Source organism: Aeromonas sp. CD (assembly GCF_033349375.1).
Classification (GTDB): domain Bacteria; phylum Pseudomonadota; class Gammaproteobacteria; order Enterobacterales; family Aeromonadaceae; genus Aeromonas; species Aeromonas hydrophila.
In genome coordinates, this window is sequence record NZ_CP137631.1 from 4,700,001 (window position 1) to 4,747,500 (window position 47,500).

Genomic DNA, 47,500 nt, shown 5'->3' on the forward strand with positions numbered 1-47,500 from the left:
TGCTCAAGGACGAGTATCTGCAAGAAGCCTGATACCCCGCCACCACAAACAGGAAGCCCGGCATCATGCCGGGCTTCTCTTCTTATATAGCTATATGAGCGTCAGACGGGGTCAGTGGGCCTGATCCCAGTTGTCACCGGTACCCGCTTCCACCACCAGCGACACATGCAGCTCGGCTGCGGCTGACATCTTCTCCTTGATGATGGCGATGTACTCCTCCAGCTTCTCTTCGCGGATCTCGAACACCAGTTCATCGTGTACCTGCATCAGCATGCGGATCGACTGGTCTTCAATTCCGCGGATCCAGCCATCCACGTTGATCATGGCGCGCTTGATGATGTCGGCGGCCGTACCCTGCATGGGTGCGTTGATGGCGGCCCGTTCGGCTGCTTTGCGCAGACCGGCGTTGCGCGACTTGATATCCGGCAGATAGAGGCGACGGCCAAACAAAGTCTCGACATAGCCCTGGGCATCCGCCTGCTGGCGGGTGCGCTCCATGTACTCCAGCACACCCGGGTAGCGCTCGAAGTAGAGATCCATGTACTTCTGCGCTTCGGCGCGGCCGATCCCCAGCTGCTTGGCCAGACCGAAGGCGCTCATGCCATAGATGAGGCCAAAGTTGATCGCCTTGGCACTGCGGCGCATGTCGCTGGTCACCGCCTCGAGCGCCACCCCGAACACCTCGGCAGCGGTCGCCTTGTGGATGTCCTTGCCCTCGGCGAAGGCGGTCAGCAGACCCTTGTCGCCGGAGAGGTGCGCCATGATGCGCAGCTCGATCTGGGAGTAGTCCGCCGCCACCAGCTTGTAACCGGCGCACGGGATGAAGGCCTGCCGGATGCGGCGCCCCTGTTCGTTGCGTACCGGGATGTTCTGCAGGTTGGGATCGGTGGACGAGAGCCGACCGGTCGCCGCCACCGCCTGATGATAGGAGGTGTGCACCCGCCCGGTCTGCGGCTTGATCATCAACGGCAGCTTGTCGGTGTAGGTGGACTTGAGCTTGGCCAGCCCACGGTGCTCCATCAGCAGTTGCGGCAGCTCATAGGTCTCCGCCAGCTCGGCCAGCACCTCTTCCGCAGTGGATGGGGCGCCCTTGGGGGTCTTTTTGATGATCGGCAGCCCCAGCTTGGTGAAGAGGATCTCCCCCAGCTGCTTGGGCGAGGAGAGGTTGAACTCCTGCCCGGCCAGCTCGTGAGCCTGTTTCTCCAGCTCTGCCAGACGCACTTCGATCTCCTGGCTCTGCTGGTGCAGCAGTTTGGGCTCGATGGTGGTACCGAGTCGCTCCATTCGCGCCAGCACCGGCAGCAGTGGCAGTTCGATCTCGCTGAACACCTTGGCGAGACCCGGCTCGGCAGAGAGCTTGCCCCACAGCGCCTGATGCAGACGCAGGGTGATGTCGGCATCTTCCGCCGCATAAGGAGCCGCCTGCTCCAGTTCGATCTGGTTGAAGGTAAGCTGCTTGACCCCCTTGCCGGCGATATCCTCGAACGAGATGGTCTCGGCGTTCAGATACCTGCGGGCCAGGGAATCCATGTCGTGGCGGCTGGCGGTAGAGTTGAGCACATAGGACTCGAGCATGGTGTCGTAGGCGATGCCCTGCAGCTCGATACCGTGATTGAGCAGCACGTTGCGATCGTACTTGAGGTTCTGCCCCACCTTGAGACGGGCCGGATCTTCCAGCAGCGGCTTGAGCTTGCCGAGCACCACGGCCTCGGTCAGCTGCACCGGCGCCCCCAGATAATCGTGGCCGAAGGGGACGTAGGCCGCCTTGCCCGGCTCGATGGCAAAGGAGACGCCCACGACGCGCGCTTCCATATAGTCGAGACTGGTGGTCTCGGTGTCGAAGGCAAACAACGGCGCCGCCTGCAGACAGGCCAGCCACTCATCGAATTCGGCCTCGTCCAGGATGCAGCGATAGTCGGTCTCGATGGCGGCTACCGGGGCGGCACCTTCATCATCACTTTCGGCTTCGCTCTCCTCAGCGCCGCCGGACTCCAACTCTTTGATCAGGTTGCGCAGCTCGTACTCACGATAGACCGCCAGCAGAGCCTCTTTGTCGATGGGGCCGAGCTGCAGTTCTTCCAGACTCTGTTCCAGCGCCACGTCGGTCTTGATGGTGGCCAGCACGTAGGAGAGGCGCACCTGCTCTTCCTGCTCGCGGAACTTGTCGGCGAACGCCTTGGAGCCACGGAAACCGAGCGCAGCCACCTTGTCGAGGTTGGCGGCAATCTCGTCGATGCTGCCGATCCCTTGCAGCAGGGCCAGTGCGGTCTTCTCGCCGACACCGGTCATGCCGGGGATGTTGTCCACCTTGTCCCCCATCAGAGCCAGGTAGTCGATGATGAGCTCGGGCGGTACGCCGAACTTCTCGATCACCCCTTCCCGATCGGTCTTCACATCTTTCATGGTGTCGATCAGAGTGACATGGTCGGAGACCAGCTGCGCCATGTCCTTGTCGCCCGTGCTGATCAGCACCGGCAGCTGCTTCTCGGTCGCCTGGCGGGCCAGGGTGCCGATCACATCGTCAGCCTCCACCCCTTCCACCATCAGGAAGGGGAAACCCATCGCCTTGATCATCTGGTGGATGGGGGCAACCTGGCTGCGCAGATCGTCCGGCATGCTGGCCCGGTTGGCCTTGTATTCGGGATAGATGTCGTCGCGGAAAGTCTTGCCCTTGGCATCGAACACCACGGCCACGTGGCAGTCGGGGTACTGCTTGCGCAGGCTGCGCATCATGTTGGCCATGACACGGACGGCGCCGCTCGGCAAACCGGTCGAGGTGCGCAGATCGGCCTGCTGGGAGGCAAAGAAGGCGCGGTAAAGATATGAAGAGCCGTCGACCAGAATAAGGGGATTGCTAGGGGCCATGAAATCGTCCTGCCAGAGATAAACAGCCGCTAGGATGCCACAGGGCCCCCCTCACACCAAGAGGGGCAAAGACCCTGCCGGCGGATCCTCACAGGCCATCAATCTGTGGATAACTCTGTGCTCAAAAATGGGGGGCAGTATGAACCACAGTGATAAAACTGTGCACAAAAATATAAAAACCAATAAATAACAATTGGTTGCGCATGTAAAAACCGATCGCGAGACGACTTGAATGATCTCGATCAATGTGGAAAAAAATTCAAGGGAGTAAGTACGGCAGGATCCAAAACGAAACAATCCTAGCACAGCAAGATGACTTGACCAGCTGAGGACGAACGATAACCATACAAAAGTACAACAATCCATTCTGGCTCACATTTTCAACAACGAGGAGTCTGTCATGAAAAAAGTGGCCGTGATCTTGAGTGGCTGTGGCGTCTTTGACGGGGCCGAAATCCACGAGGCCGTCATCAGTCTGCTGGCGCTGGCCAGGCAGGGCGCAGCAGTCCAGTGCTTCGCTCCCAATGTTCCACAGCTCCATGTGATCAACCACCTGACCGGGGAAGTGAGTGAAGGCGAGCGCCGCAACGTGCTGGTTGAAGCGGCCCGCCTCTGCCGCGGCCAGATAAGGGACGTGGCCGAGCTGGATGCGGCCGACTACGATGCCCTGCTGGTGCCGGGTGGCTTTGGCGCCGCCAAGAACCTGTGCGACTTCGCCATCAAGGGGGCCGAGTGCCAAATCCAGCCGGATGTATTGAAGGCGTGCCAGAGCTTCGCCAGGGCCGGCAAGCCGGCCGCCTACATCTGCATCGCACCAGCCATGATCCCGCTCATCTATGGCGCCGGCACCCTGGCCACCATAGGCCACGACGAGGGTACCGCCAACGCCATCGAGGCGATGGGAGGCAGCCACCTCAACTGCCCGGTCAACGAGTTCGTGGTGGATCAGGAGCGCAAGGTAATCTCCACCCCCGCCTACATGCTGGCCAACAACATAGTGGAAGCGGCAGACGGCATCGAGAAAACCGTCAAACAGCTGCTGGCACTCTGATTGCAGACTGACCCAAACAAACGGGCCGCTCATGGAGCGGCCCGTTTTCAATTCTCGCGGATGGCGACGACTCAGATGCTTTCGCCCATCTGGTCCATCTTGCCCAGCAGGGCACGCAGACGCTCTTGCCAGGCGACGTGCTCGTTGCGCAGCTGATGGTTCTCGTCTTGCAGCTTGTTGTTCTGCTCTTTCAGCTCGTCCAGCTCCATCTTCAGCAGGGAGATGTTGTCGACGGCGGATTGTACTTTGGATTCGAGTTGCTCAAGGACTTCTAGTGACATATGCATACCTGTATGTTCAATTGCGATGCCCCACAGAGGGCGATTCAAGCGCGTGAAGCCAGCATACCCCGAGCCTATCGGCACAAACAAGCCGGTGCGCTGTAAAATGCGCCTTCCATGGATGTATTGCCTAAATATGCGTCTATTTTTCTCGCATCCTGCGCCCGGGCCACGGCCGGCCCCGCACAAGTCGCCACCCCGCCCCTGCGCAACCGCCCTGCACGCCCTTGCCGCAAGCCCGCATCATCAGGCGTGCAGGGCGATATAGGCCCCCAGCAGCAGACAGGCGACCCCGTACATCAGCAGGCCGTAGAGCAGGTTGCCGCGTAGAATTGCCCCGGCACTCAGGTTGTAGCGGGAGGCCAGCGCCAGGTTGGAGCCGGAGAGCGGACTGGTACCGGTGGCCAGCCCCCACCCCAGCAAAAAGGTCATGCCAAGCAGGCTGGGGTCCGGCGAGAGCGGCCACAACAGCGGCGCCAATCCTGAGATGCTGATGAGCGGGTGCACCCCGACGATGGCCACCAGCAGGATCAGCAACAGGGTGAGCGAAGACTCCAGCCAACCGAAGTGGTGGAAGAAGGGCAAGCCGTGGCCGCCACCCAGCTCGAACACCGACAGCGCACTGTTGATGCCGGCGGCCAGCAGGCCAGCCCCCAGAAACAGCACCAGTTGGCCGCCGATGGCGGGGAAGCGTTCCACCACCTGCCGCTTGAGAGCCGGGCCGCGCCCCGCGCTCGGCATGAAGGCAAAGGCCAGCAGCGGCGCCACCAGGGCGATCACCGCCAGGATGCCGAGATCCGGCCAGATCTGCTTGATCAGCAGCACCAGCAGGGCCAGTGCCACCGGCAATCCCAGAGTCTGCAGCCGCAGCGGATAGCCGGCAAAGTCCGCCACCCCCAGCCGCTCCACCTGCCAGGCGGTCAGCCCCATCGCCAGCAGGGTCGCCACCACCCCGAACGGCAGGATGCGCGACAGCTGCAAGCCGGGCGCATAGGTGAGCGCCACTGCCATGGCGACGAAGAAGGGGGACCAGAAGGCCGCCGCGCAGAAGACCCGGCTCAGCACCAGCACCTGACGCCGCTCAAGGGTGCCGCCCCGTTCCAGCCGATCGCCGATGATGAACAGCACCGAGAGGTTGATGACGGCCCCCAGCAGGTTGAGGCTGGCCATGGTGCTCCACAGCCCCTTGCGCCCTTGCCATGAGGTGGTGCCGGTCAAGAGGCCCGAGGTGGCGAGATTGAGGGTGCTCACCGCCGCAAACATGGTGAGCATGTTGATGTTGGGCAGCAGCCAGTCACCGGCGGTGAGGCTCGCTCCCCGCCAGCAGGAGAAGATCAACAGTGCCAGCGCCGCCCCGTACAGGGCCAGCGCCTGGCGCCGCGCCGCGCCCACCAGCCAGGGCCAGGTGAGCAGCGAGGCCCCCCAGGCCGCGATGGCTGCCGGCCAGGGGGAGAATCCCAGATAGAGGTGCAGCAGATTGAGCAGCCACATCCCCAGGATCAGATAACCCGACCAGCGCTTGGCCATCGATGCACCTCTGTCAGGGGATCAGAGACACTGATCCATGTCCAGCGAAGGCTTGTCGCACTCCGGACGACCCACGATCTTGGCGGGTACGCCCGCCACCGTGGTGTGCGGCGGCACCGGGTTGATCACCACGCTGCCGGCGCCGATCTTGGCTCCCATGCCCACCTCGATGTTGCCGAGCACCTTGGCGCCCGCCCCTATCATCACCCCTTCCCGGATCTTGGGATGGCGATCGCCGCTCTCCTTGCCGGTACCGCCCAGGGTGACGCTCTGCAGGATGGAGACATCGTCCTCGATCACCGCCGTCTCGCCCACCACTATGCCGGTGGCATGGTCAAACATGATGCCCTTGCCGATACGGGCGGCCGGGTGCACGTCCACCCCGAATACCACCGAAATCTGGTTCTGCAGGTAGAGCGCCAGCGAGCGACGCCCCTGGCGCCACAGCCAGTTGGCGACCCGGTAGCCCTGCAGGGCATGGAATCCCTTGAGGTAGAGCAGCGGGGTGGAGAAGAGATCGACCGCCGGGTCACGCTCCTGCACCGCACAGATGTCGGCCGCCACGACCGCCAGCAGCTCGGGCTCGCTGCGCAGGGCCAGCTCGATCACCTCGCGCAGGGCGATGGCGGGCATGGTGGCGCTGTCGAGCTTGTTGGCCAGCTGGAAGCTGAGGGCCGAACGCAGGTTCTTGTGATTGAGAATGGTGGAGTGGAAGAAGCTGGCCAGCATGGGCTCTTCGGTCGCCATGCTCGCCGCTTCTTGCTGAATTTTTTGCCAGGTTCTGGCAACCAGATCATCCATGTTGCAGCCTACTGTTGTTCTGAGGGAGTGCCTTGCTGTTCCTTGTGCACCACGGAGATGGGGTCCATATGAATGATGACATCCATGCGCTCGAACGCCTGACGAACCGCCAGTTCGGCTTCATCGGCAATCTGATGGGCCTTGACCAGAGGGAGCTGATCGTCCAGTTCCAGATGCAACTGCACGAAACGGGTCGGACCGGATTGGCGGGTGCGCAGATCATGCACCCCGTGTACACCTTCGACGTCACAGCAGAGGGCCATTATTCTCGCTTGTTCCTCGGCTGGCAACTGACGATCGAGCAGCGCCTGCACCGATTCATAGCCGATGTGCAGCGCTCCCCACAGCAGGAACAGCCCGATCAGGATGGCAAACAGGCCGTCGGCCCAGTACCAGCCCTGTCCCGCCAGCACCAGTGCCAGCAGCACGCCGCCGTTGAGCAGCAGGTCGGAGCGGTAGTGCAGCATGTCGGCCTTGATGGCCACGCTGTTGGTCTTGCGGATCACCAGGCTCTGGAAGCTGACCAGCAGCAGGGTCAGCACGATGGAGCCACCGCTGACCCACAGACCCGCCTCGAGCCGCTCCAGCGGCGCCTGCTTGAGCAGGGAGGAGATGCCGTGCATCACCAGCAGCAGCGCAGAACCGGAGATAAAGGCCGCCTGGATCAGCCCGGCCAGCGACTCCGCCTTGCCGTGGCCGAAGCGGTGTTCGTCGTCGGCCGGTGACAGGGCGTAGCGGATCGCCAGCAGGTTGATGATGGAGGCGCTCACGTCCATGAAGGAGTCGGTGAGGGAGGCCAGCAGGCTCGAGGAGTCGGTCATCAGCCAGGCGATCAGCTTGCCGGTGATCAGCAGGGTGGCGGTCGTGACGGCGGCCATGCTGGCTAGCGTCACCCAGCGGGAATATTGTTGATGGCTCAAAACCGGCTTTCCTCTTGCGGTTAAAAATCTATTATACCCTGACCCCGACGCCGGATTGGCGCGAAAAATCAGCGGAATGACTTCAGATGCACAAAATACTCCTGGTCGACGACGATCTCGAGCTGACCCAGTTGCTCACCGAAATTCTGACCCTGGAAGGCTTCCAGGTGACCGTCGCCGAGGATGGCGAAGAGGGCTTGCAACGGCTGGCCGAACAGCACTTCAACCTGGTGCTGCTGGACGTGATGATGCCCAAGCTCAACGGCTTCGCCATGCTGGCTCGACTGCGCAAGACCCACGACACCCCGGTGCTGATGCTGACCGCCCGTGGCGACAGCCAGGATCGGGTCAACGGGCTGGAGGCCGGGGCTGACGACTATCTCGCCAAGCCGTTCGACGATCGGGAGCTGCTGGCCCGGGTGCGCGCCATCCTGCGCCGAACCCAGGGCAGCCAGCCCCAGCGCGGCGGCAGCTCGGAAGAGGTGCGCTTCATGGATCTGGTGCTGCAACCCGGCCTGCAGCAGGCCAGCTGCCACGGCGAACTGCTGGAGCTGACCGCCACCGAATTCGGCCTGCTGGAGTGCCTGCTGCGCAACCCGGGCCAGATCGTCAGCAAGAGCCAGCTCTCCGAGCTGGTGCTCGGCAAGAAACTCGAGCCCTTCGATCGCGCCATCGACATGCACCTGAGCAACCTGCGCAAGAAGCTGCCGGAGCGCACCGATGGCCAGCCCCGCTTCAAGACGGTGCGCGGCAGAGGCTATCTGTGGCTGGAACAGGCATGAGAACCGCCCGCACCTTCAACGGTCTCTCCACCCAGATCTTCCTCTGGTTCTGGTTCATGCTGTTGCTGGTGGTGGCCGCCGTGGTGATCCTGCCAACCCTGGATCCCCGCAACATCATTCCGCTGCCGGCCCACGAGATCACCCGCCTCAACAACAACCTGAAGGCGCTGCAGAAGGGGGCCGACCCCAATCAGGATTTCGATCTGGCCCAGGCCATCGATGCCGCCGGCCTGCTGCCGGTCGACAACATCTATTTGCGCGATGCCAAGGGACAGATGCAGTCCAGCACCCGCCTGAGCAAGTTCGTGATCCGTTTCATGCTCGACTCGGACAACCCGGCCAAGCCCATGCTGGGCAGCGAGCACAAGCGGGCTATCGCCGGCCCCTTCCAGATGACGCATCACGGCCAGATCTATCACATCTACTTCGGCCTCAACGTCGAGAACTCCTATCTGTTCCTGTTCATCCAGATCCTGGATCACCCGATCCAGATCCTCGGCATCGCCATGCTGGTCAGCACCCCGCTCTGTCTGCTGCTGGCCTGGCGGCTGACCCGTCCCATCCTGCAGCTGCAGCAGTCGGTCTCCCAGCTGGCGGAGGGCAATCTGGAGGCGCAGATCCCCAACCTGGGGCGGCGGGACGAGATCGGCCAGCTGGCGGATCACGTCAGCCACATGGTCGATACCCTCAAGAACATGATCCAGAAGCAGAAGCAGCTGCTCTCCGACATCTCCCACGAACTGCGCAGCCCGCTCACCCGCATCCAGCTGGCGCAGGCGCTGATCCGCCGCAAACAGGGTGACAGCAACGAGCTGGCACGGATCGAATCGGAGATCGGCCGGCTCGACAAGCTGATCGGTGACCTGCTCGACCTGTCGCGGGTACAGCAGCATGTGGAAGCACCGGTGGTGATGCCGCTGTCCGAGCTGCTGGAGCCCATTCTGGACGATGCCATGTTCGAGGCGAACCAGAGCGGCAAGCAGCTCCGGCTGCCGCCGCTGCCGGCTGAATCGCTGCGAATGTGGCCCGATCTGCTGGCCCGGGCGCTGGAGAATCCACTGCGCAACGCGCTCAAATATGCCCGCGAGTTCATCAAGGTGGACTGGTATCGGGAGGGATTGGAGTGGGTGATGACCATCCGCGACGACGGTCCCGGTGTGCCGGTGGAGCAGCAGGCCCAGCTGTTCCTGCCCTTCTTTCGGGTGGACGATGCCCGCAACGCCAAGACCGGCGGCACCGGGTTGGGGCTGGCCATCGCCGCAGAGGCCATTGCGCGCCACGGCGGCACCATCCGCGCCAGCAGCAATCAACCGGCCGGGCTGACCATCACCATCCGCCTGCCCATCGGCTGAGCAAGCTCTTTTCATCCGTACGGGCGCTGGGTATGCTGGCGCCCTTTTCGCCCCATCAGGACGCCGTCATGCTCGACATCGTGCTCTACCAACCGGAAATTCCGCCCAACACCGGCAACATCATCCGCCTCTGCGCCAACACCGGCTATCGACTGCACTTGATAGAGCCGCTGGGGTTTGAGTGGGATGACAAGCGGGTGAAGCGGGCGGGGCTCGACTACCACGAGTTTGCCGAGGTGAAGCGCTGGCCAAGCTTCGAGGCCTTTCTGGAGGCGGTGGCACCGATGCGGGTATTCGCCTGTACCACCAAGGGGCGCACCGCCCATTCGGCGGTGCAGTTTGCCGCAGGCGATGCCCTGCTGTTCGGACCGGAGAGCCGCGGCCTGCCCATCGAGATCATCGAGAGCCTGCCGTTCGAGCAGCGGCTGCGCATCCCCATGCTGCCCCAGAGCCGCAGCATGAACCTCGCCAATGCGGTGGCGGTGTTCGTCTACGAAAGCTGGCGCCAGCTGGGCTACGCCGGCTCCCTGCAGGAGTGAACCCGACAGGTCCAGGCAGGCGCTGAGGTCAGGAGGAGGCCTGCTGCGCCTCTCCCACCCCGTGGGCTGAGTGCAGCAGCCGGCCATCGCGCTCCAGCTGCCAGCAGAGCCAGCCCAGCGTCAGCCCCCGCCCCGCCATCAGGGCCGCCATCGCGGCCCACAAGGCCGCCACGCCCCAGCCCTGACAGAGCCACCAGACCGGGAAGAAGCCGCACAGTGCCGCCACCAGCATGCTGTTGCGCATCTCCCGCGCCCGGGTCGCCCCGATGAAGACCCCGTCCAGCAGGAAGCACCAGACCGCCAGCAGCGGCATGGCGATGAGCCAGGGCAGCTGCGCGTTGGCGGCGGCGATCACCGCCGGCAGATCGGTGATGTACACGATCAGCCGGCTGCCGCCCACCGCAAACAGCAGGCTGAACGTCAGGGCAATCAACAGCGCCCAACCGAGATTGAGCACGATGGCCTCCCGCAACCCCTGCCGATCCCGCCGCCCGATGGCGCGGCCCACCATGGCCTCCACCGCGTAGGCAAAGCCATCCAGCCCATAGGAGATCAGCATCAGGAAGTTGAGCAGCACCGCATTGGCCGCCACCGCCACATCCCCCAGCCTAGCCCCCTGCAGGGTCATGAAGGCGAAACAGAGTTGCAGGCAGAGGGAGCGGATGAAGATGTCCCGGTTCAGAGCCAGCAGCCGCAGCAGAGCGGGCCACTGGCGCCAGCGCTGCCAGGCCCCCTGCCACGCCGATGCGGCCAGTCGGCGCAGATGACGGCTCACCAGCCAGAGCCCCAACCCGAGCGCGCTGTAGTCCGCCAGCAGCGAGGCGGTGGCGACCCCCTTCACCTGCCAGCCCAGCCCCAGCACGAACCAGGCATCGAGCCCCATGTTGACCAGGTTGGTGAAGATCAGCAGCAACATGGGGCTGCGCGCATCCTGCATGCCCAGCAGCCAGCCCATGATCACCAGGTTGCAGAGCGCCGCCGGGGCGCTCCAGACCCGCACCGAGACATACTCGGCGGCATAGTGCTGCACCTCGGCGGATCCACCGCTGAGCGCAATGAGAATGGGGATCAACGGCAGCAACAACAGCAGCAACGTCACTCCCAGCCCGACGGCGAGCCCCAGCGCGCGGGCCAGAGTGTCGAGCTGGCCGGCCGGGCTGCTGGCGCCGTGAGCCTGGGCGGTCAGGCCGGTGGTGGACATCCGCAAGAAGCCGAGCAGCCAGAACAGCAGGTTGATGAGGGTGGCGCCGACCGACACGCCGCCGAGGAACCAGGCCTGACCGAGATGACCGATCACCCAGGTATCCACCAGCCCCAGCAGCGGGGTGGTGACATTGGAAAACACCATGGGCAGGGCCAGGGCAAACACGGCGCGGTGGCGCCGCCCGTTCCACCACCAGACAGGGGTCAGCATGTCGGAGGGAGTCCGTTACTCATCATGCGTCGTCCAGCCGCACTATCTTGGCAAAGTCCGACACCATGCTCGCCATGACGACCCTGGGCACACTGCCCTCGCTCAGACGGGGGCGAAACACGGCCTCCAGCTTGCCGGCCGGATTGATCAGCACGATGGAGGCGGAGTGGTCGATCAGGTAGTCCTTCTCACCCTGGTCGGCAATGGAGTAGATGAGCCCCAGATTGCGCACGAACGGGAACAGCTTGTCATGGGGGCCGGTCGCCGCCTTGAACTCCGGGTTGAAGAAGGCGGTATAGGTCTTGAGGCGGGCCACGTCGTCCCGCTGCGGATCCGCCGAGATGAACACCACCTGGCTGTTTGGGGCGATCTTTTTCAGCTCGGGGTAGACGGAACGCAGATCCGCCAGGGTAGTCGGGCAGATGTCGGGACAGAAGGTGTAGCCAACGAACAGAAAGGTCCAATGGCCGGTCAGGCTGGCAGGGACGAACGGCTGGCCATCCTGATCGGTGAAGGCGAACGGATTGATGTCCCGCCCCGCCGGGTAGTAGTCGGCATGCTCGGGCAGGGAGGGCTGGTTCCAGTAAAATCCGGCCATCATGCCCCCGACCAGCAGCAGAAACAGCAAGGGGTAACGCGGTTTAACCATAAGAGAACAGACCCTTTCACTTCGACATACCCGCCAACCGGGCCCGAATGGAAGAGCCATTGTAACCCAGCCGGCGCCACACCGGTCACCCCCTTGTAGCGGATGCCCGTTCACTGGCCAACTTCCGTCAGAAGATGACGCAAGGGTCGGTGATGCCGGCCCGAACCCGCCCAAAACAGCAGCCCCACCATGGGGTGGGGCTGCACAAGAAGAGGTGGCGCTCAGGGCTGCTGTCGGCGCCGCTCATGCGGGCGTCTGGACTGTGCCCGCAGCGGGATGACGGGGGCGGTCCAGGGGGCGTCGGCCAGCCCGCCGTCATGATGGCTGTGAAACAGGCGCACCAACCGGACAATCTTGTCCTTGGGGCACCCCAGCCAGATGGTCCAGCAGGCACCCTTGTGGTGTACCCAGAGGGCATAGAAACGGGTCATCCGGTTACCCTTGATGAAACGGGTGATGGAAGAAACGGGCGATGCCAGACCCGGATCCCATGGCGAGCTTGAAGCCATACCTGTCCTCCTCGATCAACAGGTCACGCCAACCGGCACCGCCCATCACCACCAGGGTGAATGAGTCGATGACTGCCGCGTGTCGACTGCGCGAGTGTGCCGCTGCGGTGCCGACTGCCGGCGCCCTGCTGACCACTCTCCCTTCTATCCCGCAAGCGCCTCTTTGCCAGGTGTGCGCTGCACACCGCACGAGGCTGTTGTTTTTTCCTGCTGCCCTCCGGGTTCCTGCTATCAGCGATCTGGATAACGCGCGTCATGGCGAGCAGCGGGGGCGGCTCAAGCCAACGAGTCCGCCTTACCAAATGATATATCTGAAATGAATCGCCTGCGGTCACCGCCCGCAGACAAAAATGGCGGGTATCAGGATCTGATTGAAATCATGGGGAAAGGAGTACAGAAACGAAACGGCCTCCCGCAGGAGGCCGTTTCATGGCAGGGATTACATCCAGTCGGCGTTGCGAATGACGCCGACCGCCAGCCCCTCGATGGTGAGCTGCTGGCAGGAGAGATCCACCTCGATGGGGGAGAGCTCTTCGTTCTCCGGCAGCAGCCACACCTGGCTGCCCTTGCGCTGGAAGCGCTTGACGGTGACATCCTCGTCGAGCCGTGCCACCACCACCTGGCCGTTACGCACCTCCTGGGTCTTGTGCACCGCCAGCAGGTCGCCATCCAGAATGCCGATGTTCTTCATGCTCATGCCCTGCACCCGCAGCAGGAAGTCAGCCCGCGGGTGGAACAAGGCCGGATCCACCTGGTAGTGGCTCTCGATATGTTCCTGCGCCAGGATGGGCTCGCCGGCGGCCACCTTGCCGATCAGCGGCAGACCGCTCTCTTCCAGCGGCTCTTCCTCTTCGAGCAACAGGCGGATGCCGCGGGACGTGCCCGGCATGATCTCGATGACCCCCTTTTTGGCCAGGGCCTTCAGATGTTCCTCGGCCGCATTGGCCGACTTGAAACCAAGCTTCTGGGCTATCTCGGCGCGAGTCGGCGGCATGCCGGTTTCGTTCATGTTCGCCTTGATCAACTCCAGCACTTCGGCCTGGCGGGGAGTAAGGGGTTTCATAGCATGGCCACCTGTCTTTTTATACAGCACACTGGCAGTATATACAGTGCAGTGGCCAAGGCAAGGCGCAGCTGACATTTGTCGTGGCCCGGCACTCATTTGCTGCAGATTTGATCCCGCGCTGCCGACTCATCGTACCTCTCGGCGACAAGCAGTCGGTGATTTGCTATGCTCACGCCGCATTTTTTTGGAGAGCAGACGCACATGTCCCTTGGACAGAACATTTCCAGAGCCATCTTGCAATGGCCGGTCAGCGGCTTGGTCAATCACAAGAGCCTGCCGGAAAATCCCATCACCGAGCTCAAGCTGGATCCGGCCAGACCCATCGTCTACGCCCTGAAGACCAGCTCGATCACCGACCTGATGACCCTGCAACAGTGCTGCGAGGATCTCGGCCTGCCCGGCCCCTTCACCCCGCTGGAGCTGAACGGCCAGTTGCTGCCCCGTTATGTCTGTCTGGACCGTCCGCCTCCCCTGTTTGGCAAGCGCAGCAAGCCGCTTCCCTTCCTGCAGGAGTTCCACCAGCTGCTGGATCTGCACAAGCAGGATCCTGCGCTGGATATTCAGGTGGTACCCGTCACCCTATTCTGGGGCCGCGCCCCCGGCCGGGAAGGCGAAGAGGCCTCCGGCTGGAACATCATCAGCAGCCTGGCACCAAACCGCCTCAAAAAGGCGTTGATCGTGATCCTGAAAGGACGCGAGAACCTGGTGCGCTTCTCCCCGCCGCTCTCCCTGCGTCACATGGCGGACAAGCACGGCACCGACGAAGCCATCGCCCACAAGCTGGCGCGGGTCGCCCGTACCCACTTCAGCCGCCAGCAGCTGGCCGCTACCGGCCCCAAGCTGCCCAACCGCAACCTGCTGTTCAAACAGCTGCTCGATTCGAACGTCATTCAACAGGCCATCGAGGAAGAGGCCCAGCGCGAGGGAATCAGCCTGGAGAAAGCCCAGAAACGGGCCCACGGCTACATGGACGAGATCGCCTCCGACTTCTCCTACCGGCTGATCCGGCTTGGCGAGAGCTTCCTCGGCTGGCTGTGGAACAAGCTCTACCGCGGCCTCTCGGTCAACGGCGCCGAGAAGGTGCGCCAGCTGGCCCAGGAAGGGCACGAGATCGTCTATGTGCCCTGCCATCGCAGCCACATGGACTACCTGCTGCTCTCCTACGTCATCTACCACCAGGGCATGGTGCCGCCCCATATCGCGGCGGGCATCAACCTCAACTTCTGGCCGGCGGGCCCGATCTTCCGCCACGGCGGCGCCTTCTTCATCCGCCGCACCTTCAAGGGCAATCCGCTCTACAGCACGGTATTCCGGGAATACCTCAACCTGCTGTTTGCCAAGGGTTATTCGGTGGAGTTCTTCACCGAGGGTGGGCGTTCGCGTACCGGCCGCCTGTTGCCGCCCAAGACCGGCATGCTGGCGATGACCCTGCAGGCCATGATGCGCGGGCTGGACAGACCGGTGACCCTGGTGCCCGTCTATCTGGGCTACGAGCACGTGATGGAGGTGAACACCTACCACAACGAGCTCAAGGGCAGCCGCAAGGAGAAAGAGAGCTTCCTGCAGGTGCTCGGCATCCTGCGCAAGCTGCGCAACTACGGCCGCGGCTTCGTCAACTTCGGTGAGCCGCTGACCCTCAACAACTACCTCAACGAGCACGTGCCCAGCTGGAAGGAGCACATCGGCGAGGAGGAGCGTCCCGAGTGGATGGCGCCCACCGTCAACCAGCTGGCCGAGCTGCTGATGACCCGCATCAACGGGGCTGCCGCCGTCAACGGCCTAACCCTGAGCGCGCTGGCTCTGCTGGCCGCCGAGCGCCACGCCCTGACCCGCGACGAACTGCAGGCCCAGCTCAACACCTATCTGGATCTGCTCAAGCAGGTGCCCTACAGCCCGCACAGCACCATCCCGGACGAGGATGCCAAGACCCTGCTGGATCAGGCGATGGAGCTCAACAAGTTCGAGGTGAGCGAGGACAAGCTGGGCCAGATCATCAGCCTGGACCGCTATCAGGCGATCCTGCTGACCTACTACCGCAACAACATCCTCCATCTGTTCGCCATGCCCTCCCTGGTGGCGGCGCTGATCGAGCGCTGCGAGGGGATCTCCCGCAGCGAGATCGTTGCCCGCTGCATCGACATCTACCCGCTGCTCAAGACCGAGCTGTTCCTGCGCTATGAAGAGGACGAGCTGCCGGAGCTGGTCGATGCCCTGCTGGCCGAGCTGCAGCGCCAGCAGCTGATCGAGGCCCGCGACGGTGGCTTCTGGGTCAATCCGGTCAACCAGACCCGCCTGCTGCTCTTGGCCGAGAGCATTCAGGAGACCCTGCAGCGCTACGCCATCGTGCTGACCCGGGTGCTGGCCCAGCCCCGCATCGAGGCCGAGCAGCTGGAGGCGGACGGCCTGATGATGGCGGAACGCCTCGGCACCCTGCACGGCATCAACGCCCCCGAGTTCTTCGACCAGAAGCTGTTCAGTACCCTGATCCACACCCTGCGCAGCGAAGGCTACCTCGACCCGGGCTGCAAGCCGGATCTGGGCCGCTTCCAAGCGCTGGCCGACAACATAGTGCCGCTGCTGAGCACCAAGATCCGCCGCACCATCCAGGCCGGCAATCGGCTCTGACCCCGCTCGCACGACACCATAAAAAAGGCCGCAACATGCGGCCTTTTTTCATGATGGGGCTGGCTCACAGGTAGTTGATCACTACCCCGGCAAAGATCAGCGCCCCCACGTAGTTGTTGTTGAGAAACGCCTGGAAGCAGGCCTCCCGCTGCCGCTCGCGGATCAGCCGCTGCTGATAGACGAACAGCGCCGCCGCCGCCAAGAGCGACCAGTAGTAGCTGGAGCCCAGCTCGCTCAACTGCCCCACCAGCAGCAGGATCAGCAGGGTCAGCAACTGCAGCGCGCCGATGATCCGCTTGTCGTGGCGGCCGAACAGGATGGCGCTCGACTTGAGACCGAGCTTGAGGTCATCGTCCCGGTCCACCATGGCGTACTGGGTGTCGTAGGCAATGGTCCACAGCAGGTTGGCGAGAAACACCAGCCAGGCCACCGCCGGCAGGGCGTTGGCCTGAGCCGCATAGGCCATGGGAATCGACCAGGAGAAGGCCATGCCGAGCACCAGCTGGGGGATCGGGATGTAGCGCTTCATGAAGGGGTAGCAGACCGCCAGCAACAGGGCCGCGAACGACAGGCCGATGGTGAGCGGGTTCATGGTCAGCACCAGGGCGAACGAGATGAGCGCCAGCACCGCAAACAGCGCCAGCACCTCCCGCGGCTTGACCTTGCCCATGGGCAGCGGCCGGCCAGCGGTGCGCTTCACGTGACCGTCAAAGTGGCGATCCGCATAGTCGTTGATGACGCAACCGGCGGAGCGCATCAGAAACACCCCCACCACGAACACCAGCAGGGTCCAGAGATCCGGCAGGCCGTCGGCCGCCAGCCACAGTGCCCACAGGGTTGGCCACAGCAGCAGCAGGGTACCGATGGGCTTGTCGATGCGGGCCAACTGCACGTAGGCCAGTCCCCGCTCCTTGGTTAACAGATTCACTCCAGCTCCTTGTTGCATGACAGAGAGGGCAAGAAGAGTTCATGGACCAGCAGTGGCCATTGCCCCAGAAACAGACGGGAACGACGTCCCCAGACGATGCCGGCCGGACACCAGGGATTGCTCGCAATCTCGAAACAGGCCAGTTGCAGGTGATCGCGCCGGGCAGGCTCGTCACCAAAGATACGTTCGCCCAAGGGTTGCTCACCCAGCTCGCGCAGGCCGCTCTCTTGCAGGGCGGCTTCGGCAAACAGGGTCCAGCCCAGCACGGCCGGTCCATGATCGCCGTGCAGGATCACCTCGCGGCACAGGCCCATGGGGTGCTCGGCGACCACCAGCTGCTGCTCGTCGGCGTCGAGGGCGACGCTGCGATTGCCGAACAGTTGTACCGAGAAATGGCGATTGTGGCGGCGCAAGCGTCGGGTCATGGAATCGGCCTCCAGCAACCAGGGCAGCAAGGCCTCGGGCGGCTCGCACTGCGCGGGCGTCTGCCAGGGCACGAGCCGGGCAAGGGGAACAGTCAACTCGGACTTCACAGCTTCACCATCCGGAGATTTCCGTTATCAGGTTAAAATCCGGTTTATTATCCGTAAATCAATCGAGAATTGTAAGAACATCCGTGCTTGACGGCCCCGATGGCAGCATCAAAAATGGGGTATCTCTTGCTGATGAGCCATCCCTATGAAGCTATTCAAATTTCTGCTGGTGTTGTTGCTAAGCTGCGGTGCACTTCAGGCCTATGCCTCCGAAGGGGGGGAAGCCCCTGCAGAAGGGGAAGCTGCTGCCGCCAAGCCGGGTTTCTTCTATCACCTGCTGGATCCCGACATCATCACCAACTACCTGAGCGATGGCAAAACCCTCGGCTACGTCCGGGTGACGGTGGAGCTGATGGCCGAGAACGAGGCCGACCTCAAGCTGCTGGAGCAGCATGACCCCCTCATCCGTGACGCCATCATCCGCCTGATGGGCAGCAAGAGTGCCGACCAGATCAAGTCTCTGGTCAGCCGCGAAGATCTGCGCAAGGAGTGCCAGACCCGGGCCAACGAGCTGCTGGTGAAGGAAACCGGCAAGAAGGCGGTGCGCGAGCTGATCTTTACCAAGTTCCTCTATCAGTAATCTCCCGTCACCACGAGCGGGCCGCGAGATCATCCGGGCCCGCTCGCTGTTTTAGAAATGAAAATTGATTACACTAGGGCCCACCGAGTTGTCGAGGTAGTCGAGATGGGCAACAAGACCCTGTGTGAATGGCGTCGCAGCGAGATCCCGGCCGATCTCAAGACCCTGCGCAAAATCGTGCGAAAACCCAAATTCGTCTGCGGCAAGTGTGCCCGCAGCGCCAACGACAAGAGCTATCTGTGTCAGCCGCTGCGGTTGAAAGAGAAAGAAGTCTGAGCCGCCAGCCCGGCTACTGATCGGTCCAGCCCTGGCGGCCCTGCTCGAACAGCCGGCGCGCCTGGACGTCATTGGGGCAGACCCCGCGATACTCGCCACCGGAACGGCCCGCCAGATAGAGGTGCTCCGGCCGGCAATACCAGGCCAGTCCCTTCTGATGCCCCTGTTTCCACAGCTCGGCATCCACCTTCTCGCCGCACTGGGCCTGATGAAACTCGACCCGCTCGGCGGTAAAGCCCAGCTTGCCATCGGCCTCCCCCACCTCGCTCCACACCTTCTCGCACGGATCGTCCGAATGGGAGGCGCAGCCCCCGAGCAGAACGGCAAACACTATCACCGAGAGTCGCATAATCATCCTTGAGTGTCGTTTGGGCAGTTCATTCTAGCCAGAGCCGCAGCCCCCTCCAAGCACCTCTCCCCATTCCTGTGAGCCGCCCAAAAAAACAGGCGGGCCCGAGGCCCGCCTGTGTATTCAATGCGCGGATTACTGGTCGTCGAGAGGGTCATCGTCCTGCCAGCTCTCGTCTTCCCATTCATCCAGCTCGTCCTCCCAGGATTCCGGCTCCCACTCGTCGTCGAGGTCGTAATCCGGCTTGTGTCCACCCATGCTCATTCTCCTTGGATAGTGCACCCGCACTCAAAGTCTATCCAGAAAAATGGGGCTCGCCAGTCAGCGGGAGTTCAAAGTTTGACCAGGGTGCGGCCAGCAATCTTGCCCTGGGTGATGGCCTCGGCGGCCTCCACCACCTGCTCCAGCCCAATCTCGGTGACCGCCTGCGCGAAGAAGCTGGCGGGCAGATCCCGGGCCAGTCGCTGCCAGGCCAGCTGGCGACGTGCCAGCGGGCACATCACCGAATCGACCCCTTGCAACCGCACGTTGCGCAGGATGAAGGGCATCACGCTGGTGGGCAGATCGAAGCCGCCCGCCAGACCGCAGGCCGCCACGGCGCCACCGTAGTTCATCTGGGCCAGCAGCTTGGCCAGCACCTGACTGCCGACGGTATCGACCGCCCCGGCCCACAGCTGCTTCTCCAGCGGCTTGGCAGGCTCCAGCAGCTCGCTGCGCGGCACGATGCGGCTGGCACCGAGCGCGGTCAGCAGCTCGCTGCGCGGCACGATGCGGCTGGCACCGAGCGCGGTCAGCAGCTCGCCCTGCTCCGCGGGACGACCGGTCAGGGCTGCCACCTGATACCCCAGCGCGGCCAGCAATGCGACCGCGGTGGAACCCACCCCGCCGGCGGCGCCGGTCACCAGGATTTCGCCGCTCTGCGGAGTCACCCCCGCCTCCTCCAGCGCCAGCACGCAGAGCATGGCGGTCAGACCGGCGGTGCCGATGCACATGGCCTGCCGCTCATCCAGCCCGGCCGGCAGCGGCACCAGCCAGTCGGCCTTGACCCGCGCCTGTTCGGCCATGCCACCCCAGTGGCCTTCCCCCACGCCCCAGCCGGTCAGCACCACCCGGTCGCCCGGCTGATAGCGGTCGTCGGCAGATTCGAGCACGGTGCCGGCGAAGTCGATGCCGGGCACCAGCGGCCACTGGCGCACTATCTTGCCCTTGCCGGTGATGGCCAGCCCATCCTTGTAGTTGAGGGAGCTGTAGCGCACCGCCACCCGCACCTCGCCGGCCGGCAGCTGGCTCTCGTCCAGCCGGGTCAGGGTCGGCACCGTCTTGCCGTCTTGGTTTTCCAGTAACAGAGCCTTGAACATGGTTGCCTCTTTGATGAGTGTGAAAGGGGTCAGCTGCTTTGCCGCTTCTGCAGCTGGAAATCGAGGGTCAGCGCCGAGCCCATGACGGGTTCACCGGCCAGCTGACGCAGGATGAGATCGGCCGCCTCCTGCCCCATCCGCTGATAGGGGATGCGGACCGAGGTGAGGGCCGGATAGCAGGCGCGCGCCACGTCCAGATCGTCGAAACCGGCGATGGCGAGTTTGCCCGGCACGTTCAGGTGGCGACGCTGGCATTCGAACAGCACCCCGGCCGCCAGCTCGTCATTGACGCAGACCAGTGCATCCAGCTCGGGCCAGCGCAGCAGAAACTCCCCCAGCATGGCCGCCCCCGTGCTGAAGCTGGGTCGCTCCGAGGTGTTGATGATGGCATCGGGGGAGAGGTAGTTGTCCAGCAGCGCCTTCTGCCAGCCCTGCATGCGCTGCTGCAGCATCCACTGCTCCTGGCGGGCGCAGAGAAAACCGATATTGCGGTAGCCGCGCTCGATCAGGTGGCGGGTCAGCTGGTAGCCGGCATCGAAGTTGGAGACCCCGACGTTCATGTCGATGGGGCTGCGGGCCATGGCCCCCACCTCCACCACCGGCAGGCGAGCCGCCTGCAGCCGCTGGCGGATGGTCTCGCCGGGATCGCTGCCAAACAGCACCACGGCCGCCGGATTGTGCTGCAAAAAGCTGGTCAGCAGGCTCTCCTCCTGCTGTTTGAGGTGCTGGGCATCCCCCAGCATGATCTGGTAACCCTCGCCCCGCAGCGTCTGCTGCAGCCCGGCGATCACCTCGCCGCAGCCACACTCGGTCAGGCTGGGCACGATCACCACTATGGTCTGGGAAGTGGCGGACGCCAGCGCCCCCGCCGCCCGATTGGGGATATAGCCGAGTTCGTCCACCGCCGCCTCGATGCGCTCGCGCATCTTGTCGGACACCAGCTCGGGGGTGCGCAGGGCGCGCGACACCGTCATGGCCCCCACGCCGGCCAGCTGGGCCACATCGTTGAGGGTCACCCGACCCGTGCTACGGCGTTTCTTCGCTTCTGACATCCTTTCCCTTCCTCGGCATACGGGTGCTCACTTTAAGGCAAAAGCGCGGCACTGACTATTTGCTCAAACCGGATTTTACCTCCTTTGAGCCAGAGAAGGGGCAAGATGAATCCCTTCTATGGGAGAAATGATAGCGCTATCACAGATCGATGTTAGCGCTATCTGGTAGCGCTAACTTTCGCGATCAGGCTCACAGTTATCAGCCGGCAAGATCGCTAGATTGGCGCCATCTTATCCAGCCCGGACATTGCCATGCTGACCCAATTGCTGACCGAGGAGGTCATTTCCATCGAAGCGGGCGCCCGCGACTGGCGCCACGCCATCGAGCTGGCCACCGCCCCCCTGCTGGCCAACGGCACCATAGAGCCCTCCTATGTGGCGGCGCTCTATCGCTCCCACGAAGAGCTCGGCCCCTACTACGTGCTGGGCCCGGGCCTGGCCATGCCCCACGCCCGCCCGGAAGACGGCGTCAACCGGCTGGGACTGGCGCTGACCGTGCTGAAGGAGGGAGTCAACTTCGGCTCCGAGGGCAACGACCCGGTCCGGCTGCTGGTCACCCTGGCCGCCAGCGACAGCAACTCCCACGTGGAGACCATCGCCCAGCTGGCCGAGCTGTTCATGAATGAAGAAGACGTGGCGGCCATCATGGCGGCCACCAGCAAAGACGACATCTTGCGCATCCTGGCGCGTTATTGAGTGGCGCCCTGCGCCCGACAGAGGAAGAGAACATGAAGATTCTGGTTGTATGCGGACACGGCCTGGGCACCAGCCTGATGATGGAGATGAGCATCAAGAGCATTCTCAAGGAGCTGGCCGTGACGGCCGAGGTGGATCACCGGGATCTCGCCTCCGCCGGCAGCGAGCGCGCCGAGATCTTTGTCGCCACCCGCGACATCGCCGAACAGCTGGTCAGCATGGGCGTCGACGGCCGGCTGGTATCGCTGGACAACATGGTCGACAAGGCCGCCATGAAAGAAAAACTCGCCATCGCCCTGCGCGAGCTGGGCGCACTCTAACCCCTTTGCGACTGTCTGGGCGGCCGGTGAGCCGCCGCTTCCATCTGCTTGGAGCTGACCATGGAATTTTTCAATTTTCTGATGTTTGACGTGCTGTCGGAGCCGGCCGTGCTGGTCGGCCTGATCGCCCTCATCGGCCTGATCGCCCAGAAGAAACCGGTGACCGAGTGCATCAAGGGCACGGTCAAGACCATCATGGGCTTCGTCATCCTGGGGGCCGGCGCCACCCTGGTGGTGAACTCCCTCGGCGACTTCGCCACCATCTTCCAGCATGCCTTCGGCATCAAGGGGGTGGTGCCCAACAACGAGGCCATCGTCTCCATTGCCCAGCAGTCGTTCGGCAAGGAGATGGCGATGATCATGTTCTTCGCCATGCTGGTGAACATCCTGATCGCCCGGCTCACCCCGTGGAAATTCATCTTCCTGACCGGTCACCACACCCTGTTCATGTCGATGATGGTGGCAGCCATCCTCTCGGCCGGCGGCATGAGCGGCATCCCGCTCATCGCGGTGGGTAGCCTGGTGGTCGGCGTGACCATGGTGCTGTTCCCGGCCCTCGCCCATCCCTACATGAAGCAGATCACCGGCTCCGATGACGTGGCACTCGGCCACTTCTCCACCTGCTCCTACGTGCTGGCCGGCTGGATCGGCGCCAAGTTCGGCAACAAGGCCCACAGCAGCGAAGAGGTGCAGGTGCCCAAGAGCCTGCTGTTCCTGCGCGATACCCCGGTGGCCATCTCCTTCACCATGGGCATCATCTTCCTCATCACCTCCGCCTTCGCCGGCCCCGAGTTCGTCGCCAGCGTCGCCAAGGGCAAGCACTGGTTCATGTTCTCCCTGATGCAGTCCATCACCTTCGCCGCCGGGGTCTACGTGATCCTGCAGGGGGTACGGATGGTCATCGCCGAAATCGTGCCGGCCTTCAAGGGGATCTCCGACAAGCTGGTGCCCAACGCCAAGCCGGCGCTGGACTGCCCCATCGTCTTCCCCTACGCCCCCAATGCGGTGCTGATCGGCTTCCTGTCGAGCTTTGCCGCCGGTCTGGTGGGCATGGTGCTGCTCTACCTGCTGGGGCTCACCGTCATCATTCCAGGCGTGGTGCCGCACTTCTTCGTCGGCGCGGCGGCCGGGGTGTTCGGCAATGCCACCGGTGGCCGTCGCGGCGCCCTGCTGGGGGCCTTCGCCAACGGCCTGCTGATCACCTTCCTGCCGGTGTTCCTGCTGCCGGTGCTGGGGGATCTCGGCTTTGCCAACACCACCTTCAGCGATGCCGACTTCGGCGTGGTAGGGATCCTGCTCGGTCTGATCGTGCGCTGAGCCAGCCCCCCGCCAAAACAGAAACGGAGCGCCATGCGCTCCGTTTTTTTATGTCCGTCTGCCCGGCTTCAGTCGTTCTCCAGGCTGGCGAGGCAGTGAGACAAGGTGCGCGCCAGCGCCCCCTGGTTGCGCAGCACCACGGCGCGGGCCTGCTCGCCCATCTCCCGGCGTCGGCTCTCGTCGGCCAGCAGCGCGCTCACCTGCTCCCCCAGCTCGGCGGCATCGGCCACCACGGCGGCGCCACCCTGGGCCACCAGCTGGCGGGTGATGTCGCTGAAGTTGAAGTAGGCGGGGCCGCTCAGGCAAGGTTTGCCGAGCGCAGCCGGCTCCAGCAGGTTGTGGCCGCCCACCTTGACCAGGCTGCCACCGACGAAGGCCACGTCGGCCGCTGCCAGCATCAGCGGCAGCTCGCCCATGGTATCGCCGAGGTAAACCTTGTCGCGCTCGCCGACCGCACAGCCCGCCGTGCGCCGCACGCAGCCGTAAGGGGCGCACAGCGCCGCCACCCGCTCGAACCGTTCGGGGTGGCGCGGCACCAGAATGAGCAGCGCAGTGGGATGGTGCTTGAGCAGCAGATCAAAGGCGACCAGCACTTGTTCGTCCTCACCCTGATGGGTGCTGGCGGCGATCCAGACCGGCCGCTCCGTCCCCAGCAACTGGCGCAGGGCATGGCCCCTGGTCTGCACCTGCTCATCGAGCTGGATGTCGAACTTGATGGAACCGGTCACCGCCAGTCGCTCGCGCCCCAGCCCCAGCCGATGGAAGCGATCCGCGTCGTCCTGGTGCTGGCAGAGCAAATGGGTCAACGGCCGGCTGAGGGCATCAAACGCCCCCTGAAAACGGCCATAACGCCGGCAGGATCGCTCCGAGAGGCGGGCATTGATGATGGTCACCGGCAGATGGCGCGCCTCGCAGGCGGCCAGCCAGTTCGGCCACAGTTCGGTTTCCATCACCCAGAGCGCGCGCGGTTTGACGGCATTGAGGAACGCCGTCACCGCCCAGGGGTAGTCGAGCGGCGCGTAGCGGTGCTCCACCAGATCCCCCAGCCTGGCAGCCTGCTCGGCGCCGGTGCGGGTGGTGGTGGTGAGCAGGATCGGCAGATCGGGCCGCTCGGCCTTGAGGGCGCGGATGAAAGGAGTGATGGCCAGCGTCTCCCCCACGCTCACCGCATGGATCCAGAGCGGCGCCTCCTGCCCGGTGGCGGGCGTCCGCCCCAGGTGCTCGGCCCAGCGCTTGCCAAAGCCGGGCTTGCCCTTCTTCGGCTTGTAGAGCGCCAGCAATGCCAGCGGCAACCCCAGGTGGATCAGCAGGTTGTAGAGCAGCCGATAGCCCATGCTAGTGCGGCTCCCCGCGTTTGCCCGGCTCGGCGACAAAACGGGGCGGTTCGCCGGGCGGCAGCGCCAGCGGCGGGGCCGGCGTCTTGCTGCACTCCAGCCGGCGGCCAGCCTCGATGACCTGCTCCGGCATCAGCTCGATCAGGCATTTGAGGTGGCCGAACTTGCAGGTGCGCTTGAAACAGGGTCGGCACTCGATGTCGGTGTGGACGATCTCGACCCGGTCCGCCAGCGGCGGGGTATAGAGCGGCGAAGTGGAGCCATAGACCCCGATCAGCGGCCGGTTGAGGGCGGCGGCGACGTGCATCAGGCCGGAGTCGTTGGCGATCACCCGCCCGGCCAGCGCCATCAGGTCGATCGCCTCGTACAGATTGGTCTTGCCCGCCAGCACGTGGCAGTTGGGGCGCGACAGCGGGTTGATCCGGTCGCGGATGGTGTTGGCCACCGCCGCGTCCTTGGCGGAGCCGAAGATCCACACCTGCCAGCCCTCGTCCAGGTGCTTTTGTGCCACCACGGCGTAGTGGCCCTCCGGCCAGCGCTTGGCTGGGCCGAACTCGGCCCCCGGGCAGAGCACCAGCACCGGGCGGGCGCGATCCAGCCCGAGCCGCTCCAGCGCCTTCTCCTGGTTGATGAGATCGACGTTGAGGGCCGGCTGGGGAATAGTCGGGATGTCGGCCCGGCTCTTCATCTGCGCCTTGGGATAGGCCAGCGCCAGGTAGGCCTCCACCATCAGCGGAAAGGCGGACTTGTTGCTGCGCATGTCGTTGAGCAGACCGAAGCGGTGCTCACCCTTCCAGCCGGTGCGCACCGGGATGCGGGCAAACCAGGGGATCAGCGCCGACTTCATGGAGTTGGGCTGGATGATGGCCTGATCGTACTTCTCGGCCGCCAGCTGCTTGCCGAGCCGGCGGCGGGCCCCCAGCTTGAAGTCACCGTGGCCAAGCGGCATCGGGATGGCTTTGTCCACCTCCGGCATCCGCTCCAGCAGGGCACCACACCAGGCGGGCGCCATCACGTGCAGCTCGCTGTCGGGGTGATTGGCCTTGATCGCCTTGTAGAGGCTCTGGGACATCACCATGTCGCCGACCCAGGAGGGGCCGATCACCAATATCTTCATCTCGCGCGTCTCTTGGGCCAAGCCCTGCGGTTAATCGTTGCTGGCCGAGATTATGCCCCAAGAATGGCCCGAGAAATAACAGAAGATCCCCGCACCACCCGCTCTCATGCCAAAAAGAACCCCATTTGAAACTGACTCAACCCCGACCGCCGGAACCATGCTCCGCCTGCCGTTTTAGGCTAGAATGGGCGCCAATTTGAGCATGGCCCGCCAGCCGGGCGCCAACAAGAGCCTTTAATCCGTGAACAAACCGACTCTGGCGGCTGTCCTTATCGTCAAGAATGAAGCCGAAAACCTGCGCCCCTGCCTCGCCTCCCTCGACGGGCTGGTCGACGAGATCGTCATCATGGACTCCGGCAGCCAGGACGAGACCCCGGCCATCGCCGCCGAATTCGGCGCCCGCTTCTTCGTCAACCCGGTGTGGCCGGGCTTTGGCCGCCAGCGCCGCCTCGCCCAATCCCACGTGCAATCCGACTGGGTGCTGTGGCTGGATGCGGACGAGCGGCTCACCCCCGAGCTGAAAGCCGCCATCGCCGCCGTCATGGCCAACCCGGCCAGCGACACCATCTACTCGATCCCGCGCCTCTCCTGGGTGTTCGGCCGCTTCATCCGCCACAGCGGCTGGTATCCGGACCGGGTGCTGCGCCTCTATCCCAAGGCGCTCACCAGCTACAACGAGGTGCTGGTGCACGAGAAGGTGGAAGTGCGCGCCAACATGAAGATCGTCAACCTGCACGGCGACCTGCTCCACTTCACCTATCGGGATCTGGAGCACTACCTGGTCAAATCCGCCGGCTATGCCCGCGCCTGGGCCGATCAGCGCACCGCCCGCGGCAAGAAGGGCTCCCTCGGCCAGGGGCTGGTGCACGCGCTGGGCTGCTTCCTCAAAATGTACCTGCTCAAGGCCGGCTTCCTCGATGGCAAGCAGGGGCTCTTGCTGGCCATCCTGTCGGCCCACTCCACCTTCGTCAAATACGCCGACCTCTGGATCCGCCAGCAGCCGCAGGCACCGGATCAGGCGGACAAGTAAGCCGCAGCACTTCCCCTCATACGAGACAGGGCCCTTCAAGGGCCCTGTCTGCATTTACATCATCTGGCATCAGTGTTCAGTGCGCCAGAACGGCGGCGCCCAGCGGGCGATCGCCGCCGCCATGGTCTTGGGATCGAGCTGGCTCATGTCTTCCGGGTGATCGCTGTCTTCCGGCGGGCTGAACGCCAGATGGCGCCCTTCGCTGTTGAGCGGACGCCAGCGCAGCGGCGTCGCCGAGCGGTGCGCCGGGAAGAAGCCGATGGTAGGCACATCCAGCGCCGCGGCGATGTGCAGCGGCCCGGTACTGCCCGCCACGAACAGGGCGGCGTTGGCCATCACCTGGCAGAACTTGGGCAGCCCCTCGTCGGAGCGGTAGATCCAGCCGTTGCCGCCGTGGGCCAGCAACTCGGCCGCCAGCTGTTCGGCGATCTTCTCCTCCCCCGGCCCCGCAGTCAGGATGCACTGCAACTCGGGACAGGCCTGGTTGAGCTTGATGATGAGGCGGGCGTACTGCTCGATGGAGAGGTTGTTGGCCGAGCCGCCGCTGCCGGCATGCACCATCAGCCAGGGGCGACCGGCATCGAGCCGCAGGCGGGCGGCGACCTGCTCGCGCACCTGTTGCAGGCTCTTCGCATCGAAGCTGAGGTAGGGGCCCTGCGGCTCCACCGCGCTCACCTGCTGGTCGGCAAGGAAACGGCGCACCAGATCCAGGTTGTATTCGTACTCCGGCTTCTGGGAGCGGGAGCGGCGCTGGATCAAGCGCTGGTTGTAGAGCACCTGGGCCAGCTTGGTGGCCGGCGCCAACCGGTAGGGAATGTGCGCCTTCCACACCAGCATGGCGTTGCGGGAGTTGGAGAAGAGGCAGATGGAGGCATCGAAGGCGGCGGCCTTGATGCGCGCCTGCAAGGCGCGTTGCTGTTCCTTGTCGGCCCGTGAGCCCGGATCCAGGATGATCTCGTCAATCCAGGGGCAGAGGCGGGCCAACGGCGCCGTGTAGGCAGGAACCAGGGCAGTCACATGACACTCCATGGAGCGCTTGAGCATGGCAAAGCTCGGCCAGGCCAGCATGAAGTCACCAATCTTGTCATTGCGGACTACCAGAATACGTTTCATAAAAAATCCCTTTGCTCCCTGTCACCAATGCAAGGAGGCTTGATGCGCGGTGCGGGTATTCTTGCCTGATGTATCGCTATTCTCAAGCGAAGAGACCCGGTGACCCCGATTTGGGTCGGCAAAGCCGGCATCGGGGCGCCAAAACTCGCCCCAAGGCGGTCGCGCCAATCCCCCAACAGACCCTATAATGCGACCAAATTTCCCGGTTGCAGGAATCAGCAGCATGACCAACAAGGTAATCTATCCCGGCACCTTCGATCCCGTCACCAACGGCCATACCGACCTCATCGGCCGGGCCGCCAAACTGTTTGATGAAGTGGTGGTCGGAGTGGCCAACAGCCCGAGCAAGCGGCCGCTGTTCGATCTGGACGAGCGGGTGCAGCTGGCCCGCCAGGTAACCGCCCACCTGCCCAACGTCAAGGTGGTCGGTTTCTCCGGCCTGCTGGTGGATTTCGCCAGGGAGCAGCAGGCCAACGTGCTGATCCGCGGTCTGCGCGCCGTTTCCGACTTCGAGTACGAATTCCAGCTGGCCAACATGAACCGCCGCCTGATGCCGGAGCTAGAGAGCGTGTTTCTCACCCCGGCCGAGGAGAACTCCTTCATCTCCTCCACCCTGGTGAAGGAGGTGGCCCTGCACGGCGGCGACATCCGCCAGTTTGTCGACCCCGCCGTGGCCGCCGCCATCAAGGCCAAACAGACCAAGTAACAACGAAACAGGCTACCCGAGGGTAGCCTGTTTGCTGCTGGGGGCCTGTGCGGCTCAACCCGCCAGACGCGGGCCCAGCAGTTGCTGACTCGCCAGGGCCAGCTGATCGAGCCACTCGTAACGGCGCCGGTACATGGCCCGCTTCTTGGAGGCGATCTCCTCCAGCGGCTTGCGCTGAGCGGGCTGCAGCCGTACGAAGTTGTCATCCAGATCGATGGCGCCAAACTCCTGCCACAGCTCGTCATAGTCCGCCTGCAGACAGGCTTTCTTCTTCTTGCTGTAACGCCGGGCCTGATAGATGTGGGCCTTCATCCGCACCGCCGAGATATGCTCGGCCTGCATCGCCTCGGCCAGCTGCATCACCAGCATCACCACCAGCGACTTGGGCCGCAGACCGTGGCCCTCCTTGGTCAGCGCACGCACCTTGTCCTGCGCCTGCTCGATGCAGGGCTCCGGGCCCTGGACCGAACCGATCACCACTGCCAGCCGGTTGGGAGTGCCGGCCAACGAGAAGGCGCAGCTGTAGAGCCGCTTGCCCTGCGGGTCGACGATGGAGAGGGCCAGCTCCGCCTCGCGGCGGAAGGTGCCGTCGTGGCGCAGCACGATGCGACAGCCGCTCTCGGGATAACGACCGAGCTCGATGCCATCCCCCAGATAGAGCGGGTCGATCAGATCCGGGTAGCGAGCCAGCATCAGCCGGTAGTGGTTTTCCAGCATCTCGGCCCGCTCGGTCGCGGTGGAGCCGGCAAAGCGATAGGGCCGCATCGGCTTGTCGAGCAGCTCGGGATAGTGGGCAGGCAGGGCCTTGAGCGGTTCGGCCTGAAACAGCTCGAACACGCGGCTCAGCTGCTGCCGATAGAGCAGGCTGCGCAGCACGAACTTGGCGCGATTGAAGGTTTTGCGGGCGCTGTCATCGGGATAGAGGAAGCGCGCCATTTTTTGGGCACAATAGTGCCCCTGCCGGGACAAATGGTCCCAGTCTATTGATTTAGCTGTCATTTTATTTTCTCAAACCGCCTGAACGGTCGAGATAGTAGTGACAGGCGAGCAAATCTTCAACAGACTGGAAATACTCTCTTACAACTTGGCTATTTCAGGCCAAAAAAAACGCGATTCAGCGCTGGCAGTGGGAACAGAACACGGTGGTACGCTGCCCCAGCCGGATTTCGCTGAGCAGGGTGTGGCAGTGAAAACAGGGCTGGCCGCCCCGCCCGTACACCTGCAGCTGCTGCACGAAATAGCCCGGTTTGCCGTCTGCACTGGTGAAATCCTTGAGGGTGGTGCCGCCCTGCCGAATCGCTTCGGCCAGCACCCGCTTGATCTCGGCCACCAGGGTGTCCAGCCGCTCGGCGCTGATGTTGCCCGCCGCCCGCTTGGGGTGAATGCCGGCGGCGTAGAGCGCCTCGTTGGCGTAGATGTTGCCCACCCCGACCACCACATGGTTGTCCATCAGGAAGGTCTTGATGGCGGTGCTGCGCCCCTTGGCGCGCTCACGCAGGTAATCGGCATTGAACGCATCGGTGAGCGGCTCCGGCCCCAGCTTGACCAGCAGCGCGTGCGCCTCGGCCGGCTCGCGGGTCCACAGCAGGGCGCCGAAGCGGCGCGGATCGTTGAGCCGCAGCAACTTGCCGTTGGCCAGCTCGATGTCCACGTGATCGTGCTTCTCGGCCGGGGTGCCGATGTCCAGCACCCGCAGGCTGCCCGACATGCCCAGATGGAGGATGGCGGTGCCGAAGTCGGTCTCCAGCAGCAGGTACTTGGCGCGGCGGCTGACCCGGTGGATGGTGAGATCCACCAGCTCCTGGATTTCCCCCGGCACCGGCCAGCGCAGACGGCCGTCCCGCACCACCACTCGGGTGACCTTGATGCCGGTAAGCCAGGGCGAAATGCCCTGGCGGCTGACTTCGACTTCCGGTAATTCAGGCATGGGATCCTCGTGCTGACGCTGAAAAAGGGTTAGGGAGCTGGACGCAGCAGGCTGCGGTACTGCTCCTGGCTCAGGCTGAGCCAGGTCGAGGGCGGCAGCAGGGCGGCAAACTTGCCGCTGTCCTGATAGAGGCCCACCTCGATGGGATCGCTCTGGCCGGCGACCCAGATCTTGAGGGTAACCGGGTTGCCGCGCACGGATTCGCCGGGCGGCAGCAACCAGCCCTGCCAGGCCTCGATGTGCGCCGCCAGCTGGGCACTGTCAAGCCCCAGATCCGGCCCGCTGCGCCAGCCCTGCCCGATCCGTTCGATCTGCCAGCTCGGCCCCTGCCAGGTGAGCACCACGGCGCTGTCAGGCAGCAGCGGACGCGCCCGCTTGGCGCTGTTCTCCTGCTGGGCCAGCTCCAGCCGGTGCAACAGGGTGATCACGATCAGCACCACCACGATGATCACGTTGTTCCAGCCTTTGCGGCTCAGTTTGAACATGACAAGCCTCCCTTAAGAACCGGCAGTGTACTGAATTTCGGCCATAAAAAAACCCGGCACTAGGCCGGGTTTTTGGGAATGCAGCATCAAGTAATTACTTGATTTTGCCTTCCTTGTAGATCACATGCTGACGAACAACGGGATCAAACTTTTTGATCTCCATTTTTTCGGGCATGGTGCGCTTGTTCTTGGTAGTGGTATAGAAGTGACCAGTACCGGCGCTGGAGTTCAGGCGAATTTTCTCGCGAATACCTTTAGCCATGATCTAATTCCTTATACCTTAACACCGCTGGCGCGCAGTTCAGCCAGAACCACTTCAACGCCACGCTTGTCGATGATACGCATGCCTTTTGCGGATACGCGCAGGCTTACGAAGCGTTTTTCACTCTCAACCCAAAAACGGTGAGTGTGCAGGTTCGGCAGGAAACGACGCTTGGTAGCGTTGTTAGCGTGCGAACGGTTGTTACCAACTGCCGGGCGCTTGCCGGTTACTTGGCATACTCTAGACATGTCAGTCTCTCCAAATCTTACTTCATTGCTCGAGCAAATATCTGCCCCGCTGGCCTTCGATTGCGGGGCAAACAGAAGGCGGCATTTTATACAGCATCCGTGATCAAAGATCAACTAATACGGCGCCAGAGCACAGTCATAACCAACCGCGCTCGGCGAAAGAAACCGTGATGCCGTCACCGATCACCAAGTGATCCAGCACTCTGATATCGATCAGGGCCAAGGCGGCCGTGATCCGATCCGTGATCTGGCGGTCGGCCCGACTGGGCTCGGCGACGCCGGACGGGTGATTATGCGCCAGAATCACGGCGGCTGCATTATGTTTGAGTGCGATCTGCACGATTTCTCTGGGCCAGACGCTCGCCGAGTCGAGGGTGCCGTAAAAAAGTTCAACGAATTGAATCACTCGGTGCTGGTTGTCGAGCAGCAGCAGGGCAAACACCTCCCGCGGTCGATCCCGCAGCTGAGCCTGCAGATAGTCCCGGGTCAACTGGGGCGAAGTGAGCGGATCGCCTCTTTGCAACTGCTCGGCCAGATGGCGCTTGCCCATCTCCAGCACGGCCTGCAGCTGGGCATATTTGGCTGGCCCAAGACCGTGCGCCGCGCAAAAGGCCCGCTGTTCGGCGCCAAGCAGCGCCCGCAACGAACCAAATTGCTGCAACAGATGGCGGGAGAGATCGACCGCACTCAGGCCGCTGACCCCGGTGCGCAGGAAGATCGCCAGCAGCTCGGCGTCGGACAAGCCGCCAGGCCCCTGACGCAACAGCTTCTCGCGCGGGCGTTCATCTTCCGGCCACTCCTTGATGCTCATTTGTCTCTCCCTCATGCCTATTGAGAGAAAACATAGCAAAAAATCGCGGGAGCCCGACCACAAGTCCCCCATGTCAGCCTCTGTCGTCGTCCGCTGCCTGTGGTATCTTAGCCGACCAGTCAGAGTGAGCCGGAAGAGAAGCAGCAGATGAGATTGGCCGATAAACGCATCCTGTTGGGTGTCAGCGGCGGGATCGCCGCCTACAAGAGTGCCGAGCTGGTACGCCGCCTGAAAGATCAGGGGGCCGAGGTACGGGTGGTGATGACCCGTTCCGCCAAGGAGTTCATCACCCCGCTCACCCTGCAGGCCGTCTCCGGCCACCCGGTGGCCGACAGTCTGCTGGATCCCGCCGCCGAGGCGGGCATGGGTCACATCGAGCTGGCCAAGTGGGCCGAGCTGGTGCTGATCGCCCCGGCCAGCGCCAACCTGATGGCCCGCATGGCCGCCGGCATGGCCGATGAGCTGCTCACCACCCTCTGCCTGGCGACGCCGGCACCGGTGGCACTGGCACCTGCCATGAACCAGCAGATGTACCTCAACGCCGCCACCCAGGCCAACCTCAAGACCCTGGCCAGCCGCGGCATCTTGCTGTGGGGGCCGGACTCCGGCAGCCAGGCGTGCGGTGACGTGGGCCCGGGCCGGATGCTGGATCCCCTCGAGCTGGTTGAACGCTGCTGCCAGCAACTCGCCGCCGAGCCGCTGCTGGCCGGGGTCAGGCTGCTGCTCACTGCCGGGCCGACCCGCGAGGCGCTGGATCCGGTGCGCTACATCAGCAACCACAGCTCCGGCAAGATGGGCTACGCCATCGCCCGCGCCGCCCGTGAAGCGGGCGCCGAGGTGACCCTGGTGAGCGGCCCGGTGGCACTGGCCACCCCGGCGGGCGTCACCCGCGTCGACGTGGAAAGTGCCGAGCAAATGCATCAGGCGGTGATGAGCCGGGTCGGCCAGTGCGACCTCTTCATCGGCTGCGCCGCCGTCGCCGACTACCGCCCCGCGCAGGTAGCCAACCAGAAGATCAAGAAGACCGGTGACAACGACCAGATGCAGCTGACCCTGGTCAAAAACCCCGACATCATCGCCGCTGTGGGGGCCTTGTCAGACAAGCCCTTCACCGTCGGATTTGCCGCAGAAACCGTGGATGTGGAACAATACGCCCTCGACAAACTGCAGCGTAAGCGGCTGGACATGATCGCCGCCAACGACGTATCTCGTGCGGGCCAGGGCTTCAACGCCGATGACAACGCCCTGACCGTGTTCTGGCAAGGGGGTCAAGCACCCCTGCCCCTGGCCGATAAGCTGACGCTGGCTCGTCACCTCATCGCCCTGATTGCAGACCACTACCGGTACTGAGCCAGTCAATCGACCACCTCCACTCCATTAAAAACGATTTATGACAACACAAATTGAACTGAAGATTCTGGATGCCCGCATCGGCACCGATTACCCGCTGCCCGCCTACGCCACACCGGGCTCCGCCGGCATGGATCTGCGCGCCCTGCTGGATGCCCCGCTGACCCTGGCCCCGGGTGATACCACCCTGGTACCGACCGGGCTGGCCATCCACATTCAGGATCCGGGCCTGTGTGCCACCATCCTGCCCCGCTCCGGCCTCGGCCATAAGCACGGCATCGTGCTGGGCAACCTGGTCGGCCTCATCGATTCCGACTACCAGGGCCAGCTGATGGTCTCGGTGTGGAACCGTGGCAATGACAGCTTCACCATGCAGCCCGGCGAGCGCATCGCCCAGCTGGTGATCATGCCGGTCGTTCAGGCCAGCTTCCAACTGGTCGATGAGTTCAATCAGAGCGAACGGGGTGAAGGCGGTTTTGGTTCTTCTGGTCGCCAATAACAGACCACACCAGCCCGCGCGGCGGTGCCTAATAACAGAATCAGGCCATTGTTTTTTTAGGGGAATCCATGGCAAGCAGTAATCAGAAACAGAGTCGGCGCGATCAGATCCTGCAGGCGCTCGCCCATATGCTGGAGACCAGCCCTGGCCAGCGCATCACTACGGCCCGTCTGGCGGCCGAGGTGGGGGTATCCGAGGCCGCTCTCTATCGACATTTTCCCAGCAAGGCGCGAATGTTCGAGGGGCTGATCGACTTTATCGAGGATTCCCTGCTGTCACGGGTCAACCTGATCATGGCCGAAGAGAAGGACACCATGGCCCGCTGCCACCACATACTGCAGCTGCTGCTGGTGTTCGCCGAGCGCAATCCCGGCATCACCCGCATCCTCAATGGCGATGCCCTGTTGGGTGAGCACGACCGGCTGCGAGATCGCATCAGCGTCCTGTTCGACAAGCTGGAGACCCAGATCAAGCAGGTGCTGCGGGAAAAGCGGCTGCGTGAAGGCCAGGGCTTCCAGCTCGACGAGACCATGCTGGCCAACCTGCTGCTGGCCTACACCGAGGGACGCATCAGCCAGTTCGTTCGCTCCGAGTTCAAAATCAAGCCCACCGCCGGCTTCGAAGATCAGTGGCAGTTTATCCGCAGCCAGCTGCTGCAGAGCTGACACGCTCAATTTGCAATCAGTAGCGGCCACGCCGCTCCAGACGGGTTGCAGTAAAGAGGGAGGCCTTGGCCTCCCTTGTTTTTTGTGGCACAAAAGAAGCGATGAGCACCAGATGCGACCCAGATTGTCGCATTCCAGTGTTAGATTCATGCGTCATAAACCTTTTATCGCCTGACAGGACACCCTATGGAACCCGAAATCATCACCGAAGCGCAGACCTGGCTGGTCAACAACCAGGGCCTGCTGATCGAGTATGCCGTCAACATCGCGGCCGCCCTGATCACCCTGCTGGTCGGCTATATCGCCGCCAACCTCATCAGCAGCGCCGTGGTCAAGGTGATGCAGGCCCGCAAGCTGGACACCACTGTCACCCACTTCGTCGGCAGCATCCTCAAGTACGCCATCCTGGTGTTCGTGGTGATCGCCGCGCTGGGCCGGGTCGGGGTGCAGACCGCCTCCTTCGTCGCCATTATCGGTGCCGCCGGTCTGGCCATCGGTCTGGCGCTGCAAGGCTCGCTCTCCAACTTCGCCGCCGGCTTCCTGCTCATCATCTTCCGCCCCATCAAGGCGGGCGAGTTCATCGAGGTGGCAGGCACCAATGGCGTGGTGCAATCCGTTCAGCTGTTCACCACCACCCTCACCTCAGGTGACAACAAGATGGTGGTGGTGCCCAACTCCGCCATCCTCAACGGCACCATCGTCAACTACTCGCGCATGGATACCCGCCGGGTCGACATGACCTTCGGCATCGGCTATGGCTCCGATCTGCGCAAGGCCAAGCAGATCCTGGAGCGGCTGGTCAGTGAAGAGCCGCGCATCCTCAAGGAACCGGCCGCCACCATCGCCGTCGCTGCACTGGCCGACTCCTCGGTCAATATCGTGGTGCGCCCCTGGGTCAAGACCGGCGACTACTGGGGAGTCTGGTTCGACTTCCACGAGAAGGTGAAGCTCACCTTCGATGCCGAAGGCATCGAGATCCCCTTCCCGCAGATGGTCATGCACATGCAAAAGCCGCAGGCCTGAGCCTGTTCTTGAATGACACAATGCCAGCCTCCGGGCTGGCATTGTCGTTTCCAGCCCTCTGACGAGCATAAAAAATCCGGCCACTCTGGGCCGGACTTTGTTTTCAGCATGCCGGGGGCGTCGACTTACACCAGCCGACGAGCCACCCGGTTGAGCAGCGGTTGCACCAGCACATAGCCTCCCAGCACGGCACCGATCACCGCCAGCACCCGTAACGGCAAGGTAGGCGCCGCACTGGTCAGCACCATGGTCAGCAGGCCGATGAGGCCGGTGGCGATCAGGCTCAGAGCAAACAGGGACAACACAGCTTTCATAGCGATCTCCTCATTCCAGACAGTGGCCATCCCTGGGAGATCTCGTCCATTCGCTCATATGCTAGCCAGCCTCCACTACCAACAACTTGCGCTTGCGCATGAAATGAGCGAAAAGGCGTCTGTCGAATACGCTTTTGGCTGCCAGGCCAAACTGCCACCCCACTCACAACAGGCCCTCGCCCTGAAAGCCCTTTCGGCGGCGGCAAGCCCGACCAAGTATGCGCAAACGCAAGATCCGGCTGCCATCAGTGACTCATAATCGCAGCGTTTTGGTTGTAAACTCGGTCGATGGCAGACAATTGGTAAAGCTCTGTTACACGGGCGGCGCAGCTGGCCCGGTATAATGCTCGAATAATAAGGTTTGGCGGGAGCCTTGCCTGCAAGGTTCATACACAACTTGGAAGACTGATAATCCTATGAAAAACATCAATCCAACCCAGACCCAGGCCTGGCAGGCACTGGAAGCCCACTTTGCAGCGAACAAAGAGACCCGGCTCAAGGATCTGTTTGCCCAGGATCCCCAGCGTTTCGACAAATTCTCCCTCACCCTCGGTGGCGACATCCTGGTCGATTACTCGAAGAACCTGATCACCGAAGAAACCCTCAAGTTGCTGGTTGATCTGGCCAAAGAGACCGATCTTCGCAGCGCGATCGACGCCATGTTCAATGGCGACAAGATCAACATGACCGAAGGCCGCTCGGTGCTGCACGTGGCCCTGCGCAACCGCTCCGACCGCCCCATCGAGAGCGACGGCAAGGATGTGATGCCGGAAGTGAACGCCGTGCTGGCCAAGATGAAAGGCTTCTGCGAGAAGATCATCTCAGGCGAGTGGAAAGGCTACACCGGCAAGGCGATCCAGCACGTGGTCAACATCGGTATCGGTGGCTCCGATCTCGGCCCGGTGATGATCACCGAGGCACTGCGCCCCTACAAAAACCACCTGCAGATGCACTTCGTCTCCAACGTCGATGGCACCCACATCGCCGAGACTCTGAAGAAGATCGATCCGGAAACCACATTGTTCCTGGTGGCCTCCAAGACCTTCACCACTCAGGAGACCATGACCAACGCCCTGACCGCCCGCGACTGGTTCATCGAGATCGCCGGTGACAAGGCCCACGTTGCCAAGCACTTCGCTGCGCTCTCCACCAACGGCAAGGCCGTGGCCGAGTTCGGTATCGATACCAACAACATGTTCGAGTTCTGGGACTGGGTTGGCGGCCGCTACTCCTCCTGGTCTGCCATCGGCATGCCCATCGCCCTGTCCGTCGGTTTCGAGCACTTCGAAGCCCTGCTGCAAGGCGCCTTCGAGATGGACATGCACTTCGCCACTGCCTCCTATGAGCAGAACGTGCCGGTGCTGCTGGCGCTGATCGGCCTGTGGTACAATAACTTCTACGGTGCCGAGTCCGAAGCCATCCTGCCGTACGACCAGTACATGCACCGCTTCCCTGCCTACTTCCAGCAAGGCAACATGGAGTCCAACGGCAAGTACGTGGATCGCAACGGCAAGCCGGTTGACTACCAGACCGGCCCCATCATCTGGGGTGAACCGGGCACCAACGGCCAGCACGCCTTCTACCAGCTGATCCACCAGGGCACCAAGCTGATCCCCTGTGACTTCCTGGCACCGGCCATCAGCCACAACCCGATCGGCGACCACCACCCGAAACTGCTGGCCAACTTCTTCGCCCAGACCGAAGCGCTGGCCTTCGGCAAGAGCAAGGAACAGGTCGAAGCCGAGTTCCTGGCGGCTGGCAAAACCCTGGAGCAGGTCAAGGATCTGGTGCCGTTCAAGGTGTTCGAAGGCAACCGCCCGACCAACTCCATCCTGTTCAAGAGCCTGACCCCGAAAACGCTTGGCTCTTTGATTGCCATGTACGAGCACAAGATCTTCGTACAGGGCGCAATCTGGAACATCTTCAGCTTCGACCAGTGGGGCGTGGAGCTGGGCAAACAGCTGGCCAACAAGATCCTGCCGGAGCTCAATACCGATGCGGCTGTCACCAGCCACGACTGCTCCACCAACGGTCTGATCAACACCTGGAAAGCATGGAAAGCCTGATTTAGCCGGCCTTTCTGAATGCAAAAGCCCCGCTCGATGAGCGGGGCTTTTTTGTGGCCGGGTTTTCTGGCTGGCCGGTCGGGTGTCCAGCCCGGCCGGCGACGGGGATCGTCATCCCCGCCCCTTCATCATCCTGCCCGATGCCGGCTTAACCGCCGACGGCGATGCGTTTCATGTCCTTCATGTAGCCACGCAGTGCCTGACCAATCTTCTCGCATCAGGCATGGTTGCGGGTCATACCTGATTAACCGCCGACAGCGATGCGCTTCATGTCTTTCATATAACCGCGCAGTACCTGGCCGATCGCTTCGATGGGGTGGTTGCGAGTCGCTTCGTTGGCCGCCAGCAGCGCCAGGTTGTCGACGCTCTGCTCATCCGCCTTGCTGGCACCCAGGTCGCCCGCTTTCAGGGTCGGCATGAAGTGCTCGCGCAGCAACGGCACGGCGGCGTTGGCGAACAGGTAGTTGCCGTACTCGGCGGTGTCGGAAATGACCACGTTCATCTCGTACAGACGCTTGCGGGCAACGGTGTTGGCGATCAGCGGCAGCTCGTGCAGGGATTCGTAATAGGCAGACTCTTCATAGATGCCGGAGGCCACCATGGTTTCGAACGCCAGCTCGACACCCGCCTTGACCATGGCCACCATCACCACGCCATTGTCGAAATACTCCTGCTCGGCAATCTTGCCTGCAAACGCCGGCGCGTTTTCGAAGGCGGATTTACCGGTCTCTTCGCGCCAGCCGAACAGCTTGGCATCGTCTTCGGCCCAGTCGGCCATCATGCCGCGGGAGAATTCACCGGCGATGATGTCGTCCATGTGCTTCTCGAACAGCGGGCGCATCAGGGTCTTGAGCTGCTCGGAGAGCTCGAAGGCGCGCAGCTTGGCCGGGTTGGACAGACGGTCCATCATCAGGCTGATGCCGCCCTGCTTCAGGGCTTCGGTGATGGTCTCCCAACCGAACTGGATCAGCTTGCCGGCATAGGCCTTGTCGGTCCCTTCGGCAACCAGCTTGTCGTAGCAAAGCAGGGAACCGGCCTGCAACATGCCGCAGAGGATGGTCTGCTCGCCCATCAGGTCAGATTTCACTTCCGCCACGAAGGAGGACTCCAGCACGCCGGCACGGTCGCCACCGGTGGCAGAGGCCCACGCCTTGGCGATGGCCATGCCTTCGCCCTTGGGGTCGTTCTCCGGGTGAACGGCGATCAGGGTCGGTACGCCGAAACCCCGCTTGTACTCTTCACGCACTTCGGTACCCGGGCACTTGGGCGCCACCATCACGACCGTGATGTCGGAGCGGATCTGCTGACCCTCTTCCACCACGTTGAAGCCGTGGGAGTAGCCCAGCGCGGCGCCCTGCTTCATCAGCGGCATCACGGTTTTGACGACGTCGGAGTGCTGCTTGTCCGGGGTCAGGTTCAGCACCAGATCGGCGGTCGGGATCAGCTCTTCATAGGTGCCGACCGCGAAGCCGTTGTCGGTGGCCTTCTGCCAGGAGGCACGCTTCTCGGTGATGGCGGCCTTGCGCAGGGCGTAGGAGATATCCAGCCCGGAGTCGCGCATGTTCAAGCCCTGGTTCAGGCCCTGGGCACCACAGCCCACAATCACCACCTTCTTTCCCTTCAGCACGTTGCAGCCGTCCGCGAACTCTTCGCGCTGCATGAAACGACACTTGCCCAGCTGGGCCAACTGCTGACGCAGGTTCAAGGTGTTGAAATAGTTAGCCATGGTGATTGCTCCGTTCGATTGATTCCATGCCGGATGGCGGCGTTGTCGAAACCACTATAGCGCGGGACACTTATTGCCTGAACTGATATATTCGAAACAGTACGTTGCAATAATTGAAACGTTAACCCTTCATCATCGCAGGCAAGACCTACCTCCAGACGGTAGATTGAAGCCGCCCAGAACATGGGTCTCGGCCAGAGATGCCGCACCAGGAGTTGAAAGATGGACCTTCGCAATCTCGAGCTGTTTCTCCACCTCGCCGACTCCCTCCACTTCGGCAAGAGCGCCGATGCCATGGCGGTCAGCCCCTCCACTCTCAGCCGCGCCATCCAGCGGCTGGAGCAGGAGACCGGCTGCGTGCTGTTCGAGCGGGACAACCGCTCGGTGCGGCTCACCCCGGCGGGCGAGAAGCTGCGCGAATTCGGCGGCGCTCTGCTGCAGGAGTGGCGCCAGCTCAAGCAGGAGCTCAAGCGCAGCGACGAGCCGCTGCAGGGTCGGCTACGGGTGTTCTGCTCGGTCACCGCCAGCTATTTTCTGCTGCCCGAGGTGCTGGAGCGCTTTCGCCGCCGCTATCCCCAGCTGGAGATCAAGCTGGAGACCGGCGACCCGGCGCTGGCGGTGGACAAGATCCTGGCCGACGAGGCCGATCTGGCCATCGCCGCCCGCCCCGATGCCCTCTCCGCCAAGCTGGAGTTTGCCAGCCTGCAGCAGGTGCCGCTGGTGTTCATCGCCCCTCGCACCTCACCGCAGCAGAGCCAGTGGTTCTCCCAGGGAGAGCCAGACTGGGAGCGGCTGCCGCTGATCCTCTCGGAGCAGGGGCTGGCCCGCAAACGCTGCGATCAGTGGCTGCGCAACAAGGGGATCGCTCCCAACATCTATGCGGAGGTAGCGGGTAACGAGGGGATTGTCGCCATGGTGGCGCTCGGCTTCGGGGTGGGGCTGGTGCCGGCGGCGGTGATCGACCACAGCCCCATGGGCGAAAAGGTACGTATTGTCGAACCCAAGCCGGCGCTCAAGCCGTTCGATGTCGGCATCGCCGTGCTCAAGAAGCGGCTGGAAGAGCCGCTGATCCGTGCCTTCTGGGATACGGCGCGGGGCCAGGGCTCACTGCGCTGACACGGTGGGCAACGCCGGAGCATAAATGAGCGAGGGATCCTGCATCATGGCGCGGCTGCCGGCCGGCAGATCCGGATTGCTCAGCTCCAGCATCACCCGCCGATCGAGCTGCAGCCGCCGGATGGTGCTGCCAAAGCCCGCCTCGAATACCCGCTCATAGTCACCGGACTGACGGGCTCGCTGCAGGCCCAGCTCGATGCGCTTGGCCAGTTCCGGGTACTTGGGCGAGACGAAGAACAGCAGCGCCAGCGGATAGCGAAACACCAGGTGCGGCTCGATGGCCAGCTCAGAGTGTTGCTTGAGCTCCTCCTCGATCTCGATGACCGAACGCAGGAAGCAGTCGAAGCGCTGCTTGCGCAGCATGTTGAACAGGGCATCGTAGAGGCTGCCCACCACCACGTTGAGGCCGTTCTCCTTGAGCAGACGGGTATCAGGCCAGGATCTGTGCTGGCCGATGCGAAGCCCGGCATGTTGCCAGTCGGTCAGCGATCGTATGTTAGCGAACCGCCCCTCGTCCCCCTGCCGAATGAGGCACACCCGCCAGCCCAGCAGCCCTTTTGCCAGCGGGACATGGATGGCCAGCAGGGTACGCTCGCGCTCCTCGTCGGGAGCAAACACCCCGATCTGCACCAGCTCGCCGCTTTGCAACTCCTTGACCGCCCGCCCCTGCTCCATCGGCGGGCTGGCAATCAGCCGATAGGGGCCGTATTCCGGCACGGTCAGATCGAGCGAGAGTCGCAGCAGACCGGCCACGGCGGGATTGGGATGGTCCAGCAGCAGGTTCCAGGCCCTGATGGATACCTCTGCCGCCGACACGCTGCCGGCGAACAACATGACGCAACACAACCAGCTCCTGATCATCGCGCACCTCCCCCGCCATCCATTTACTATAACCTCAGGCCTGGCCCCCTTGATGCAGGACGCCACAGATGTGTGAGCCACTTCGTGTCAGATCTGACAATGGTCAGTCTGAGGATCAATTCACCGACTAGACTGGATGTTCAGCCTGAATGGAACAAGGAGCAGCGCCATGATGCCCCATCTGATCGAAATCAACAGCTCGCTGCTGTTCGATGAGTACCTGCAGAGCCTGGGCGTACCGCAAACACAGCTCGATCAGGAGCAGGATATCTATCTGCAGGAGCGCCACCTGGCAGCGGTACGCCAGATCCAGGGTGAGCTGAAGTTTTACCTGCGAGCCAGTGCCCTGACCAGGTAGTGATCCGCAACCGGTCACAGAACCGGCGCTGAAAGCGTATTACACTGGCACCATCCGCCACCCACGGGAGTGCCCATGAAACCAAGCGGCCTGGATCGGCTCTTCAAACCCCAGTCAATCGCCGTCATCGGTGCCTCGACCGACCCGCAGAAGGCGGGTCACGTGGTGATAAGACACTTGCTTGCCGGCCATTTCAAAGGCCCCATCCTGCCAGTCAGCCCGCACAGCAAGGCCATTGCCGGTGTGCTGGCCTATGCCGATATCGACAGCCTGCCGCTGGCCCCGGATCTCGCCATCGTCTGTACTCGGCGGGAACGGGTGCTGACCCTCATCGAAGCGCTTGGCAAGCGTGGAACGGGCGCCGCCATCATACTGGCGGCAGACTTCACTGTGCCGGAGCGGGAACAACTGCAACAACTCAGCCGGCAATACGGCATCCGCCTGCTCGGCCCCAACAGCATGGGGATGCTGCTGCCGGGCCAGGGCATCAATGCCAGCTTCTCACCGATTGCTGCCAAGCCTGGTCAGGTTGCCTTTCTCTCCCAGTCGGCCGCCGTCAGCACCACCATCCTGGATTGGGCCAAGCAGCATGAACTCGGCTTCTCGGCCTTCATCTCCCTTGGCGATCACTGCGACATCAACTTCGGCCAGCTGCTTGATCAGCTCTCCCGCGACAGCGTGACCCGCGCCATCCTGCTCTACATGGACAAGCTGCAGGACGCCCGCCATTTTCTCTCGGCCGCCCGCGCCGCCTCCCGCAACAAACCCATCCTGGTGCTTAAGAGTGGCCGCCATGAGCCGGACAACGGGCTCGACAACGTCTATGACGCCGCTATCCGTCGGGCCGGCATGCTGCGGGTACGGGATACCCACGAACTGTTTGCCGCCGTCGAGACCCTGAGTCACTCCCTGACCCTCAAGGGGGAGCGGCTCGCCATCATCTCCAATGGCCGTGGCTTGGCCAACATGGCGATCGACAAGTTGCTGGAGCGTGGCGGCAAGCTGGCGATGCCGCCCCGCGATATCGGCAGCGATGCCGACATCAATGACTATCAGCAGGCGCTCGACGACCTGCTGCAAGGTGACGAGGCTGATGCCATCCTGCTCATCCATGCCCCGTCACTCACTGCCCGTGGCGCCGCCTTGGCGCGCAGCCTGATCGACTACGTCAAACAGCACCCCAGGGCCAGACGCTTCAATATCCTCACCAACTGGGCGGGAGAATATTCGGCCCAGGAGGGGCGTCGTCTGTTCAGCGAGGCAGGCTTCCCCACCTATCGCACTCCCGAGAGCGCGGTCGCCGCCTTCATGCACATGGTGGAATACCGGCGCAACCAGAAGCAGCTGATGGAGACCCCCGCCTCCCTGCAGGGTGACAGGCTCAACCTCGAGCTGTGCCAGCAGTTGATCAGACAGGCGCTGGAACGCAAACAGCTCACCCTTGACACCCATCTGGCACACCCCATTCTGCAGGCCGCTGGGCTCTCCACCCTGCCGACCTGGATCGTCTCCGATGCCATCGAGGCAACCCTGACCGCGGAGCAGATCGGCTACCCGGTGGCAGTCAAGCTGCGTTCACCAGACATCCTCCACAAGTCGGCGGTACACGGCGTCATGCTCAACCTGCGTACCTCGGCCGAAGTCGCCCAGGCTGCGGACGCCATTCTGGATCGGGTCAGGCAGCACGATCCCGGCGCCCGTATCGAAGGCCTGCTGGTACAGCGCATGGCGCGCCGCAGCGGCGGATTGGAACTGCGGATCCGGCTGCAACAAGACCCCGTATTCGGCCCCGTCATCCTGCTCGGTGAATCAGGCGCCGAACCGCAGGAGATGATGGCAGCCCTGCCGCCGCTGAACCAGGCGCTGGCACGCTACCAGATCATTGGAGCGCTCAAGAGCCGCAAGATCCGCGAGCAGGCCAGTCCGGAGCGACTCGATATCGATGCCCTCGGCCAGGTGTTGTGCCAATTGTCGGAGTTGCTGCTCGCCTTCCCCGAGATCCAGCAGCTGGATCTGCACCCACTGCAGGCCTGCGGTGCCGAAATGGTGGTACTGGATGCCAGCCTGACTCTGCAACCTGCTGAAGAAGGCCGCTGTAGACTGGCTATCCGCCCCTATCCCACCGAGCTGGAAGAGGGGGCCTGGCTCAAAGATCAGAGCCATGTGCTATTGCGCCCGATCCGGCCGGAGGATGAACCGGCTCACAAGCAGTTTGTACTCAAGGTATCGGACGAAGACAGGTACAAGCGCTTCTTCGCCGACGTGGGGGAGCTGGGACATGAAGAGCTGGCCCGCATGACCCAGATCGATTACGACCGGGAGATGGCGTTTGTCGCCGTGGGGCAGGATGGTCCGTTCGACCAGCAGATCCTGGGGGTAGTACGAGCCATTTCCAACCCGGACCTGTCTGATGCAGAGTTTGCCATCCTGGTGCGCTCCGACCTGAAAGGGCTGGGGCTTGGCAAGCTGATGATGGAGAAGATAGTGCGCTATGCCAGAGAACGCGGCATTGGCCAGCTGTCGGGCATGACCATGCCCAGCAACCGCGGCATGATCAACCTGGCCAAACGGCTTGGCTTCAAGATCGATATCCAGCTGGAAGATGGGGTGGTCAACATGGAGCTGTCCTGCGCCAGTCAGGAGCAAGCATAAAGCAGAGAAATCAGCAGTTTATAGCCATAAATTGCCGATTTTAGATAATAAAAAACCCCGCTCAGATGAGCGGGGTTTCTCGTGTTGGGTGCCTGGCAGTGTCCTACTCTCGCATGGCGAATGCCACACTACCATCGGCGCTACCGCGTTTCACTTCTGAGTTCGGCATGGGATCAGGTGGTTCCACGGCGCTATGGCCGCCAGGCAAATTCTTCAATCTAAGAAAGCTGAGGTAAGTAATTCGTTCGTATTTGCTACAAGGCCAGAAACACTTCTTGGGTGTTGTATGGTTAAGCCTCACGGGTAATTAGTATGGGTTAGCTCAACACGTCGCCGCGCTTACACACCCCACCTATCAACGTTGTGGTCTCCAACGGCCCTTTAGGACCCTCAAGGGGTCAGGGATGACTCATCTCAGGGCTCGCTTCCCGCTTAGATGCTTTCAGCGGTTATCGATTCCGAACTTAGCTACCGGGCAGTGCCACTGGCGTGACAACCCGAACACCAGAGGTTCGTTCACTCCGGTCCTCTCGTACTAGGAGCAACTCCCTTCAATCATCCAACGCCCACGGCAGATAGGGACCGAACTGTCTCACGACGTTCTGAACCCAGCTCGCGTACCACTTTAAATGGCGAACAGCCATACCCTTGGGACCGACTTCAGCCCCAGGATGTGATGAGCCGACATCGAGGTGCCAAACACCGCCGTCGATATGAACTCTTGGGCGGTATCAGCCTGTTATCCCCGGAGTACCTTTTATCCGTTGAGCGATGGCCCTTCCATTCAGAACCACCGGATCACTATGACCTACTTTCGTACCTGCTCGACCTGTCCGTCTCGCAGTTAAGCTGGCTTATGCCATTGCACTAACCTCCTGATGTCCGACCAGGATTAGCCAACCTTCGTGCTCCTCCGTTACTCTTTGGGAGGAGACCGCCCCAGTCAAACTACCCACCAGGCACTGTCCGCGACCCAGATTCATGGGCCTGCGTTAGAACATCAAACATACAAGGGTGGTATTTCAAGGACGGCTCCAGCGCAACTGGCGTCACGCCTTCAAAGCCTCCCACCTATCCTACACATGTAGGTTCAATGTTCAGTGCCAAGCTGTAGTAAAGGTTCACGGGGTCTTTCCGTCTAGCCGCGGGTACACCGCATCTTCACGGCGAATTCGATTTCACTGAGTCTCGGGTGGAGACAGCATGGCCATGGTTACACCATTCGTGCAGGTCGGAACTTACCCGACAAGGAATTTCGCTACCTTAGGACCGTTATAGTTACGGCCGCCGTTTACCGGGGCTTCGATCAAGAGCTTCGCTTGCGCTAACCCCATCAATTAACCTTCCGGCACCGGGCAGGTGTCACACCCTATACGTCCACTTTCGTGTTTGCAGAGTGCTGTGTTTTTGATAAACAGTCCCAGCCATCTGGTCACTGCGACTCCCAACTGCTCCATCCGCAAGGGACTTCACTGTCAAGAGCGAACCTTCTCCCGAAGTTACGGTTCTATTTTGCCTAGTTCCTTCACCCGAGTTCTCTCAAGCGCCTTGGTATTCTCTACCCGACCACCTGTGTCGGTTTGGGGTACGATGACTTGTAATCTGAAGCTTAGAGGCTTTTCCTGGAAGCAGGGCATCAATGGCTTCCACACCGTAGTGTGTTCGTCTCGTGTCTCAGTGTTGTGTCTCCGGATTTGCCTAGAAACACCACCTACGCACTTTCACCAGGACAACCGTCGCCTGGCCCACCTAGCCTTCTCCGTCCCCCCATCGCAATTACAAGTCGTGCAGGAATATTAACCTGCTTCCCATCGACTACGCCTTTCGGCCTCGCCTTAGGGGTCGACTCACCCTGCCCCGATTAACGTTGGACAGGAACCCTTGGTCTTCCGGCGAGGAGGCTTTTCACCCCCTTTATCGTTACTTACGTCAGCATTCGCACTTCTGATATCTCCAGCATGCCTCTCGACACACCTTCGCAGACTTACAGAACGCTCCCCTACCACTCACACTTAGTGTGAATCCGCGGCTTCGGTGCCTGGTTTGA

48 protein-coding genes and 2 rRNA genes (2 of these 50 only partly in view) are annotated in these 47,500 nt (G+C 62.7%); 21 read left to right on the top strand and 29 right to left on the bottom strand.

Going from position 1 to position 47,500, the window contains the following annotated elements; translation table 11 throughout:
* A protein-coding gene (locus R2E40_RS22015; RefSeq protein WP_041216372.1) for a gamma carbonic anhydrase family protein crosses the window boundary here: on the top strand, positions 1–32 show its end. The gene continues 508 nt to the left of window position 1, outside the view; the window shows 32 of its 540 coding nt (coding positions 509–540); its start codon lies off the left edge, out of view; the stop codon is at positions 30–32.
* Between the two features lie 79 nt (positions 33–111).
* On the opposite strand, the gene polA is transcribed toward R2E40_RS22015, so the two are convergent.
* Positions 112–2,865, bottom strand: coding sequence for a DNA polymerase I (polA, locus tag R2E40_RS22020; RefSeq protein ID WP_318164386.1), 2,754 nt, complete (start codon positions 2,863–2,865; stop codon positions 112–114).
* Between the two features lie 400 nt (positions 2,866–3,265).
* Between polA and elbB the strand changes: the two genes are divergently transcribed.
* Positions 3,266–3,916, top strand: a complete 651-nt coding sequence (gene elbB / locus R2E40_RS22025; protein WP_024946128.1) for an isoprenoid biosynthesis glyoxalase ElbB — start codon at positions 3,266–3,268, stop codon at positions 3,914–3,916.
* Between the two features lie 71 nt (positions 3,917–3,987).
* Here elbB and R2E40_RS22030 read toward each other — a convergent pair whose 3' ends face one another.
* From R2E40_RS22030 to R2E40_RS22045, 4 genes are all read right to left on the bottom strand, one after another.
* Positions 3,988–4,197 (bottom strand): cell division protein ZapB, encoded by a 210-nt coding sequence (locus tag R2E40_RS22030; protein WP_016349028.1) that lies wholly within the window; start codon positions 4,195–4,197, stop codon positions 3,988–3,990.
* A 246-nt stretch (positions 4,198–4,443) separates the two neighbouring features.
* On the bottom strand, positions 4,444–5,724 hold the full coding sequence (locus R2E40_RS22035) for a hypothetical protein (protein ID WP_318164387.1): 1,281 nt from the start codon (positions 5,722–5,724) through the stop codon (positions 4,444–4,446).
* A gap of 21 nt (positions 5,725–5,745) precedes the next feature.
* Complete coding sequence (cysE, locus tag R2E40_RS22040; protein WP_011704210.1) at positions 5,746–6,525, bottom strand: serine O-acetyltransferase; 780 nt, start codon at positions 6,523–6,525, stop codon at positions 5,746–5,748.
* Between the two features lie 8 nt (positions 6,526–6,533).
* Positions 6,534–7,445, bottom strand: coding sequence for a cation diffusion facilitator family transporter (locus R2E40_RS22045; RefSeq protein WP_016349026.1), 912 nt, complete (start codon positions 7,443–7,445; stop codon positions 6,534–6,536).
* Positions 7,446–7,531: 86 nt separating this feature from the next.
* Between R2E40_RS22045 and R2E40_RS22050 the strand changes: the two genes are divergently transcribed.
* The 3 genes from R2E40_RS22050 (at position 7,532) to trmL (ending at position 10,118) form a co-directional block, all read left to right on the top strand.
* Positions 7,532–8,227 (top strand): response regulator, encoded by a 696-nt coding sequence (locus R2E40_RS22050; RefSeq protein WP_318164388.1) that lies wholly within the window; start codon positions 7,532–7,534, stop codon positions 8,225–8,227.
* Positions 8,224–9,579 carry an ATP-binding protein gene (locus R2E40_RS22055; protein WP_318164389.1) on the top strand — a complete coding sequence of 452 codons (1,356 nt, stop codon included), beginning with the start codon at positions 8,224–8,226 and terminating at the stop codon, positions 9,577–9,579. The genes R2E40_RS22050 and R2E40_RS22055 overlap by 4 nt, the downstream gene beginning before the upstream one ends.
* A 68-nt stretch (positions 9,580–9,647) precedes the next feature.
* Positions 9,648–10,118 carry a tRNA (uridine(34)/cytosine(34)/5-carboxymethylaminomethyluridine(34)-2'-O)-methyltransferase TrmL gene (trmL, locus tag R2E40_RS22060; RefSeq protein ID WP_016349023.1) on the top strand — a complete coding sequence of 157 codons (471 nt, stop codon included), beginning with the start codon at positions 9,648–9,650 and terminating at the stop codon, positions 10,116–10,118.
* A 28-nt stretch (positions 10,119–10,146) separates the two neighbouring features.
* On the opposite strand, the gene dinF is transcribed toward trmL, so the two are convergent.
* From dinF to lexA, 4 genes are all read right to left on the bottom strand, one after another.
* Positions 10,147–11,532 carry an MATE family efflux transporter DinF gene (dinF, locus tag R2E40_RS22065; RefSeq protein ID WP_318164390.1) on the bottom strand — a complete coding sequence of 462 codons (1,386 nt, stop codon included), beginning with the start codon at positions 11,530–11,532 and terminating at the stop codon, positions 10,147–10,149.
* 22 nt (positions 11,533–11,554) lie between these two features.
* Positions 11,555–12,181 carry an SCO family protein gene (locus tag R2E40_RS22070; RefSeq protein WP_016349021.1) on the bottom strand — a complete coding sequence of 209 codons (627 nt, stop codon included), beginning with the start codon at positions 12,179–12,181 and terminating at the stop codon, positions 11,555–11,557.
* Between the two features lie 221 nt (positions 12,182–12,402).
* Positions 12,403–12,690, bottom strand: a complete 288-nt coding sequence (locus R2E40_RS22075; protein WP_011704202.1) for a hypothetical protein — start codon at positions 12,688–12,690, stop codon at positions 12,403–12,405.
* A gap of 439 nt (positions 12,691–13,129) precedes the next feature.
* Positions 13,130–13,753 carry a transcriptional repressor LexA gene (gene lexA, locus R2E40_RS22080; RefSeq protein WP_011704201.1) on the bottom strand — a complete coding sequence of 208 codons (624 nt, stop codon included), beginning with the start codon at positions 13,751–13,753 and terminating at the stop codon, positions 13,130–13,132.
* Positions 13,754–13,957: 204 nt separating this feature from the next.
* Here lexA and plsB point away from each other — a divergent pair, with 204 nt between their 5' ends.
* On the top strand, positions 13,958–16,381 hold the full coding sequence (gene plsB / locus R2E40_RS22085; RefSeq protein WP_318164391.1) for a glycerol-3-phosphate 1-O-acyltransferase PlsB: 2,424 nt from the start codon (positions 13,958–13,960) through the stop codon (positions 16,379–16,381).
* A gap of 64 nt (positions 16,382–16,445) precedes the next feature.
* Here the strand turns inward: plsB and ubiA are convergent, their stop codons facing one another.
* Both ubiA and R2E40_RS22095 read right to left on the bottom strand, forming a co-directional pair.
* Positions 16,446–17,309 carry a 4-hydroxybenzoate octaprenyltransferase gene (gene ubiA / locus R2E40_RS22090; protein WP_318164392.1) on the bottom strand — a complete coding sequence of 288 codons (864 nt, stop codon included), beginning with the start codon at positions 17,307–17,309 and terminating at the stop codon, positions 16,446–16,448.
* A complete protein-coding gene (locus R2E40_RS22095) occupies positions 17,306–17,842 on the bottom strand; it encodes a chorismate--pyruvate lyase family protein (RefSeq protein ID WP_041216379.1) in 537 nt (178 codons plus the stop codon). The genes ubiA and R2E40_RS22095 overlap by 4 nt, the downstream gene beginning before the upstream one ends.
* A 145-nt stretch (positions 17,843–17,987) precedes the next feature.
* Here R2E40_RS22095 and R2E40_RS22100 point away from each other — a divergent pair, with 145 nt between their 5' ends.
* Together R2E40_RS22100 and R2E40_RS22105 are read left to right on the top strand one after the other, a co-directional pair.
* Positions 17,988–18,422 carry a flagellar basal body-associated FliL family protein gene (locus R2E40_RS22100; RefSeq protein WP_011704197.1) on the top strand — a complete coding sequence of 145 codons (435 nt, stop codon included), beginning with the start codon at positions 17,988–17,990 and terminating at the stop codon, positions 18,420–18,422.
* A 105-nt stretch (positions 18,423–18,527) separates the two neighbouring features.
* Entirely contained in the window at positions 18,528–18,698 is a 171-nt protein-coding gene (locus R2E40_RS22105; RefSeq protein ID WP_162852082.1) for a hypothetical protein, read from the top strand.
* Positions 18,699–18,711: 13 nt separating this feature from the next.
* Here the strand turns inward: R2E40_RS22105 and R2E40_RS22110 are convergent, their stop codons facing one another.
* From R2E40_RS22110 to R2E40_RS22125, 4 genes are all read right to left on the bottom strand, one after another.
* Entirely contained in the window at positions 18,712–19,053 is a 342-nt protein-coding gene (locus tag R2E40_RS22110) for a DUF2799 domain-containing protein (protein WP_011704195.1), read from the bottom strand.
* A gap of 129 nt (positions 19,054–19,182) precedes the next feature.
* The gene (locus R2E40_RS22115; protein ID WP_005307545.1) at positions 19,183–19,305 is read right to left on the bottom strand and encodes a hypothetical protein; all 123 of its coding nucleotides are present in this window, start codon (positions 19,303–19,305) and stop codon (positions 19,183–19,185) included.
* Positions 19,306–19,379: 74 nt separating this feature from the next.
* Positions 19,380–20,405 carry an MDR family oxidoreductase gene (locus R2E40_RS22120; RefSeq protein WP_318164393.1) on the bottom strand — a complete coding sequence of 342 codons (1,026 nt, stop codon included), beginning with the start codon at positions 20,403–20,405 and terminating at the stop codon, positions 19,380–19,382.
* A gap of 29 nt (positions 20,406–20,434) precedes the next feature.
* Complete coding sequence (locus R2E40_RS22125) at positions 20,435–21,457, bottom strand: LacI family DNA-binding transcriptional regulator (protein WP_024946139.1); 1,023 nt, start codon at positions 21,455–21,457, stop codon at positions 20,435–20,437.
* Between the two features lie 252 nt (positions 21,458–21,709).
* On the opposite strand from R2E40_RS22125, the gene R2E40_RS22130 reads away from it, so the two are divergent.
* From R2E40_RS22130 to R2E40_RS22140, 3 genes are read left to right on the top strand one after another with little or no spacing between them, the layout of a single operon-like run.
* Complete coding sequence (locus R2E40_RS22130) at positions 21,710–22,153, top strand: PTS sugar transporter subunit IIA (protein WP_005307534.1); 444 nt, start codon at positions 21,710–21,712, stop codon at positions 22,151–22,153.
* A 32-nt stretch (positions 22,154–22,185) separates the two neighbouring features.
* Entirely contained in the window at positions 22,186–22,473 is a 288-nt protein-coding gene (locus tag R2E40_RS22135) for a PTS sugar transporter subunit IIB (protein WP_026142047.1), read from the top strand.
* A gap of 60 nt (positions 22,474–22,533) precedes the next feature.
* A complete protein-coding gene (locus R2E40_RS22140) occupies positions 22,534–23,790 on the top strand; it encodes a PTS ascorbate transporter subunit IIC (RefSeq protein WP_011704190.1) in 1,257 nt (418 codons plus the stop codon).
* A 68-nt stretch (positions 23,791–23,858) separates the two neighbouring features.
* On the opposite strand, the gene waaA is transcribed toward R2E40_RS22140, so the two are convergent.
* Both waaA and waaF read right to left on the bottom strand, forming a co-directional pair.
* Positions 23,859–25,124 (bottom strand): lipid IV(A) 3-deoxy-D-manno-octulosonic acid transferase, encoded by a 1,266-nt coding sequence (waaA, locus tag R2E40_RS22145; protein WP_318164394.1) that lies wholly within the window; start codon positions 25,122–25,124, stop codon positions 23,859–23,861.
* Position 25,125: 1 nt separating this feature from the next.
* Positions 25,126–26,241 carry a lipopolysaccharide heptosyltransferase II gene (gene waaF / locus R2E40_RS22150; RefSeq protein ID WP_318164395.1) on the bottom strand — a complete coding sequence of 372 codons (1,116 nt, stop codon included), beginning with the start codon at positions 26,239–26,241 and terminating at the stop codon, positions 25,126–25,128.
* A gap of 241 nt (positions 26,242–26,482) precedes the next feature.
* Here waaF and R2E40_RS22155 point away from each other — a divergent pair, with 241 nt between their 5' ends.
* Positions 26,483–27,271 (top strand): glycosyltransferase family 2 protein, encoded by a 789-nt coding sequence (locus R2E40_RS22155; RefSeq protein WP_042067291.1) that lies wholly within the window; start codon positions 26,483–26,485, stop codon positions 27,269–27,271.
* A gap of 69 nt (positions 27,272–27,340) precedes the next feature.
* Here R2E40_RS22155 and R2E40_RS22160 read toward each other — a convergent pair whose 3' ends face one another.
* Positions 27,341–28,384 carry a glycosyltransferase family 9 protein gene (locus R2E40_RS22160; RefSeq protein ID WP_045528605.1) on the bottom strand — a complete coding sequence of 348 codons (1,044 nt, stop codon included), beginning with the start codon at positions 28,382–28,384 and terminating at the stop codon, positions 27,341–27,343.
* A 223-nt stretch (positions 28,385–28,607) separates the two neighbouring features.
* On the opposite strand from R2E40_RS22160, the gene coaD reads away from it, so the two are divergent.
* Positions 28,608–29,090 (top strand): pantetheine-phosphate adenylyltransferase, encoded by a 483-nt coding sequence (coaD, locus tag R2E40_RS22165; RefSeq protein ID WP_011704185.1) that lies wholly within the window; start codon positions 28,608–28,610, stop codon positions 29,088–29,090.
* Positions 29,091–29,144: 54 nt separating this feature from the next.
* Here the strand turns inward: coaD and R2E40_RS22170 are convergent, their stop codons facing one another.
* The 6 genes from R2E40_RS22170 to radC all read right to left on the bottom strand — a co-directional run bounded on the left by R2E40_RS22170 (position 29,145) and on the right by radC (position 32,823).
* Positions 29,145–30,026: a VirK/YbjX family protein gene (locus R2E40_RS22170; RefSeq protein ID WP_318164396.1), complete on the bottom strand. Its 882-nt coding sequence runs from the start codon at positions 30,024–30,026 to the stop codon at positions 29,145–29,147.
* A 178-nt stretch (positions 30,027–30,204) separates the two neighbouring features.
* Complete coding sequence (mutM, locus tag R2E40_RS22175) at positions 30,205–31,017, bottom strand: bifunctional DNA-formamidopyrimidine glycosylase/DNA-(apurinic or apyrimidinic site) lyase (RefSeq protein ID WP_318164397.1); 813 nt, start codon at positions 31,015–31,017, stop codon at positions 30,205–30,207.
* Positions 31,018–31,046: 29 nt separating this feature from the next.
* Positions 31,047–31,502 (bottom strand): hypothetical protein, encoded by a 456-nt coding sequence (locus R2E40_RS22180; RefSeq protein WP_045528603.1) that lies wholly within the window; start codon positions 31,500–31,502, stop codon positions 31,047–31,049.
* Positions 31,503–31,596: 94 nt separating this feature from the next.
* The gene (gene rpmG / locus R2E40_RS22185) at positions 31,597–31,764 is read right to left on the bottom strand and encodes a 50S ribosomal protein L33 (RefSeq protein ID WP_005307500.1); all 168 of its coding nucleotides are present in this window, start codon (positions 31,762–31,764) and stop codon (positions 31,597–31,599) included.
* Positions 31,765–31,775: 11 nt separating this feature from the next.
* A complete protein-coding gene (rpmB, locus tag R2E40_RS22190; RefSeq protein ID WP_005307492.1) occupies positions 31,776–32,012 on the bottom strand; it encodes a 50S ribosomal protein L28 in 237 nt (78 codons plus the stop codon).
* Between the two features lie 136 nt (positions 32,013–32,148).
* A complete protein-coding gene (gene radC, locus R2E40_RS22195; protein ID WP_011704181.1) occupies positions 32,149–32,823 on the bottom strand; it encodes a RadC family protein in 675 nt (224 codons plus the stop codon).
* Positions 32,824–32,970: 147 nt separating this feature from the next.
* Here radC and coaBC point away from each other — a divergent pair, with 147 nt between their 5' ends.
* The 4 genes from coaBC (at position 32,971) to R2E40_RS22215 (ending at position 36,360) form a co-directional block, all read left to right on the top strand.
* Positions 32,971–34,173 carry a bifunctional phosphopantothenoylcysteine decarboxylase/phosphopantothenate--cysteine ligase CoaBC gene (coaBC, locus tag R2E40_RS22200; protein ID WP_318164398.1) on the top strand — a complete coding sequence of 401 codons (1,203 nt, stop codon included), beginning with the start codon at positions 32,971–32,973 and terminating at the stop codon, positions 34,171–34,173.
* Between the two features lie 40 nt (positions 34,174–34,213).
* Positions 34,214–34,672, top strand: coding sequence for a dUTP diphosphatase (gene dut / locus R2E40_RS22205; RefSeq protein ID WP_017411128.1), 459 nt, complete (start codon positions 34,214–34,216; stop codon positions 34,670–34,672).
* Positions 34,673–34,740: 68 nt separating this feature from the next.
* On the top strand, positions 34,741–35,337 hold the full coding sequence (slmA, locus tag R2E40_RS22210) for a nucleoid occlusion factor SlmA (RefSeq protein WP_011704178.1): 597 nt from the start codon (positions 34,741–34,743) through the stop codon (positions 35,335–35,337).
* A 186-nt stretch (positions 35,338–35,523) separates the two neighbouring features.
* Positions 35,524–36,360 carry a mechanosensitive ion channel domain-containing protein gene (locus R2E40_RS22215; protein WP_011704177.1) on the top strand — a complete coding sequence of 279 codons (837 nt, stop codon included), beginning with the start codon at positions 35,524–35,526 and terminating at the stop codon, positions 36,358–36,360.
* Positions 36,361–36,485: 125 nt separating this feature from the next.
* On the opposite strand, the gene R2E40_RS22220 is transcribed toward R2E40_RS22215, so the two are convergent.
* Positions 36,486–36,674, bottom strand: a complete 189-nt coding sequence (locus R2E40_RS22220; RefSeq protein WP_005323764.1) for a holin — start codon at positions 36,672–36,674, stop codon at positions 36,486–36,488.
* A 416-nt stretch (positions 36,675–37,090) separates the two neighbouring features.
* On the opposite strand from R2E40_RS22220, the gene pgi reads away from it, so the two are divergent.
* Complete coding sequence (gene pgi, locus R2E40_RS22225) at positions 37,091–38,740, top strand: glucose-6-phosphate isomerase (RefSeq protein WP_318164399.1); 1,650 nt, start codon at positions 37,091–37,093, stop codon at positions 38,738–38,740.
* Between the two features lie 244 nt (positions 38,741–38,984).
* Here the strand turns inward: pgi and ilvC are convergent, their stop codons facing one another.
* Positions 38,985–40,466, bottom strand: a complete 1,482-nt coding sequence (gene ilvC, locus R2E40_RS22230; RefSeq protein ID WP_029305272.1) for a ketol-acid reductoisomerase — start codon at positions 40,464–40,466, stop codon at positions 38,985–38,987.
* A 222-nt stretch (positions 40,467–40,688) separates the two neighbouring features.
* Between ilvC and ilvY the strand changes: the two genes are divergently transcribed.
* The gene (ilvY, locus tag R2E40_RS22235) at positions 40,689–41,582 is read left to right on the top strand and encodes an HTH-type transcriptional activator IlvY (protein ID WP_318164400.1); all 894 of its coding nucleotides are present in this window, start codon (positions 40,689–40,691) and stop codon (positions 41,580–41,582) included.
* Here ilvY and R2E40_RS22240 read toward each other — a convergent pair.
* The gene (locus R2E40_RS22240; RefSeq protein ID WP_201887595.1) at positions 41,571–42,443 is read right to left on the bottom strand and encodes a hypothetical protein; all 873 of its coding nucleotides are present in this window, start codon (positions 42,441–42,443) and stop codon (positions 41,571–41,573) included. The two genes, ilvY and R2E40_RS22240, sit on opposite strands and share 12 nt — an antisense overlap.
* A 169-nt stretch (positions 42,444–42,612) precedes the next feature.
* Here R2E40_RS22240 and R2E40_RS22245 point away from each other — a divergent pair, with 169 nt between their 5' ends.
* Both R2E40_RS22245 and R2E40_RS22250 read left to right on the top strand, forming a co-directional pair.
* Positions 42,613–42,801 carry a hypothetical protein gene (locus R2E40_RS22245; RefSeq protein ID WP_318164401.1) on the top strand — a complete coding sequence of 63 codons (189 nt, stop codon included), beginning with the start codon at positions 42,613–42,615 and terminating at the stop codon, positions 42,799–42,801.
* Positions 42,802–42,876: 75 nt separating this feature from the next.
* Positions 42,877–45,453, top strand: coding sequence for a bifunctional acetate--CoA ligase family protein/GNAT family N-acetyltransferase (locus tag R2E40_RS22250; RefSeq protein ID WP_318164402.1), 2,577 nt, complete (start codon positions 42,877–42,879; stop codon positions 45,451–45,453).
* 90 nt (positions 45,454–45,543) lie between these two features.
* Here R2E40_RS22250 and rrf read toward each other — a convergent pair.
* A 5S ribosomal RNA gene (gene rrf / locus R2E40_RS22255) occupies positions 45,544–45,658 on the bottom strand.
* Positions 45,659–45,739: 81 nt separating this feature from the next.
* A 23S ribosomal RNA gene (locus R2E40_RS22260) occupies positions 45,740–47,500 on the bottom strand (it continues 1,128 nt past the right edge of the window).

Coding starts and splice junctions, on each gene's coding strand:
- R2E40_RS22220 (WP_005323764.1), bottom strand. CDS start 36,674: ATGAAAGCTGTGTTGTCCCTGTTTGCTCTGAGCCTGATCGCCACCGGC.
- dinF (WP_318164390.1), bottom strand. CDS start 11,532: ATGCTGACCCCTGTCTGGTGGTGGAACGGGCGGCGCCACCGCGCCGTG.
- R2E40_RS22110 (WP_011704195.1), bottom strand. CDS start 19,053: ATGATTATGCGACTCTCGGTGATAGTGTTTGCCGTTCTGCTCGGGGGC.
- coaD (WP_011704185.1), top strand. CDS start 28,608: ATGACCAACAAGGTAATCTATCCCGGCACCTTCGATCCCGTCACCAAC.
- lexA (WP_011704201.1), bottom strand. CDS start 13,753: ATGAAACCCCTTACTCCCCGCCAGGCCGAAGTGCTGGAGTTGATCAAG.
- R2E40_RS22120 (WP_318164393.1), bottom strand. CDS start 20,405: ATGTTCAAGGCTCTGTTACTGGAAAACCAAGACGGCAAGACGGTGCCG.
- radC (WP_011704181.1), bottom strand. CDS start 32,823: ATGAGCATCAAGGAGTGGCCGGAAGATGAACGCCCGCGCGAGAAGCTG.
- trmL (WP_016349023.1), top strand. CDS start 9,648: ATGCTCGACATCGTGCTCTACCAACCGGAAATTCCGCCCAACACCGGC.
- R2E40_RS22035 (WP_318164387.1), bottom strand. CDS start 5,724: ATGGCCAAGCGCTGGTCGGGTTATCTGATCCTGGGGATGTGGCTGCTC.
- R2E40_RS22125 (WP_024946139.1), bottom strand. CDS start 21,457: ATGTCAGAAGCGAAGAAACGCCGTAGCACGGGTCGGGTGACCCTCAAC.
- ilvY (WP_318164400.1), top strand. CDS start 40,689: ATGGACCTTCGCAATCTCGAGCTGTTTCTCCACCTCGCCGACTCCCTC.
- R2E40_RS22140 (WP_011704190.1), top strand. CDS start 22,534: ATGGAATTTTTCAATTTTCTGATGTTTGACGTGCTGTCGGAGCCGGCC.
- waaF (WP_318164395.1), bottom strand. CDS start 26,241: ATGAAGATATTGGTGATCGGCCCCTCCTGGGTCGGCGACATGGTGATG.
- R2E40_RS22100 (WP_011704197.1), top strand. CDS start 17,988: ATGAAGCTATTCAAATTTCTGCTGGTGTTGTTGCTAAGCTGCGGTGCA.
- cysE (WP_011704210.1), bottom strand. CDS start 6,525: ATGGATGATCTGGTTGCCAGAACCTGGCAAAAAATTCAGCAAGAAGCG.
- waaA (WP_318164394.1), bottom strand. CDS start 25,124: ATGGGCTATCGGCTGCTCTACAACCTGCTGATCCACCTGGGGTTGCCG.
- R2E40_RS22240 (WP_201887595.1), bottom strand. CDS start 42,443: ATGATCAGGAGCTGGTTGTGTTGCGTCATGTTGTTCGCCGGCAGCGTG.
- R2E40_RS22075 (WP_011704202.1), bottom strand. CDS start 12,690: ATGGCTTCAAGCTCGCCATGGGATCCGGGTCTGGCATCGCCCGTTTCT.
- plsB (WP_318164391.1), top strand. CDS start 13,958: ATGTCCCTTGGACAGAACATTTCCAGAGCCATCTTGCAATGGCCGGTC.
- R2E40_RS22160 (WP_045528605.1), bottom strand. CDS start 28,384: ATGAAACGTATTCTGGTAGTCCGCAATGACAAGATTGGTGACTTCATG.
- R2E40_RS22050 (WP_318164388.1), top strand. CDS start 7,532: ATGCACAAAATACTCCTGGTCGACGACGATCTCGAGCTGACCCAGTTG.
- elbB (WP_024946128.1), top strand. CDS start 3,266: ATGAAAAAAGTGGCCGTGATCTTGAGTGGCTGTGGCGTCTTTGACGGG.
- R2E40_RS22135 (WP_026142047.1), top strand. CDS start 22,186: ATGAAGATTCTGGTTGTATGCGGACACGGCCTGGGCACCAGCCTGATG.
- pgi (WP_318164399.1), top strand. CDS start 37,091: ATGAAAAACATCAATCCAACCCAGACCCAGGCCTGGCAGGCACTGGAA.
- slmA (WP_011704178.1), top strand. CDS start 34,741: ATGGCAAGCAGTAATCAGAAACAGAGTCGGCGCGATCAGATCCTGCAG.
- R2E40_RS22105 (WP_162852082.1), top strand. CDS start 18,528: ATGGGCAACAAGACCCTGTGTGAATGGCGTCGCAGCGAGATCCCGGCC.
- dut (WP_017411128.1), top strand. CDS start 34,214: ATGACAACACAAATTGAACTGAAGATTCTGGATGCCCGCATCGGCACC.
- R2E40_RS22245 (WP_318164401.1), top strand. CDS start 42,613: ATGATGCCCCATCTGATCGAAATCAACAGCTCGCTGCTGTTCGATGAG.
- R2E40_RS22215 (WP_011704177.1), top strand. CDS start 35,524: ATGGAACCCGAAATCATCACCGAAGCGCAGACCTGGCTGGTCAACAAC.
- R2E40_RS22180 (WP_045528603.1), bottom strand. CDS start 31,502: ATGTTCAAACTGAGCCGCAAAGGCTGGAACAACGTGATCATCGTGGTG.
- R2E40_RS22030 (WP_016349028.1), bottom strand. CDS start 4,197: ATGTCACTAGAAGTCCTTGAGCAACTCGAATCCAAAGTACAATCCGCC.
- polA (WP_318164386.1), bottom strand. CDS start 2,865: ATGGCCCCTAGCAATCCCCTTATTCTGGTCGACGGCTCTTCATATCTT.
- R2E40_RS22070 (WP_016349021.1), bottom strand. CDS start 12,181: ATGGTTAAACCGCGTTACCCCTTGCTGTTTCTGCTGCTGGTCGGGGGC.
- mutM (WP_318164397.1), bottom strand. CDS start 31,017: ATGCCTGAATTACCGGAAGTCGAAGTCAGCCGCCAGGGCATTTCGCCC.
- coaBC (WP_318164398.1), top strand. CDS start 32,971: ATGAGATTGGCCGATAAACGCATCCTGTTGGGTGTCAGCGGCGGGATC.
- R2E40_RS22170 (WP_318164396.1), bottom strand. CDS start 30,026: ATGGCGCGCTTCCTCTATCCCGATGACAGCGCCCGCAAAACCTTCAAT.
- R2E40_RS22130 (WP_005307534.1), top strand. CDS start 21,710: ATGCTGACCCAATTGCTGACCGAGGAGGTCATTTCCATCGAAGCGGGC.
- rpmG (WP_005307500.1), bottom strand. CDS start 31,764: ATGGCTAAAGGTATTCGCGAGAAAATTCGCCTGAACTCCAGCGCCGGT.
- rpmB (WP_005307492.1), bottom strand. CDS start 32,012: ATGTCTAGAGTATGCCAAGTAACCGGCAAGCGCCCGGCAGTTGGTAAC.
- R2E40_RS22115 (WP_005307545.1), bottom strand. CDS start 19,305: ATGGGTGGACACAAGCCGGATTACGACCTCGACGACGAGTGGGAGCCG.
- ilvC (WP_029305272.1), bottom strand. CDS start 40,466: ATGGCTAACTATTTCAACACCTTGAACCTGCGTCAGCAGTTGGCCCAG.
- R2E40_RS22055 (WP_318164389.1), top strand. CDS start 8,224: ATGAGAACCGCCCGCACCTTCAACGGTCTCTCCACCCAGATCTTCCTC.
- R2E40_RS22250 (WP_318164402.1), top strand. CDS start 42,877: ATGAAACCAAGCGGCCTGGATCGGCTCTTCAAACCCCAGTCAATCGCC.